Source organism: Stenotrophomonas sp. A3_2 (assembly GCF_036624925.1).
Classification (GTDB): Bacteria; Pseudomonadota; Gammaproteobacteria; order Xanthomonadales; family Xanthomonadaceae; genus Stenotrophomonas; species Stenotrophomonas hibiscicola.
Window position 1 is genome coordinate 1 of sequence record NZ_JAZKVY010000349.1, and the last position, 55,000, is coordinate 55,000.

Here is a 55,000-nt window from a genome sequence, read left to right on the forward strand (position 1 = left end):
CCGGCAACCTCCGGATGCCTGGAATGGTGCAGTTGCCGGCCAGCGGCCGGCACTACCGGTTGAGCTGGCGCTTCAGGGTGGCATCCAGCGTGATCGGCCGGTCCCAGTGCTGGTAGCTGGCCACGATGGCATGGCGCACAGCCCGGTAGTGCAGATTGTCCGGCTTGGTGGGCATGCGCTTGACCACCGCCTCCCAGCCGCCCTCCGGGTCCTGGCTGAAGGCACGCACGCTGTCGCGGCAGGTCTGGCCACTGGCCTTGGCCCAGAAGCAGGCGAAATAGATGTCTCCGGCCTGCCAGCCGTGGGTGGTGAACAGCGCGCTGATGTAGCCACGCGGCACGTCGGCATAGCGCGACACTTCGTCGAGGAAAGCGTCGGGGTAGCGTTCGGCGTAATGGTTGATGTCCCGCAGCTGGGCATCGACCCAGCTGTCGCCGGTGTCCACTTCGTAGGCGCTTGAGCGCTCGGCGGTCTGCTGGGCCAGCACGGTGGCCGGCGCCAGCAGCAGGGACAACATCAGCGCGCGCAGTCGGTGGTTCATGCTCCGATTCTGCCGCAGCCGACGGGCCCTGTCAGGCCGCAGCGGCCTTGGCCTCGATCGCCGCCAGTGCGGCCGGCCAGTCGTGGGCGGTATCGGCAGTGACCATGCGCGGTTCGTCGTCGGCCACGCCATGCTGGGTCTCGTGGGCCCAGGTCACTGCGTACGGGGTATGCACGCCCCAGCCACCCAGGGTGACCACCGGCTCGATGTCCGAGCGCAGCGAGTTGCCGACCATCACGAAGCGCTGCATCGGCAGGTCGAATTCGGCCAGCACGCGGGCGTAGGTCTCCGGGTCCTTCTCGGAAACGATCTCGATGCGCGGGAAGAGCTCGGCCAGGTTGGCGACCTTGATCTTCGCTTCCTGGTGGAACAGGTCGCCCTTGGTGATCAGCACCACCGGGTAGTGCTCGGCGATGGCCGCCACCGCTTCGCGCACACCGTCGATCAGCTCGACCGGGTGGCGCAGGGTGTCGTGGCCGATCTCCAGGATGCGCTGGATGTCCTTGGCCTCGATGCGCTGGCCGGTGATGTCGATGGCCGCTTCGATCATCGACAGGGTCATGCTCTTGACGCCGTAGCCGAAGGTGCCCAGGTGGCGCTGCTGCACTTCCAGCAGGTGGCGCGCGGTCTGGGTGTCATGCACGTCGACGTAGCGCGACAGCAGGTCAAGATAATCCTGCTCGGCCTTGCGGTAGTAGTCCTCGCTCTTCCACAGCGTATCGTCACCGTCAAAACCGACCAGGCCGATGGCGCGCGACGGCGCAGGCGTGGAGGTGTTCATCGCGCAAGGATACAGGGGCCGTGGTGACGAAAAAAACCCGGGCGGCCGAAGCCGCCCGGGTTCCCATACGCCCCGATACAAGTCTTACCTGCCCTGCGCACCCTGCGCTGCGCCGCCGGCGCCGGCCTGCTGGGCGGCCACATAGGCCTTGTACTCATCGGCGCTCAGCTCACCGTCCTTGTTGGTATCGGCCTGGTCGAACACCTGGGCCAGGCCGGCGTTCACCTGCGCCTCGGTCTTGCTGATGGTGCCGTTGCCATCGGTATCGATGCTGGCCCAGGTCTGGCCACCGCCGTTGGCCTGGGCCGAGGCCGCTGCGGCCGCATTGGTTGCCTGGTCAGCCGCCTGGCCCGCCTGTGCCGCTGCCTGCTGCGCCTGGGCGGCCTCGTTCTGTGCCTGCGCGGCCTGCTGCTTGGCCGACTGGGCCATCGCCGGGATGGCCAGCACGCTGCCGGCGGCGACGATCAGGGCGATCAGGGGCTTGCGGTTGCGAATAGTCATCAGGGGTGTCTCCTACCGATTGGGTGGTGTTGCGCGGCGTGTTGATTCCGCACGGCACCTACCCTGCCACCGCGTTTCTGAATCGATTTTGCGCCGCGACCGGCGCCCACACGCGCGATTAACCACTGGCCTCCACGCATGCTTTAGCGCGGTGGTTAGGGTGAAGTGAGTGGCTCATAAGATGCGCATTCAGCGCCTCTGCATTTAACCGGCAGGCAACGAAAAACCTGCGTCAGTCGACGGTTTTTTCCGATGACCGCGAACTGAACAACACCCATGCAAGAGCAACACCGGCGAGCGCACCGGCGATTTCCAGCACCACACGGCTGCCGAGCTCGTTGGGATCGTGGATGGTGGCCAGGAAGATCCGTGCGTACAGCGGCGATTCCAGCCGCACGATGCCCATGTAGAACAGCTTCCATGCATCGATGCCGGCGGAGATGATCACGGCGATGACGCAGGACCAGCCGATCGCATGCCCCGCTGTCCAGTGCAGGAGCCGGCACAGCTGCGACCACAGGAAGTACACCAGCAGCCCGACCAGCATGGCGATGGCGCCGGCTTCCAGGGTACCGAGCAGGCCGAAGTGCAGAGGAAGGTTCATCGGGTGGGCAGGGATGAAGAGGCGGCCAGTGTAAGGGATCTGCGCCGGACCCGATCCGGCAGCCATAGTAGATCCACGCCATGCGTGGATGAATCTCCATCCAAATCGAATATCTCGACGATTGAACAAGGAGCAGCCGAGCATGGGCTCGGCTCTACAACGGACCGCGCGGGAAACTGTCAGAGGCGGGGCGGTGCCCTGCCGATACCGCCTAAAGCACTGGCACGTCGTACGCGGTGCCGGAATCCGGTTCGGGCTGCAGGGTGTAATGCCACCACTCCTGCGGATAGTTGACGAAGCCACGGCGCGCCATCGCCTGCACCAGCTGCTGGCGGTTCGCCTGCTGCACAGTGCTCAGCCCGCTCGTCTGCGTATGCGCACGTGGCCCGAAGAAGTCGAAGTCAGTGCCCATGTCCAACGGCGCACATGCACCGCTGCGGCAATCCAGCAGGCCCAGATCCACCGTGGCACCGCGGCTGTGGCCGGAGCGCTCGGCGATGTAGCCGTCAGCCAGCAGGCGTGGCTTGTCCAGATCCGGGTACTGCTGCGCCTTGCGCGAGAGCTCGCGCGGATCGTTCACCCAGGCCATGAACGCCTGCACCGAACGCACCGGCCGGTAGCAGTCGTAGAGGCGCAGGCTGAAGCCATCGGCGCGCAGGTCCTGTTCCACCTCGGCCAGCGCCTTCGCCACCGGCGCCAGCAGGTAGCACGAAGGCGCCTCGTAGCCTGGCACACGCGCGCCGGTGAAGTTGTTGGCACCCGCATAGCGGATATCCAGGTCGATTCGCGGCGACAGCGTGCGGATCTCCACCAGTCCGGCGCTGGCCGCGTCGGTGGCCGGTGAAACGCGCGGTGGCTCAGCGGCGCCGGTGGTCGCCGCCAGGGCAATCGCCAGTACGAGTGAAATGCAGGTCCTGGAAGTCATAGCTGAAGTCGATGTCCGGATCGATGGCGCGCAGGTCCAGTGTCGGTGCCGGGCCCTCGCCCGGCCGCAGCCACGCCTGTGCATCGTCACCCAGCGTATCCCAGCGCAGCAGCCAGCGCCCCTGCAGCTGCAGCACGGCTCCCTGCAGGCGGGGCGACTTGTCCACGCTGAAGCGCAGGCCGTCCTTGCCTGGGCACAGCGATGCGGGCCCCAGCCAGGGATCGCTGTAGCGTCCCTGCCAACGCGGCAGATCGGAAGCCGACGCCTGCCGCGCATCCGACATCGGCGGCCGCTGGTGCCCGGTTGCCGCACGAGCGGCCTGGTCCGCCTTCAGTTCGGCCAGGTATTCCATCGCCGGGCGCGCATCATTGGGGGCGGTGAAGCGTTTCAGTGCGGCCTGCATCAATGCGGTGCGCGCATCCTCGCCTTCACCGTTGATCAGCATCACCACGCCCACCTCGCGGTCAGGCAACAGTGCCAGCGACGAGTACATGCCCGACAGGGTGCCGGTGTGCGCCACCTTCCACTGCCCATCCATGTCCGACACCCGCCAGCCATAGCCGTAGCCATAGAAATGCGCGTTGTCCCAACGCCGCTGGCGTTCACCCAGCGCCATCGGCATGTGCAGGGTCCACAGCGTACGGCGCTGCTCAGCGTCCAACCAGCCAGGTGCCAGGGCGGGATCGAGCAGCACCTGCATCCAGCGCGTCATGTCGCGCAGCGAACAACGGATGCCGCCGGCCGCCATCGACGGCAGGTCCGGGCTGATCGCTCCATCCGCGTTCACTACCGCGTTGCGATCACCGCGCCAGGCATGCGGCTGCGCCACGTTGCCCACGCGCTTCACCGACCACGCCCCCACCTGGCAGCGCGTCATGCCCAGTGGTTCGAACACCTGCTCGCGCATCAGCTGGTCGTACGGCTTGCCACCCGCTGCCGCCGCCACTTCCCCGGCCACCACGTACATCAGGTTGTCGTAGGCGTAGCGGCTGCGGAAGCTGCTGACCGGTTTCAGGTGCGCCAGCCCCGCGATGATGTCCGCACGGGTGAACGCGTTCGGTTCCGGCCACAGCATCAGGTCACCGGCGCCCAGGCCCAGGCCGCTGTTGTGGATCAGCAGGTCGCGCACCTGCATCTGCTCGCCCACCCACGCATCGTGCATGCGGAAGCCCGGCAGATATTGCTGCACCGGATCCTGCCAGCGCAGCTTGCCCTGCTGCACCAGTCGCGCCAGCAGCGCGGCGGTCATCGCCTTGCTGTTGGAGGCGATCTTGAACAGCGTGTCCTGGTCGATGCGGCCGCCGTCGCCACGCGCGCCTTCGGCGTGGCGATAGACCACCTGCCCGTTGTCGACCACCGCCATGGCCAGCCCGGGCAGGTGCTCGTGCTGGACCACAGCGGCGACGTCGGCATCGAGGGAGGCGATATCGGTCGGCGAAGCGGACGGTGCGGCCAGTGCCGCCGCGACGATCAGCAGGTGGTACATGCGCGCAGCCCCTCCATTGCCCGCGCCGTCACGGTGGGCGGCGCGGATCGTGGCCTCAGAAGTTCCAGGTCACCACCAGCTGTGTATAGCGAGGGGCCTGCCAGCGCGTCCCGGTGGCGAACGTCGCTTCGCGGTACTGGCCGGGCTGCGCTTCATAGCGCTGGTGCACGTTGATGGTCTTCTGGTTGTTGAACAGGTTGTACACCGACAGCCGTGCACTGAGATCGATGCCCTCCACCGGCAAACGCCAGGTCACGTTGGCGCCCATGGTCCAGGTCCACGGCAGGCGACCGAACGCACCGCGTGGGCTGTACTCGAACTGCCGCTGGTTGTACGGGCCGGAACAGTTGGCCACGCACAGCCAGCCGGTACCACCGCCGCTACCCTCGCTGGAAGTACTGCCACCGGCGATGGAATCGTTTGGCCACATCACGCCGTAGGCAGTGATCGGGCCACCGGACTGCACCTGCAGTGTGGTACCGAACGACCATTGCTTGTTCAGCGCGTAAGCGGCACGCAGCTTGAACTGGTGGCGGAAGTCGTTGAACAGCACGCCATAGCGCTCGTTGGTGGCCGGATGGTCCCAGAACTGGACCATGCCGGTGTCGCCGTAGTTGGTATCGGAATTCACCGGGCCTTCGAAATTGCCCTCGCTCTTCGACCACAGGTAGGACGCGTTGAACATCCACTTCTCGTCCCAGGCACGGTCGATCTGGAACTCCAGTGCCTTGTAGGTGCGCTTGGGCTTGGAGTAACCGATCACCTCGCCGCTGCCGCCCTTCCGATAGCCACTGTTGGCGGTGTCAATGGTGATCCAGCCTTCGGTGGCGCAGCCGATGCTCTTGTCGCCCCAGATCGTCAGACTCTCGCCCGGGTTGGCGATCGGCCACAGCGTGCTGGGGGTCGGGCCGCATGGGGTGTAATTGATGCGGATGTCGTCCAGCGCACGGGGCATGCGTCGATAGGTGGCGTTGACGCCCCACGACCATGCCTGGTTGATCATGTTCTGGAAGCCCAGGATGTACTCGTCCTGGTAGACCGCCTTGAGGTCGCGATCCACACTCTGGCGCAGGTCGGCACCGCCGGTGTTCATGCGGGTGTCGGTCGGCCCGATCTGCTGGCCGACGACCGGTGCCATGTACGGTGAGCCGGTCGGCGAGGTTTTCCGCTCCCAGCCATTGAGCACGTAGTAGCTGTACTCGTCGGTCAGGCCACCTGCGAAATTCACGTTGATGTTGTTGGTGACAGGCAGGTAGTAGCGGCCGGCGTTGCCGAACAGCTTGGTGCTGCCATCACCGCGCATGTCCCACGAGAAGCCGACGCGAGGTGCGATCAGGTCATCCATCTTGATGAACGCCTTGCCGGCGGCGGTACGGTTCTCGAAACGGTCCCAGCGCACGCCCAGGTTCAGCATCAGGTTCGGGGTGATGTTCCAGATGTCTTCCACGTACAGCGCATTGGCTTCGGTCTCGAACGTGCCGCCCGACTTGCGGTTGCGCGCACGCAGCATTTCGGTAACGCCAGCCGGTACGTAGGCATTGGCACCGTCCCAGACTTCATCGCCGGGGCGCGCCACGTAGGCGGTGTAGCTCAGTTCGGTCGGGCCGGGGTAGCGGGTGGACTGCTTTGTGGTCATCAGCTCACGGTCGACACCGAAGCGCAGCAGGTGGTCACCCAGCTGCCATTCGAAGTCCAGTCGCGCCACGTCACGGGTATCGTCACGCTCGGCCACTGCCGTGCCCGTGGGGTGGCAGCCTGCGCGCAGGCCCTGCAGCTTGCCCAGGCGCGGGCCGTAGGTACTGTCGGTGAACACGGGGCTGCAGGCCTGATCCAGCGATGAATTGGTGAACGCACGCTGGTTGTTCTGGCCGACCATGGCGCGCGCGGTGAAGTTCTGTCCGAAGTGGCCGGTGTAGGTGGCCGACCAGTTGCGGCCGCCGGTCTCGGTGACCGAATCGCCGCCCCAGGCGCCGAGCTGGTCGGCGTTCCAGTTGTAACCGTACGACGCATTGGTGACATCGCCCTCATCCGAGAACGCCAGCAGCGCCAGGCTGTGGTTGTCGTTGATGTTCCAGTCCAGCTTGGTGCCCCAGAAGCCGTTGCCGGAATCGTTCTTGAACCAGGTACTGCCATCGGACGAGGTGTTGTGTCCCTTGTCGCTGCGGTCTTCGTACATCGCGAACAGGAACAGCTTGTCCTTGACGATCGGGCCGGAGCCCCACACGTTGGTCTTCAGGAAGGAGTTGTTGTCGCGGCTGCCGTAGGAATGCGGGGTGCCGTCGCGGTGGAAATGATCGCCGCCACTGGCGCGCCACGCACTGGGCTCGGCGGTGACTTCAACACCGCCCTCGAATTCGTTGCTGCCCGAACGGGTCACCGCATTGATCACGCCACCGGTGGAGCGGCCGAACTCGACCGAGTAGCCACCGGTCTTGACCTGGAACTCCTTGAAGAAGGCGAACGGCGCGGTGCTGAAGCCGCGACGGGTATACATGTCGGTGACATTCAGGCCATTGATGAAGACCGCATTCTCGGCCACCGATGAACCAGCGAATGACAGGCCGCCGAATGACGAGTTGCCGCCGACCACGCCCGGCGCCATCAGCGCGACCGCAGACAGGTCCTGCGCCACCGGCAGCCGCGAGATCTCCTGGCGGTTGATGTTGAAGGATGTCTCGGTGGAGTAGACATCCACGCGGTTGACCACGCGGGTGCCGACCACCTGCAGCGCATCGAGATTGGTGACGCCGCCGCCACTGGCCAGGTTGACCGTGGTGGTACCGCCTACTGCCACACCGACAGCAATCTGATCGCCCAGCTTCTGGCCATCGCGGCTGAGCTGCAGCTGGTAGTCACCTACCGGCAGCTGGCCGAGGCGGTAGCTGCCGTCGGCGCCGACGGTGACGGTACGGGTCAGACCCGTACTGTTGCTGACCACGGTCACCTGGTCGCCCGCGGTTGCACGGCCGGCAACTGCGCCGCTCACGTTCTGTGCCATCGCGATGCCGGGCAGCACTACACCCAGACACGCCCCAAGGGCGACGCACAACGCCGCCCGCTTGATGCTGTAAGCCTTCATCCCCTGCTCTCTCCTGCAAGAATTGAATGGTGTGGAATGCGGTGTGTCGCGCTAGCGTTGCCTGGCTGGCAGTACCCGCCACTGGAAGTCGTAGCTCCATTGGTCGAAGTACAGGTTGCCGCCTGCCCACTCGGCCTCGCCGCGCTGCGAGTCGACCGTTTCCGAGCGGAAGTGCTGCTTGGCCGGCACGAAGGGCTGGCCGAAATCGTCGTTGAAGGCGATGCGGTAGCCGTCGAGGCCACCCAGGTAGAAATCGCGCAGTGCAGGCACATCGCTGGCAAGCGCGCCGGTGGTCACGTCCATCGGCAGCCAGCCGTAGGGCGCCAGGTAGACCTGCCCCCAGTCATGCAGGTTGTTGTAGCCGCTGCCATCGCCGGAGAACACCATGCCCGACTGCCAGCGCGCGGGAATGCCGTTCATGCGCAGCAGCGCGATCAGCAGCAGGGTCTGTTGGCCGCAGTCGGCATGGCCGGCATGCAGCGCGTAATCGCTGATGTTGCTGAGCGTGGAGTATTCGCGCGCGCCCGCCCATGGAATGCGATCCACGGCAGCAAACAGCTTGCGCAGCACTTCATACGGACGTGTCTCGCCCTGCAGTACCTGGTCGGAGAACAGCTTCAGCGCGGGGGTGAAGCGCACATGCGGCAGCTGCTCGGCCAGATAGGGCTTCAAGGCCGGATCAGCCGGGGTTGGCTGTACCTTGGCCGGGTCGATCGCGGTATGTCGGGCGAGGATCGTGACCGCGTAGCGGATCTCGAAGCGCGTCGGCTGCCCAGCCACTGCCTTGGCTTCCAGGTACGCGGTGCGCTGCAGGGTACTGGCCGGTGCCACCCGCGCCTTGCCCGGGGTGCTGCCCAGCCACTGCACCTGTTCCTGCTGCCCGGGGATCTCGCGCGGGTACGGAATCCACGCGCGGATCGTTTCACCGGCGGGCACCACATCGGATTTCACCGTGAGCGACTGGGTGAATTCGTAGCGCTGCGGCAGTACCGACGCCTGGCCACTCTGTTCGGCCGCGGCAACCACGCCTGCGTGGTGGGCGTTGAGCACTTCGTTGGGGCCCGGAGGCGGCATCGGTGCATCCGTGCGGCGGCGCGCGCGTGCTTCGTCGCTGAGCAGGAACAGGTTCGACGGTGCGCGCTTGAAGTACCAACGCTCGCCATCGGTATCGAGATGCTCGATCAGGCCGAGTTGGTCCCAGCGCGCAAATTCCTCGTCGGTCAGATCGGGAATCCAGCGGCGCACGGCCGCCTTGGCCGCGGCCTCGTCGAGGGAAAAATCCAGGCGGATGCGGCGCATGCGCTCGCGCTGGAAGGTCCCCTCGGTGGTATCGCCTGCCGTTGCCAGCAGCGCTTCGGCATCGCTGAAGCGACCGCTGTCGATCAGGTCGATCACCTGCGTCTGGCGCGCCCGCTGCTGGCTGCTATGCCCATCCGTCGCCTGCGTGGCCGACACCCACAGCAGCAACACGGCACCCAGGCCGGCGGCGGCAGTCAGACGCGGTTTGCGAACGGCAGGATCCACAGCGACACTTCCCCAGCGCGGGTGGTAACGGCTGTGTAACACGGGCCGGGATGTTGGTCAATAATTTATTCTTGCTTTCGGGGCCAAAAGGAATAAATATTCCAACAGGCATTCGAGGAGGGTGTGCACCGCATGAGCCTGGCTTTCCGCGAACGGCACCGGCATTGGCCGCGCCGCTTGACCCTGGCCCTGTGCCTGCTGGCCGCTCCGGCCTTTGCACAGGCGGCCCCACCGCCCGACCCGGGTGCGCCGCTGCCCTATGTGATCGGCCTGCACGAGGCCTATCTGACCCCGCAGTACTGGGCCGCGCGCTTGGACAACGCCGATGCGCCGATTCTGGATCGCGCGCAGATCGAAGCACAGAACGCGCGGATGCGGGCGCAGGACAGCCACATCCAGGACATCGCCGCACTGCCCGCCCAGCTTGATGCGGCGACGGTTCGCGCCAGCATCACCGCGCTGTCGAGCTGGCCCACCCGCGCCCTCTACAACGACAAGGGCCAAGCGATCGCACCCGCGCTGCGCAGCGCGATCGAAGCCAACCTCGGCCTCGATGCGATCCCTGCCAAGGTGGCACCGGCCTACGGGCTGGTGGTGAAGCGCGCGGCACTGCGTACCTTCCCCACCCGCGAGCGGGTCTTCAGCACTGCCGGTGACACCGACATCGACCGCTTCCAGGAATCGGCACTGTTCCCCGGCGACAAGGTCGCCGTGGTCCACCGCAGCGCCGACGGCCGTTGGCTGTTCGTGCACAGCGAGCGCTACAGCGCGTGGATCGAAGCCGACGCCATCGCCGGCGGCGACAAGGCCACGGTGCTCGGCTACGGCGCAAAGGGCCCGTACCGGATCGTCACCGGCGCCACCGCGCAAACCGCCTACACCCCGGAGGAACCGCGCGTATCGCGCCTGCAGCTGGACATGGGCGTGCGCCTGCCGGTGCTGGCCGACTGGCCCGCTTCAGAACCGGTGAACGGCCAGCAGGCGCACGCCTCGTGGGTGGTGCAGTTGCCGGTGCGCGAAGCCGATGGCCGCCTGAAGCTGGTGCCAGCGCTGCTGCCGCGCTCGCAGGACACCGCCGCCGACTACCTGCCACTGACCCCGCGCCTGCTGCTGCAGCAGGCCTTCAAGTTCCTCGGCGAGCGCTACGGTTGGGGCCACGACTACGACACGCGCGACTGCAGCGGTTTCGTTTCCGAGATCTACCGCAGCTTCGGCGTGCTGCTGCCGCGCAATACCAGTGCACAGGCGGTCAGCCCGGCACTGGATCGCCTGCCGTTCACCGGCAAGGACGGCAAGGCCGCGCGCGACCGTGCGGTCACCGACCTACAGGTCGGCGACCTGGTCTACATCCCCGGCCACGTGATGATGGTCATCGGCCACGTCGACGGCCGCACCTGGGTGATCCACGATACGGCGGGCGGCAGCTGGTTCGGTGCCGACGGCACGCGCGTGCAGGCCCATCTCAATGGTGTTTCGGTCACGCCGCTGGAGCCGATGATGGCCAGCGACACCGTCCGCTACATCGACCGCATCACCAACATCCAGCGCCTGCGGGCCAAGACTCCCGAATGAAGATCACCGCCATCGAACTGGGCATGCTGCGCGTGCCGTTGAAGACACCGTTCAAGACCGCGCTGCGCACGGTGGAAACCGTGGAAGACGTGGTGGTGCTGATCCGCACCGACAGCGGCAACACCGGCTATGGTGAAGCCCCGGCCACCGCCGTGATCACCGGCGATACGCACGGCTCGATCATCGAGGCGATCCGCCACTTCATCGCCCCGCGCCTGATCGGCCAGGACGTGGTCAACCTCAACCACCTGTGCACGCTGGTGCAAACCGCGATGGAGCGCAACACCAGCGCCAAGGCCGCGGTGGAGATCGCCCTGTACGACCTGTGGGCGCAGCTGCACGGTGCGCCGCTGTACCAGATGCTCGGCGGCGGCGACCCGGTGATCACCACTGACATCACCATCAGCGTGGACTACATCGACAAGATGGTGGCCGATTCGTTGTCGGCGATCGAACGCGGCTTCGAGTCGCTGAAGATCAAGGTCGGCAAGGACATCGGCCTGGACATCGAACGGGTCAAGGCGATCCATGCCGCCGTGGAAGGCCGCGCCCTGCTGCGCCTGGATGCCAACCAGGGCTGGACCGCCAAGCAGGCGGTGCATGCGATGCGCACGCTGGAGGAAGCCGGCGTGGTGCTGGAGCTGCTGGAGCAGCCGGTGAAGGCCGCGGACATCAGTGGCCTGAAGTACGTCACCGACCGCGTCAACACGCCGGTGATGGCCGACGAAAGCGTGTTCAGCCCCAGCCAGGTGATGGACCTGATCCAGCAGCGCGCAGCCGACATCATCAACATCAAGCTGATGAAGACCGGCGGCCTGTCCAACGCGATCCGCATCGCCGACATCGCCGGCATCTACGGCGTGCCGTGCATGATCGGCTGCATGATCGAGTCGAGCATCAGCGTGGCCGCAGCCGTGCACCTGGCCGTGGCCAAGAGTGATGTGATCACCAAGGTTGACCTCGACGGTCCCTCGCTGGGCCAGTTCGACCCGGTCAGCGGCGGCGTGCATTTCAACGAATCGGAGATCAGCATCAGCGACGTGCCGGGGCTGGGCATTACTGAGGTGCGTGGGCTGGAGATGCTGGGGTGATTTCTGCCTTGCGGCTGACGTTGCGTGCCACTGGCGCTGGGTCGCGCGTTACTTTTCTTTTCGCGAAAAGAAAAGTAACCAGAAGAAACGCTCCGCCGGCCGCTAGCCGGTGCTACGCACCGGTTCCCTGCGCTCCTCGGCCCGTCGAGGGACGGCGCGGGAACTCGCTGCGCTCAAACACCCGCGCCTCTTCGCCCTCGCCGGACCTGCGGTGCCCGGCTCGCTTGAAGGCGGACTCAACGTCAAAAGCAACAACCGCGCTCCGTAACCTCTTCGAGGCTGGAACCCGCTCGACCCATTCCATGACACGCTCTACGCTGCCAGCCGCAACGCGCCCACACATGCCCGGACACCCCGCATGCCGCCCCTGCTGAAGATCCGCACCGAGCGCGGGCAGATGTCGGCCATCGAGCGCCGCATCGCCGACTTCATCCTCGACAACGCCCACCTGCTGCGCGACTACTCGTCACAGCAGCTGGCCAGTGCGCTCGGCATCAGCCAGTCCAGCGTGGTGAAGTTCAGCCAGAAGCTCGGCTTCAAGGGCTACCCGGACCTGAAGTACTCCATCGGCCAGGACGTCGCCCGCGCCGGTGCCGATCCGCAGCAGGCGCCCGACGAACCCGACAGCGGCGATGACTACCTGCGCCTGGGCGAGGCGCTGCGCCGCAGCAAGGCGCAGGCCGAGGAGGAAACACGCCAGGCCAATCCACGCGCGGAGATCGAGCGCATCGTGCAGCTGCTCGACGGTGCGCCCAAGCTGTTCGTGTACGGCCTGGGAGACGACGGCCTGTTCGCCCGCGAGTTTGCCATGCGGCTGTCGCTGCTCGGGCTGCTGGTGGTACCCCACACCGACCCGATCCTGATGCTGGCCAACCTCTCGGCCGCGCGCCCGGGCGATGCGCTGCTGGTGTTCTCCGAATTCGGCAACCTGCCGCAGCTATCGCAGCTGTCGCGCCAGTTCCAGGACATGGGTGGCAAGATGATTTCCATCACCCGCCATACCGCCAACCCGCTGCGCGCGCATGCTGACGCAGCGCTGGTGGTGTGCGCGCACGATCGCACGCCGCAGGTCGCGCAGCTGCTGTACCGTAGCGCCATGCACGCCCTGCTCGATTTCCTGTTCGTGCTGCTCTGCCACACCAATCCGGACCGCCAGCAGCAGCTTGCGGTGAACCTGGAGCGGATCGACCACCTGCTGGATTCCTGACCGGAGCACCTGTTGATGAAATCACTGGTCCGTCTCGCTACCGCTGCACTGCTGCTTGCTACGGCGGTGTCCGTTCACGCGGCGCCGCTGGATGGCGCGCGCCAGCTGATCGTGGTCACCAGCGAAGGCTGGGACAGCACCCAGGGGCAACTGCAGGCCTATGTGCGCGACGGCAAGGGCTGGCACGCGCATGGACAGGCGTTCCCGGTGGCGCTCGGCCGCACCGGCAGTGCCTGGGGCCTGGGCCTGCACCCGGCGCAGGCCGACGGCCCGCAGAAGCAGGAAGGCGATGGCCGCAGCCCGGCCGGCATATTCGCGCTCGGCAGTGCGTTCGGCTATGCCGTCACCCGCCGCGGCACCGCCATGCCCTACCAGCCGATGCTGGACAGCAGCTACTGCATGGACGTGCCCGGTTCGCCGTTCTACAACCGCATCGTTGATGAAAAGAAGGTCGGCAATGCAGCGGTCAAGGGCTCCACCGAGCCGATGCGGCTGGATCTGCACAACAAGGGCGACGTGCGCTATCGGGAGGGCTTCGTGATCGCCCACAACCCGGACAACCAGCCCGGCAAGGGCAGCTGCATCTTCGCCCATCTGTGGCGCCAGCCCGGCGAGGCCACCGCCGGCTGCACGGCCATGCCGCAGGAACGCATGCAGGCACTGCTGGACTGGCTGCGGCCGCAGGACGCGCCGCGTTTCGTGCTGCTGCCGCGCGCCGAGTACAGGCGACTGCAGGCGCAATGGGAGCTGCCTTCATTGAATGGAGACGGCCATTGAGCGCACAGGACGAACCGCAGCTGCAACGCGCGGTCAGCCGCTGGCAGATCGTCGGCCTGTCGATCAACGATGTGATCGGCAGCGGCATCTACCTGCTGCCGGCCGCCACCGTCGCCCTGCTCGGCCCCTTCAGCCTGTGGGGCGTGGTCGCCGCCGGCATCGTCGTGGCCTTGCTGGTGCTGTGCTACGCGCAGGCCGCCAGCTACTTCGATGAACCCGGCGGCAGCTACCTGTATGCACGCGAGGCGTTCGGGCGCTTCGCCGGTTTCGAGATCGGCTGGATGATCTGGCTGACCCGCATCAGCTCGGCGGCCGCACTCAGCAACGCGCTGGCCGATGCCGTCGCGCGTTTCTGGCCGTGGGCCGGTGCCGGCATGGGGCGCATCGCGGTGATCGTGGTGTCACTGGGCTTCCTGACCGGCGTCAACATCATCGGCGTGCGCTCGGCCGCGCGTACCGGCGTGGTGCTGGTGATCGGCAAGATGCTGCCGCTGCTGCTGTTCGTGGCCATCGGTGCGTTCTACATCGACCCACAGCTGGCCTTCTCCGGCCACCGTCCGGACCCGCATGACCTGCAGCGCATGGGCGAGGCCGCCTTGCTGCTGCTGTACGCCTATGCCGGCTTCGAGAACATCCCGGCCGCCGCCGGCGAGTACCGCAATCCGCGTCGCGATATTCCGTTCGCGCTGATCACCATGATCATCACCGTCACCGTCATCTACGGCGCGGTGCAGGTGGTGGCACAGGGCACGCTGGCCGGCCTGGCCAGCTCGGCCACGCCGCTGGCCGATGCCGCTGCCGGCTTCGGCGGCGAAGCACTGGCGCTGATCCTGACGGTCGGCGCCACCATCTCCATCCTCGGCACCAACAGCAACACGATGATGATGGGCCCGCGCTTCCTGTTCGCACTGGCCCGCGATGGCTATGGGCCGAAGATCCTGGCGCAGGTGCATCCGCGCTTCCACACGCCGGCCGCGTCGATCCTGTGCCAAGGCCTGATCGCGCTGGGCCTGGCCCTGTCCGGTTCGTTCGTGCAGCTGGCCCTGCTGTCGATGACCACGCGCCTGTTCGCCTACATCGGAACGGCCGCTGCGGTACTGGTACTGGCCAAGCGCTACGCCGACCGCCCGGGCGTGTTGAAGCTGCCCGGTGGGCCGTTGATTCCGGTGCTGGCGCTGCTGCTGTGCCTGGCCCTGTTCGCCAGTGCCAGCTGGCAGAACATCGCAGCTGCACTGATCGCGTTCGCCATCGGCGCGGTGATCTACAAGCTGCCGCGCAAGGATGCCGACGCCGGATGACCGATAGCGCCGGGCCATGCCCGGCGGATTGATCTGGTGATCACGCTGCCGGACCGGGCCGTTAACCGCCACGCAGGCACGATCAGGCTTCGTCCACAACGGAGCCTTCCATGACCGAGTACCAGATTCCCGGCCGCGTACCGGACGACAGCACGCCGCGCGATGCGGTCAGCAACTACTGGCGCGAGCGCTACACGGCCGAGCCGTACTACGACGACCAGCTGTTCTTCGAGGACTACGAGCCGGCCTACCGCATCGGCCACGCCGCGCGTGCGCAGGACATGATCCGCGCCTACGAGCAGGTCGAAGCCGAGCTGGAATCGCGCTGGGCCAATGAACGTGGCCGCAGCCGGCTGGAATGGGCGCAGGCACGCAATGCCGTGCGCCGTGGCTGGGACGAAGCGCACCTGGCGGACCCGCTGTTGAAGCGATAGCGCCATGCTTCTGTAGAGCCGGGCCTACGCTCGGCTCTCGCACCACGTCTGTAACGTCGAGCCATGCTCGACTGAGCCGAGCATGGCTCGGCTCTACACCGGATCGATCACTCCTGTTCCGGCAGCGGCGGCACGATCGCGCCGTGCTTGCTCCCGCCACCACCGGCGGCGATCAGGTCGCGGGTGTTCTTCTGCACGGCCACCGCGCCGAACAGCGACAGTGCATACGCCATGCCGTAGAAGCCCTTCTCGCTCGGTGCCAGCGTGGCATTCCACAGGCCAACCAGCAGCAGCATCAGCGCCGACAGCAACGCGAACCAGCACAGCGCGTAGTACAGGCCACTCACCGCAATGCCTTCGACGCGGTCGCGCACGCTCTTCTGCAGCGACACCGCCGCGAACAGGCCGAACAGCAGCAGGGTCAGGTAGTAGCCCTTCTCGTTGAGCGCCATCGTGGCATTGAACAGGCCGATCAGGTAGGCCGCCGCACCCAGCAGCAGGGCCACCCATGAGGCGGCGATGAAGGCGGTGGAGGGCTTGTGGGGCATGGCAGTGTTCATTGCAGGTCCTTGGCAGGCAGACGGGCACGCTTTGCCCGGGCGTGCCCACCCTAGACGATCCCGCCGCGCTCGCACAGGGGTCGCAGGACCTTCGGGCCACGACGCTCACGGCGCCGGTGGTATACAAGGGACAGCCCGGCCATCCGCATCCCCGCACTGGAGATACCCATGACCCGCACGCCCCTGCTGCTCGCCCTCGGCCTGGTGCCGATCCTTGCCACCTCCGCCTGCAATGCCGCCGACCCGGCCGCCAACGGCGCCCAGACCGCAGCGCCTGCAGCCTCCACCACTGCCGACCAGCGCCCGTTCACTGCCACCGAAATCAGCCGGTTCGACCAGCCGTGGGCGATGACCTTCCTGCCCGACGGCAGCCTGCTGGTCACCGAAAAGCGCGGCAAGCTCCAGCACCTGGACCTGGCCAGCGGCCAGAAGCATGAGATCACCGGCGTTCCGAAGGTCGCTTACGGCGGCCAGGGTGGCTTCGGTGACGTGATCCTGCACCCGCAATTCGCGAGCAACCACGTGATCTACCTCAGTTATGCCGAGGAAGGCACGCTGGACACCCGCGGCGCTGCCGTGGCCCGTGCCACGCTGGCGCTGGACGCCAACGGTGCCGGCCAGCTGAAGGACCTGAAGGTGATCTGGCGACAGAGCCCGAAGGTGAGCGGTGAAGGTCACTACGGCCATCGCCTTGCTTTCGGCCCGGACGGTAAGCTGTGGATCAGCTCCAGCGAGCGCCAGAAGTTCGATCCGGCGCAGGACATGGGCGGCAACCTCGGCAAGATCATCCGTCTCAACGACGATGGCAGCCTGCCCGCCGACAACCCGTTCGCCTCACAGGGCGGCGTTGCCGCGCAGGTGTGGTCGCTGGGCCACCGCAACATTCTGGGCATGGCCTTCGACGCGAACGGCAAGCTGTGGGCACACGAGATGGGCCCGGCCGGCGGCGACGAACTGAACCTGATCGTGCGCGGCGCCAACTACGGCTACCCGATCGTTTCCAATGGTGACCATTACGACGGCCGGCCGATTCCCGACCACGACACGCGACCGGAATTCGCCGCGCCGAAGGTGACCTGGACGCCGGTGATCTCGCCGGCCGGCTTCGTGATCTACAGCGGCAACCTGTTCCCGCAGTGGAAGGGCAGCGGCTTCATCGGTGGCCTGTCGTCGACCTCGCTGGTGCGTGTGGCCTTTGATGGCGACGGCGCGCGCGAAGCTGAGCGCTTCAGCATGGGAGAGCGCATCCGCGAAGTGGAACAGGGTCCGGATGGCGCCCTGTGGCTGCTGGAAGACGGCAGCAAGGCGCGCCTGCTGAAGCTCACCCCGAAGACCTGATGCCCGCCGGTGCCGGCCGCTGGCCCGCACCTGGATCCTTCCGACATCCTGCGGTTGCCGGCCAGCGGCCGGCACCACCTTGCCAAACGGCCCCGCACGCGGGGCCGTCTGCGTTTACTGGATGGTGATGACCTTCACCTCGGTCTTCGTGCAGGCCTGGTCCAGGCACTGGCCGCTCAACCACACCTGGCCGCTGCCGATCATCACGCCCTGCTGGTTGACGAACACCTTGCCGAAGTCCTGCTCGGACACTGCCTTGACCACCTCCGGCGTGATGATCTTCTCGTAGTTGCGCTGGAACTCTCCGGGGCCGGAGATCTTCTTTCCGCCGCTGATGTTCAACGGGAATCGCACTTCCTCGACCACCGCAGCGCGATCCCCGCCAACCACGGCGGTCTTGAACGCATTGAAGACCTTCTCGAACTGCGCGGCATCGCCAAGCAGCGACTCGATGCGCGCACGCGCATCCTCGGCGGGCGCCTCGGCTGCCGGTGCGGGCGGTGCTAAGTCGGCGGGTCCAGCAGCCGGCGCTGTCGGTTCAGCGGCAGGCGTCGCTGCTGCGTTCGCTTCCATCGGCGGCGGCGCATCCGCCGCAGGCTGCGCCGGCGGCTCAGGCTGCGAACAGGCCGCCAGCAGCAGAGCGGGAATCAGGTAGGCCATCCGGCGCATACGCGCACTCCATCGAAACAGGAAGCCCGATGGTAGCGCCGCCACAGTGACGGCAACAAAAAGGGGACGGAGGGGATTAAGTCGTTAGTGGCACAAACGACTTAATCCCCTCCGTCCCCTTTTTTTTGATCAGGCCTTCAGCAGTTCGAACTGCACCGCTTCGCCAGCCGCCGAGGACGCGCACACCCACAGGTCGAACAGGCCCGGCTCGGCACGCAGCACGCCGTCGCGGCCGGTAAACGCCAGCTGCTCGCGGGTCAGGGTGAACACCACGTCGGTCGACTCGCCCGGCTGCAGTGCCACCTTACGGAAGTCCTTCAGTTCGCGCACCGGACGCACGCGGCTGGCCACACGGTCGTGGATGTACAGCTGCACGACTTCCTCGCCAGCAACGCTGCCGGTGTTGGTCAGCGTGGTGGTGATGGTCAGGGTGTCGTCCCAGCCGAGCTGTGCAGTGCTCAGCTGCGGCACGCCGTAGGCGAAGGTGGTGTAGCCGATGCCATGGCCGAACGGGTACAGCGGTTCGTTCGGAATCTCGCGCCAGCGGGCCTTGAACTCCGACATCGTCGGCAGTTCCGGGCGACCGGTGCGCGGGTGGTTGTAGAAGTACGGCTGCTGGCCGGACACCTGCGGGAAGCTGACCGGCAGGCGGCCGGACGGGCTGTAGTCGCCGAACAGCACATCGGCCACGGCATGGCCGGTCTGCGTGCCCAGGTACCAGGTCACCGCCACAGCCTGTGCATTGCGCACCGCGCCCTGCAGCGCCAGCGCGCGGCCATTGCGCAGCAGCACCACCAGCGGCTTGCCGGTCATCGCCACGGCCTCGGCCAGCGCCTGCTGTGCCGGCGGCAGGGTGATCTCCACGCGCGACTGTGCTTCGCCGCTGTAGCGCTGCGGTTCGCCCAGCGCCAGCACCACCACATCGGCGCGCAGCGCGGCAGCCACCGCCGCTTCGGTACCGCCCGGAATGGCCGCTTCCAGTTCGCAGCCCGGCACGATTTCCAGCATCGCTTCGTCGCCGATGGCGGCACGCACGCCGGTCTCCAGGTCCACGTAACGCTGCTTGTCGCCGAACAGCGTCCAGCAGCCTTCGATGTTCTCGCGGTCCTGCACGAACGGGCCGATCAGCGCGATCTTCTGCCCGGTCTTCTGCAACGGCAGCACGTTGTCGCGGTTGTTCAGCAGCACGATCGAACGCCGCGCGGCGTCGCGCGACAGTTGGTCATGCGCGTCGAGGTACGAGGTATCGGCTTCGCGTGCCGGGTCAAGCGAACGGTACGGGTCGTCGAACAGGCCGATGGTTTCCTTCAGCCACAGGATGCGCCGCACGCCCTCATCCAGCACCGCCATCGGCACCTCGCCGCTCTCGACCAGGCCCGGCAGGTGCTCAGCATAGAAGCCGCTCTGCATGCTCAGGTCCAGGCCGGCGGTGAACGCCTTGGCGGTGGCATCGCGGTCGTCGGCGGCATAGCCGTGGGCGACCAGCTCCATGTCAGCGGTGTAGTCGGAGATCACCACGCCCGGGAACTTCCATTCGCCGCGCAGGATGTCGGTCAGCAGTTCAGCGTTGGCACTGGCCGGCACACCGTTGATGTCATTGAACGAGGACATCACGGTGATCGCGCCGGCGTCGAAGGCGGCCTTGAACGGTGGCAGGTGCACGTCGCGCAGGGTCTGCGGCGAGATGTCCACCATGTTGTATTCCATGCCGGCCATCACCGCGCCGTAGGCGGCGAAGTGCTTCGGCGTGGCCAGCAGCGAATCGGCGGCGCGCAGGTCGCTGCCCTGGAAGCCGCGCACGCGGGCGGCGGCGAACGCACAGCCCAGCACCACGTCCTCACCGGCCCCTTCGGCGCCACGGCCCCAGCGCTGGTCGCGGGCGATATCCACGGCCGGGGCGTAGGTCCAGTGCAGGCCAGCGGCCGTGGCCTCGATGGCGGTGGCGCGCGCGGTGCGCTCGGCCAGGTCCGGCTCGAAGCTGGCGGCCTCGCCCAGCGGAATCGGGAACACGGTGCGCATGCCGTGGATGACGTCGGCGGCCAGGATCACCGGGATGCCCAGGCGGCTCTCCTCGGTGGCGACCTGCTGGATGCGACGGCCCAGCTCGGCGCCCACGCCATTGAACAGCGAGCCGACCTTGCCCTCGCGCACCTGCTGCAGCACCTGGTCGGCATTGCGCACGTTGGCTTCCGGGTTCACGTCCGGGGCGAACGGGCGGACCATGTCCGCGAAGACACCCAGCTGGCCGACCTTTTCCTCGACGGTCATCTGGGCAATGAGGGATTCGATGCGTTCGGAGGCCACCGGCAGTCCTTGATGAAAACGTTTACAAGCCCGGCATTCTAGCGATCCCGAGCCATTTGGCGAGAGGTTTCTTCATTCAGTTTCAGCCACCAGCGGGGTCCGTATGGCTCCGCCGGGGCCACCGCAGCTTACTCCGAGCCGGCCAACTGGCGCTGCCCGGCCATCAACATGGCGTCGCTGGACGCCTGGAACACGCGCAGCCCGAAGGCTGGCAGGATCGCCAGCAGGTGGTCGAAGATGTCCGACTGCACGGCCTCGTACTCGCCCCAGGCGGTGCTGCGGGTGAAGCAGTACAGCTCCAGCGGCAGGCCCTCGGTGGTCGGCTGCAGCTGCCGCACCAGCAGGGTCATGTCGGTATGGATGCCCGGATGGCTGCGCAGGTAGCGCTCCACATACGCGCGGAACGTGCCCAGGTTGGTCACCCGGCGGCTGTTGACCTCGGCCATGCCCTGCTCGCGCAGGCGCCCGTTCCACTGCCCCAGTTCCTGTTCCTTGTCGCGCAGGTAGTCGCGCAGCAGCGCGAACTGGCCGAGGAAGGCCAGGTCGCCCTCGTCCAGGAAGCCGACGCTGTGCTGGTCCAGGTACAGCGCGCGCTTGATCCGGCGGCCACCAGCTTCCTGCATGCCGCGCCAGTTCTTGAACGACTCGGTCACCAGCTTCTTGGTCGGGATGGTGGTGATGGTCTTGTCGAAGTTCTGCACGGTGATGGTGTGCAGCGCGATGTCGATGACGTCGCCGTCGGCGTTCTGGCTGGGCATCTCGATCCAGTCGCCGATGCGCACCCGGCCATCGCCGCTGATCTGCACGCTGGCCACCAGCGACAGGATGGTGTCCTGGAAGATCAGCATCAGCACCGCCGTGGCCGCGCCCAGGCCGGTGACCAGATAGCGCAGGTCGACGCCTGCCAGGGTGGCAATGATCGACAGGCCGGCGATCACGAAGAGGACGATCTTGGCGACCTGCAGGTAGCCCTTGATCGGCTTGTTGCGTGCCTCGGGGCGGCGCTCGTACAAATCGTTGGCCGCATCCAGCGCATGCGAGATGGCCAGCACCACGGTCAGGATCGCCCACGCCTGGCAGGCGCCGATGATGAAGCTGACCAGGCCCGGCGGCAGGTCCGGCACGATGCGGATGCCCGAGGCGATCACCTGGCTGGGCACCACGTTGGACAGGCGCGAGATCACCCGCATCAGATGGCTGCCGCGGCCGGTGTCAGCGCCGGGGAGGCGGCTGAGCAGGCGCCGCAGGCCACGCAGCAGGATGCGCTTGGTCACCCAGTTGGCCAGGCCGGCCGCGATCAGCAGCGCCGAGATCATCAACGCCAGGTAGGCGCCGGGATAGGGTTCCAGTGTGTTCTGCAGCCGTTCCAGCCACTGTACCGCCACCACCGCATCCACCATCGGTTGTCTCCTGTCTGTTTCGTTGTTGCCAAGGTTGCTGGCCAGCGGCCGGCACTACCGGGGTTTCCCGCCGTCAGCCGGATTTACCGGGTCAGTCCCGCGAGCGTTCGATGATCACGCCCACCGCGCGCGCGCCGCGCACCGCGCCCGGTTTGCTCAGCTTCAGGCGCAGCCACTTCACGTCGAATTCGTCCAGCACGATCTGCGCGCAGCGCTCTGCCAGCGTCTCGACCAGGCCGAACTCCGACTCGCGCACGAACTGCTCCAGGCGCTTGCTCACCGCCTTGTAGTTCAGGGTGTGGGCGATGTCATCGGTGGCTGCGGGGCGACGGTTGTCGAAACCCATTTCCAGGTCGAACACCAGGTCCTGGCGGATCCGTCGTTCCCAATCGTAGATACCGATCAGGGCGTCGATCGTCAGCCCTTCGATGAAAACCTTGTCCATTGCGCTTACCGGCACGAATACAGGCGGCCATGGTAACGGCACGGCGGTGAGCCTGCCCGGAACGGGCGGTGGGCCACCGGCGTGGGGCGGCCCGGAAAAAACAAAGGGCCCTGCTAGCGGGGCCCTTTGGTACTACCGTTTGTCCCCAGGGGGAGCTGGAATCCAGCCGCGAGTCCCGGTGGCGCAGGCACGCAGATTAGGCAAGGACCAGATCGCCGGTCAAGGCCAAATCCGACAGGACAGGTCAGGTATTCGTCCGAGGCAAAACGCAGAAAATCAGCCGCGCGGACAAGGACGTTCCCTGATGGTCGCCGCCGCCCACTCTCGCGAACATCGATCCCTGCTTCACCACCGCACATGACGATGGCTCCATACGATGTACTGCGGCGCGCGTTGTCAGCGGAGCGTCTGTCTACTTACGAGAGAATCGCATCGACCTGCGGCCCCGACGTCACAGCCGAATCCCTCTACCTCTGGAACATGCGGCTGTGCAGTGCACTGATGATGCCGGTCCATCTGTGCGAGGTAGTCACCCGCAACGCCGCGGCAATGGTTCTTGTTCGGCAGCACGGTCCACGTTGGCCCTGGAATGATGCCTTCAGACGCAGGCTGCCAACTTCGTCCAGTACTTCTCCACGCACGGCACTGGAACAACTTGCCAGTCGCGCAAGCGATACACCTGAAATCGTCGCCAACCTGCCTATGGTGTTCTGGCAGCAGCTATTCACATGTCGCTTCGATTCCACGCTGTGGATACCGGCACTCAGCGGAGTCCTGCGCCATGCGCCTTGCGCCCACCCCAGTGTCATCCGGAAAGCCATCCACGCGGATATTGGCCGCATCCGCCACCTGCGCAACCGCATCGCCCATCACGAGCCCATCCTCGAGCGCGACATCGGCGCCGACCTGGCTGCGATCGGGCGGCTGATCCATGCCCGCTGCCCACACACCCTGGGCTGGCTGCAGCGCCATGAGCGGGCGACAACCGTGCTGGCGGCGTCGCCGTTGGCAGTGCATCGGTAATGCGTCCGCCGGGCATGGCCCGATGCTATCGGTTCACACCGCCGGCAGGGTCGCCATGTCCCAGCGCGGGGTCACATCCACCTTCGGCGGGCTGTGCTGGCCAGCCTGCAGCCGCAGCGCGCCAGCGAAGGCGATCATCGCGCCGTTGTCGGTGCACAGTGCAGGCCGCGGGAAGCAGGCGCGGCCGCCGAGGCGCTCGGCCATCTGCTGCAGGCGGGCGCGCAGGCGCTTGTTGGCACCTACACCGCCGGCAACCACGATCACGTTCGTCCCGGCCGCTTCCAGCGCGCGCTCGCACTTGATCGACAGGGTCTCGACCACCGCGTCCTCAAAGCCCCGGGCAATATCGGCGCGGGTCTGCTCGCTCTGGTCGCTGTCGCGCCAGGCCATCAGGACCTGGGTCTTCAGGCCGGAGAAGCTGAAATCCAGCCCCGGGCGGTCGGTCATCGGCCGCGCGAAGCGGTACGCGCCCGGCGTGCCCTGCTCGGCCAGCCTGGCCAGCTGCGGGCCGCCCGGGTACGGCAGGCCCATCAGCTTGGCGGTCTTGTCGAAGGCCTCGCCAGCCGCATCGTCCAGGGTTTCGCCCAGCAGCCGGTACTGGCCGATCGCATCCACCGCCACCAGCTGGGTATGGCCACCGGACACCAGCAGCGCAACGAACGGGGCCTGCGGCGGGTCGTCTTCCATCAGCGGTGCCAGCAGGTGCCCTTCCATATGGTGTACGCCGACGGCCGGGACCTCCAGCGCCCAGGCCAGCGATCGGGCCACGCCGGCGCCGACCAGCAACGCGCCGACCAGACCGGGACCGGCCGTATAGGCGACGCCATCGATATCGCCTACACCCAGACCGGCGTCGGCCAGGGTCTGGCGTACCAGTGGCAGCAGCTTGCGGACGTGGTCGCGGCTGGCCAGTTCGGGCACCACGCCACCGTATTCGGCGTGCAGGGCGATCTGGCTGTAGACCGCATGGGCGCGCAGGGCCGCGCTGCCGGCCAGGTCGGTGTCATACACCGCCACGCCGGTCTCATCACAGGAAGATTCGATGCCAAGGACTCGCATGCCTGCTATTATGACGCCCCTGCCGCCCCCTCGGGGACGTGCAGATCTCACTGCTTTCGAACCGCCGGCCCGTATTCAGGGTTGGCCGCTTGCAGTTTGTCGATTCGCCGCTATAATGTGCGGCTCGCCGGGCGTGACCCGGTTCTACTGTGTCCCGGAGATTCCATGCCCAGCGTCAAAGTCCGCGAGAACGAGCCCTTCGAGTTTGCTCTTCGCCGCTTCAAGCGCACTTGCGAAAAGGCCGGTGTGCTGGCCGAAACCCGCAAGCGCGAGTTCTACGAAAAGCCGACCCAGGAGCGCAAGCGCAAGGCCGCCGCTGCTGTGAAGCGTCAGCTGCGCCGCTCGTCGCGCGACGTCACCAAGCGTCAGCGCCTGTACTGATCGGACGCATCTTCATTGCGGCGGGCCTGCCCGTTGCGATGGAGCCGAAGCCGGCACGCGCGAGCGTCGCCGGCTTTTTGCGTTTCCGGGTTCGGGCATCCGCCCCGCCCCACCTACCACCACGAGGTTCCTCATGAGCATGAAGCAGCAGCTCACCGAAGACATGAAGGCCGCCATGAAGGCGGGCGAGAAGCACAAGCTGGGCGTGATCCGCCTGATCAATGCCGCCATCAAGCAGCGCGAAGTGGACGAGCGCATCGAGCTGGACGACACCGCCGTGATCGCCGTGCTCGACAAGATGGTCAAGCAGCGCAAGGACTCGGTCAGCCAGTACGAAGCGGCCAACCGCGAAGACCTGGCCGACATCGAGCGCGCCGAGATCGTGGTCATCGAAGCCTATCTGCCGGCCAAGATGGGCGAAGCCGAGATCGTGGCCGCCATCCAGGCCGCCATCGCCGAGACCGGCGCCTCCGGCCCGGCCGACATGGGCAAGCTGATGGGCGCACTGAAGCCCAAGCTCGCTGGCCAGGCCGACATGGGCCTGGTGTCCAAGCTGGTCAAGCAGCAGCTGGCGTAATCCGGTACACGGAGTCGGATCCCTTTCGCAACGCGAAAGGGCTCTGACCCCATTGATGCACCCGCTTCACCGCACCTTCGTCGGTCGCCTGCTACAACCGCACCCATGGTTGAACCCGAGCCCAACGTTCCCGTGTCCCTGCACAAGTACCTCAAGCGCCTGCAGGACAGCTTTCCGATGGCGGTGGCCAAGCGCTTCATCGACGTCGACGTGCTGACCCAGGCAGCCTCCGTCTCGTTCTACGCCCTGCTGTCGATGGCACCGCTGCTGGTGCTGCTGCTGTGGTTGACCGCTTCGCTGTACCCGCCGGCACAGCAGGCGCTGGTCGACCAGATCAGCTCGGTGGCCGGCAGCAGTGCTGCGATCGTGGCCGAGACCGTCCTGAAGAACGCCGACAACCAGCCCGACGTCGGCTCGTTGGCAGGGCTGTGGAGCACGCTGCTGCTGTTCGTAGGCGCCACCGCCGTGTTCGCGCAGCTGCAGAACGCACTGAACCTCATCTTCCGCACCAGCGGCGAGCGCCTGGAGGGCCTCAAGGCCTGGCTGCGCAAGCGCGTGTTCTCGTTCGGCGTGGTGCTGGCCCTGGGCTTCCTGCTGATCCTGTCGATGACTGCCACCACGGTACTGCAGGTGGCCTTCGCGCAACTGCCCTCGATCCTCCCCGCGCTGGGTTACGTCACCAGCCTGCTGCTGTACGCGGTGGGGTTCGCTTTCATGTACCACTACCTGCCCGACCGCCGCGTGGCTTGGCGCCAGGCCTTCATCGGCGGTGCCATCACCTCGGCGTTGTTCGCACTGGGCCGCTACGGCATCGGCGTCTACATCGCCACCGTGGCCCCCGGCAGTGCCTACGGCTCGATGGGTGCGCTGGTGATCTCGCTGGTCTGGATCTACTACGCCACCGTCGTGTTCTTCGTTGGCGCCCTGATGACGGCGGTGATCGATGAGCGCCTGCGCGCGCGCCATCACCTGGCCGCAGCCGGCATCGATCCGGCAACCGCCAGCCAGGTGCCCGACAGGGGGTAAACTAGGCCGACCGCCCCCGGTTCCGTCGCGTGGTCCTGCACCGCGCCCTGCCCTGTTGCCCATGGCCCGTATCCCCGACGCTTTCATCGACGACCTGCTCGCCCGCACCGACATCGTCGAGGTGGTGGGCAGCCGCGTGCCGTTGAAGCGCCAGGGCAAGGAATACGCCGCACGCTGCCCGTTCCATGACGAGCGCTCGGCGTCGTTCACGGTCTCGCCCACCAAGCAGTTCTATCACTGCTTCGGCTGCGGCGCGCACGGCACCGCGATCAGCTTCCTGATGAACTACGACCGCCTCGAGTTCCTCGACGCGGTGGATGAGCTGGCCAAGCGTGCCGGCATGGAAGTACCGCGCAACGAAAACCCGCGCAGCCCCCAGCAGCAGGACGACAGCCGCGAGCTGTACTCGGCGCTGGACGCCGCCACCAGGTTCTTCCAGAAGAATCTGGAAGGCAGCGAGAAGGCACGCGCGTATCTGGAAAGCCGTGGCGTGGACGAAGCGAACCGCGCGCGCTTCCAGATCGGCTACGCACCGGATGGCTACAGCGGCCTGCGCGATGCGCTGGGCAAGGACGAGCGCCGCATGAAGCTGCTCGACCGCGCCGGCCTGTTCTCCAAGAACGATCGCGGCCACGTCTACGACAAGTTCCGCGACCGGGTGATGTTCCCGATCTTCGACCGTCGTGGCCGGGTGATCGCCTTCGGCGGGCGCGTGTTCGAGAAGGACGACGGCCCCAAGTACCTCAACTCGCCCGAAACCGCGCTCTTCCACAAGGGCCGCGAACTGTACGGCCTGTGGCAGGTGCGCCAGGCCAACCAGAAGATCGAGCGGTTGATCGTGGTGGAGGGCTACATGGACGTGGTCTCGCTGTTCCAGTTCGGGGTCACCCAGGCGGTGGCCACGCTGGGTACGGCGACCACGCCGGACCACGCCGAGCTGCTGTTCCGCAACGCACCGGACGTGTTCTTCTGCTTCGACGGCGACGCCGCCGGCCGCCGCGCCGGCTGGAAGGCCCTGGAGTCGGTGCTGCCGCGCATGAAGGATGGCCGCCAGGCCTTCTTCCTGTTCCTGCCCGATGGCGAGGATCCGGACACCATCGTGCGCAAGGAAGGCGCCGAGGCCTTCAACGAGCGCCTGAAGCAGGCCACGCCGCTGTCGCAGTTCTTCTTCGATGAACTGACCCGCGAGATCAACCTGGGCACGCTGGACGGCAGGGCGCGCCTGGCCGAACGCGCAAAGCCGATGCTGGCGCAGATTCCCGACGGTGCCTTCGGCGACCTGATGAAGCAGCAGCTGGCGCAGCTGACCGGCCTGGGCGGCACTGCCCAGGCCACGCGCGCGCCGATGCCGCAACGCCAGCCACAGCGGACGATCCAGCCGGTGGCCAGGCGCAGCCTGGTGCGCGGCGCGATCGCCGTGCTGCTGCAGCAGCCGTCGCTGGCGCTGACCCTGGGCGGAAAGCATCACTTCCAGGGCCTGCGACTGCCGGGCGTGGAGCTGCTGCTGGAACTGCTGGGGCTGGTCGAACAGCGCCCGGACATCAGCACCGGCGCCCTGCTGGAACACTTCGACGGCCGCGAGGAACAGGCGTCGCTGCACACCCTGGCGGCACAGACCCTGCCTGGCACCGAGGCCAGCTGGACCCAGGAACTGCACGACGCGGTGGCACAGCTGGAGAAACAGCTGCTGGTGCAACGTCTGGAGGAGTTGTTGGCAAAGCAGCGCCAGCAGGGCCTGGATGATACTGACAAATACGAACTGCGCGAGCTGCTGAAGGCCCGCGCCGGGCTGCGCCTGTAGCGGCAGAATGTTTTCACGGAGAGGACCATGCTGCTGCGCCTGACCTGCCTGCTGTTGTTGTCGCTCTGCCTGCCACTGGCGGCCCTGGCCGCAGATGGCCCGCTCAGGGAAGTCCGGCCGGGCCTGTATGCCGGCGGCCAGCCCTCCGCCGCACAACTGCGCGAACTTGCCGCGCAGGGCGTGCGCACCGTGATCGACCTGCGCCAGCCCGGCGAGGACCGGGGGTTCGACGAAACGCGCGTTGCCGAATCATTGGGCCTGCGCTACGTGCGCATTCCGGTGGCCGGTGCCGAGGGGCTCGATGCCGCCAACGTGCGCGCCGTGCACCAGGCCCTGCGGCAGAGCCAGGGGCCTGTGCTGCTGCACTGTACGTCCGGCAACCGCGCCGGCGCCGTGCTCGGCCTGGTCAACGCACGCTACGAACATGCCAGCCCCGAACAGGCCCTTCAGCTGGGCCAGCGTGCTGGCCTGACCTCGCTGGAAGCCGCCACCCGCCAACGCCTGGCCACGCCATCCATTTCGCCCTGACTCCACCGCACCAAGGACTCTGCCCACCATGACCCGCTGGTGGTCGCGCCTGCGACCGGACAACTTCACCCTCGCCCTGCTGTGCACCGTCGGTCTGGCCTCCCTGCTGCCGATGAAGGGCGCCGCCGCCATCGTCCTCGACGATGTCACCACGGTCGCCATCGCGGCATTGTTCTTCCTGCATGGCGCACGCCTGCCGCGCGAGTCGATCATCGGCGGCATGCTGCACTGGCGGCTGCACCTGACCATCCTGGCCTGCACCTTCCTCCTGTTCCCGCTGCTGGGGCTGATGTTCAAGCCGCTATCGGGCTGGCTGCTGACCCCGGAGCTGTACCTGGGCGTGCTGTTCCTGTGCACCCTGCCCTCCACCGTGCAGTCGTCCATCGCGTTCACCTCGATGGCGCATGGCAACGTGCCCGCAGCGGTGTGCAGTGCCTCGTTGTCGAGCATTCTCGGCGTATTCCTGACCCCGCTGCTGCTGACCGCGCTGGCCGGCACCTCCGGCGGCGTGCACGACCCGCTGCATGCGATCGGCGGCATCATGCTGCAGCTGCTGGTGCCGTTCGTGGCCGGCCACCTGCTGCGGCCGTGGATTGCCGGCTGGGTGGAGAAGCAGCGCGCGCTGCTGCGCTACACCGATCAGGGCACGATCCTGCTGGTGGTGTATTCGGCGTTCGGCGAAGCGGTGACCGAAGGGTTGTGGAGCAAGACGCCGCTGCTTTCGTTGCTGGCCGTGGCCGTGGTGGCTGCCGTGCTGCTCGGCATCGCCATGCCGCTGATCACCTTCATCGCCCGCCGCCTGCGCTTCAACCGCGAGGACGAGATCGCCATCGTGTTCTGCGGCTCGAAGAAAAGCCTGGCCACCGGCGTGCCGATTGCCAAGGTGCTGTTCGCCGGCGGCAGCCTCGGCGCCATCGTGCTGCCGGTGATGATCTACCACCAGATCCAGCTGATCGTCTGCGGCGTGATCGCGCAGCGGTACGCGCGACGCAAGCCCTGACCCGATGGGGAGAACATCCACGCATGGCGTGGATCTACTGCAGAGCCGAGCCCACGCTCGGCTGACACCTGTGATCCGGAGTAGATCCACGCCATGCGTGGATGGCTTGCCTGACGCTACGGATCCACCAGCGTCCCGACGCTCAGTTCCGGCATCCATACCCACAGGTCGTGCTGCCGGCCTGCATGGGCATCGACCCGAGGCCCACGGGCCACCCGTTCGGGCAATGACCGCGCCATGCAATGGTCCGCGCACGCCCACGCCTGGCCACGCAGTGCACCCAACCGCACGCTGTAGATATCCAGGTCCCGCAGCTGGGAGGCCATCGGCCGCCTCTGCATTTCCGGCGGCATACCTTCCGGCCGCCGCAGCATGGCGTGGACATTGCCAGTCAGCACCAGCATGCGTGCATTGTCTGGCAACCCTCGATAGAGCCGTCGCAACTCGGCTGCCATGAAGTCATCGCGCGCCTGGTTGCCGCCACTGCTGGCATTGACGTCATAGCCAACCACTTCGATCACGCGCCCCTGCGCCTTCAGCACACGCAGGCCTTCGATCATCGCCAGCATGTCACGGCTGCGGCGACCATCATGCTGGTCATCGCGCACGGTCCAGAACGCGCGGCCGCGCAGGTGCCGGCGCGCCGTGGCCCCGCCATCGGATTCCAGATAGCCGCGCAGCACAGGGTTCTCGGCGCGTGGCAGTTCCAGCGCCAGCAGGACCGGGCCGTTGCGGCTGTAGTCGTCCACCAGCTGGCGTACCAGCAATGGGGTCTCGCGGGTGCCGTGGAATTCGCCCAGTACCAGCAGGCGGTGCTCACCGGCATGCTGGCGGATCTGCGCGGCGGTGTCATCGGCATGCGCGGTGAGGGCCACACCCAGCGCCAGCAGCAGCGCAGCGGTCCAACGGAAGATCGAATGCATCCCTGCGCCTTCCTTTCCTTTGCGGTCAGGAACAGCAATGGCGACGCCGCTGGAAGAGATCAAGTGTAGAGCCGAGCCCACGCTCGGCTGCTCTTCCAACCACCCCTCAGCCGAGCATGAGCTCGGCTCTACAGGTGGCGCTTTACAACCAGGGCAGGATCCAGTGGTCCACCAGCAGGAAGGCGAACAGCGCCATCAGGTAGACGATGGAGTAATAGAACATCTTCATCGAGAACAATTCGTCCGGCGGGTTGAGCATGCGCCAGGCGTACCAGAGGAACACGGCGTTGAGCACGATCGCGCCGCCCAGGTAGAACGCACCGCTCATGCCCACCAGGTACGGCAGCAGGCAGACCAGCGCCAGCACCACCGAATACACCATGATCTGCTTGCGGGTGTGCGCCACGCCGTGGGTCACTGGCAGCATCGGGATCTCCGCCTTCGCGTAGTCCTCGCGGCGGAAGATCGCCAGCGCCCAGAAGTGCGGCGGGGTCCAGATGAAGATGATCAGCACCAGCAGCGACGAGTACGCCCAGTCCGACGAGCCCTGCATGCCGGTCACCGCCGCCCAGCCCAGCATCGGCGGCATCGCGCCGGCCAGGCCACCGATGACGATGTTCTGCGAGGTCGCACGCTTGAGGTACACGGTGTAGATCACCGCGTAGCCGATCAGCGAGGCGAAGGTCAGCACGGCGGTGATCAGGTTCACCCACAGCACCAGGATGGTCATCGACAGCACGATCAGCACGCCGGCAAACACCAGCACCTGCCATGGCTTGACCTTGCCCACCACCAGCGGACGCCACGAGGTGCGCGCCATCTGCGCATCGATGTGCGCGTCCAGCAGCTGGTTGATGGCGGCTGCGGCCGAGGCCGCCAGCCAGATGCCGACGAAACCGAGCACGCCGGCGCGCACCTGCTCCCAGCTGGGCACGCCCGGGATTGCCAGGACCATGCCGACCAGGGCGGTGAAGACGATCAGGGCAACGACCTTGGGCTTGGTCAGGTCCCAGTACTGGCGGTAATTGGAAAACATGGAGTCAGTCCGGGGCGCGCAGGCGGGCCAGCAGGCTGACCAGCACGAACAACAGGGCAACGGCCACGCCGTTGTGGGCCACGGCCACTTCCAGTGGCAGCGCCAGCTTCACATTGAGGATGCCGAGCGTGACCTGCAGCACCAGCAGCGCGATCAGCGCGCTGGCCCAGCCGCGCATGCTCGGCAAACGGAACAGGCGCACGCCCAGCCACAGCAGGTAGACGGCCACCACCACGGCGAACAGGCGATGGGCCATCTGGATGGCGATACGCGAGGCTCCATCGAGCACGCCGCCTTCGTAATCCACGCCGATGCCACGCCACAGCGTGAAGCCTTCGACGAAGTTGTGCTGCGGCCACCACTGGTTGGCACAGCGCGGGAAGTTGTCCAGCGATGCACTGCCGCCGCCGCAGGCCAGCGCCGCGTAGTTGGCACTGACCCAGCCGCCGAGTGCGATCTGGGTGACCAGCACCGCCAGGCCGATGCGCAGCAGCCACTTCAGCTTCGGTGCCTCGGCCAGAGTGATCGGCATGTGCGTCGCACGCCAGGCCATCCAGGCCAGCAGCGCGAACATCAGCATGCCGCCCAGCAGATGGCCCATCACCACGATGGGCTTGAGCAGCAGGGTCACCGTCCACATGCCCAGCAGGGCCTGGAAGATCACCACCGCCAGGGTCAGCAGTGCAGCGCGTGCCAGGTCGATGTTGCTCCAGCGCAGCGCGGCGATCAGCAGGATCGCCTCGCCGACCAGAGCCAAGGTACTGGCGGTGCCATGCCAGCCCATCATGTACAGCGGTATGCCGGCGGCCACCAGCACGCAGGCGGTCACCACCGCCGTGCTTCCGAATCGCCGCTTGCGCGTGGCCAGCAGCGCCAGGGTCAGGATCTCGATGCCCAGTGCGCCGGCCAGGAACCGGTGCACCTGTTCACGCCAGGCCTTGTGGGTCTCCAGCGGGCGGATCTCCGCCGCCGGGTGGCCGATGGTCTCTTCCACGTGCTGCGGCCAGGTGGCCTGGCCATAGCAGGTCGGCCAGTCCGGGCAGCTCAGGCCGGCATCGGACAGGCGCACGAAGGCGCCGAACATGATCGTGCTCGCCGTCATGATCATGGCGAACCACGCCAGGCGGTGGAAATTGCGGTGCAGCGCCGGACGCGCGGAAAGGCTCATCAAACGGGACTCACTTCAGTTTCAGCAACGTGGCCATGTCCTTGCGCAGGCCGCCCAGATCACTACCGGGGGCATGGCGCATGATCACGAAGCCGTTCGGATCGATCACGTAGACCGGCGGTCCAGCCGGATCATCGACGCCGGGCAGCGCCGCGCGCAGGGCTGGCGACGGAGCCAGCGGCCGCAGCGCGGGCAGCGAGGCGATCGACGCCGGTGGCGTTCCCAGCCACAGGATCTCGACATTATCGGCGTTATGGCCGAACAGCTGCCACACCTTGCCCAGTCCCTGCGACAAAGTGACGCACGGCGCGTCGCAGGCGCCGGACGGTGCCACCAGCAGGCGCCAGGTACGGGCTTCGGGGTTCCACGGGTAGGGCTGGCCGTTGGCCAGGGTTGGTGCCTGCTGGCGCAGGTCCACGGGCGGCTTCAGCAGTTGGCCGGCATTGCGGTGCCCGGTGGGCTGCCAGCCAGAGAAGCGCAGCACGGCGGCCAGCGCCATCGCCCCGAAGAACACGGCAAACAGCAGCACCAGGGTCCGGCGGCCGGAGCCGCGCGCCTGCGGGGACGTAGCAGTGTTCATGCGGGGCATTTTCTCATGGTTGGGTGAGGGATGCGGGCGGCACTACCGGGCAGCACGGCGCCTGCGCCACTCCAGTACCAGCGCGACCACCAGCACGGTCAGGGCCAGGCCGAACCACTGCACGGCGTAGCCCAGGTGGCGTTGCGGCGGCAGCGTGTTCGGCAGCAGGTCCAGGTCGCGTTCTTCGCCGAAGGGCAGCGCCGGGTCCAGCCGCAGGACGCGATCGGGCAATGCCGGCAGGCCAAGCGCCGCCGCCAGGCCCTCGGCGGGCAAGCGGCTGGCCAGCCAACGCCCGGCCTCATCGGTAGCGGAGAACGCCGGGCCCAAGGCCAGTCCCGCCGACGGTGGCGGCGCGAGCAGCCCGCGCACGGCCACCGGCGAAGGCGGCGACGGCACCTCCGGAAGCGTGCGATCCGGCGGCAGCGCGCGCCAGCCCAGATCGACCAGCAGCACGCTGCCCTCGTCACTGCGGAAGGGGCGATAGATCTTCACGCCGGCGCGGCCATGCCGGATCTGGTTGTCCAGCAGCACCACGCCGGGCAGGAAGCGGCCATGGTCGGCCACGCCATGCAACGCGCCCGGTGCGGCCAGCGCCTGGGCCAGCGACAGCGTCTGAGCCACGGCTGGACCCTGTGCATCCAACATTGCCTGTTTGGCATGCATGCGCTGCAGCTGCCACAGCCCCAATGCGGTGAAACCGGCCATGGCCAGCACGGCCAGCAGCCATCCGAGCACGCGCGTGTGCTGGCGCATCATGACAAGTCCGCGCAAACGCGGTCAGATAGGCACATCCACCCTGCCCTCGAGCCGCGCATGAGTGATTCGCTGAAGACCCTGCTGGTAATCGCGTTTCTGATCGTCATCGTCTGGAATCTGGGCGCCGGCCTGTACTACCTGCTGGTCGACCGCGGGCAGACCAAGCGCACCGTCAACGCACTGACACGTCGCATCGCGGTGTCGGTGGCGTTGATCGTACTGGTGATCGTGAGCATCTACATGCGCTGGATCAAGCCGCACGGCGTCGGCGGCTGAGGCCACCGATGCGTGCGCGGTCAAAGCACGTAGACGAACAGGAACAGCATCAGCCACACCACGTCGACGAAGTGCCAGTACCACGCGGCGGCTTCGAAACCGAAATGGTTGTCGCGGGTGAAGTGTCCCTTGGCCGAACGCAGCCACATCACGATCAGCATGATCGTGCCCAGCAGCACGTGCGCGCCGTGGAAGCCGGTCAGCATGAAAAAGGTTGAACCGTAGATGCCCGAGCCGAGCGTCAGGTTCAGTTCCTTGTAGGCGTGGATGTACTCCTCCGCCTGCAGGGTCAGGAAGCCCAGGCCAAGCACCACGGTCAGGCCCAGCCAGATCAGCAGCTGGCGGCGGTTGCCGGCCTTCAGCGCGTGGTGGGCGATGGTCAAGGTCACGCCGGAGGTCAGCAGGATCAGCGTATTGATCAGCGGCAGGCCCCACGCCGGGATGGTCTGGAAGGCACCACCGATCGCCGCCGGGCCGTTGGTCGGCCATCCGGCGGAGTAGCCCTGCCAGAGCAGCTCGTTGGTCATCACCCCGCGGCCTTCGCCACTGAGCCACGACAGGCCCAGGTTGCGGGTGTAGAACAGCGCGCCGAAGAAGGCGCCGAAGAACATCACTTCGGAGAAGATGAACCAGATCATCCCCATCCGGAACGAGCCATCGACCTGCTGGTTGTAGTTGCCGGCCTGCGATTCGCGCACCACGTCGCTGAACCACCAGAACAACGTCAGCACCAGCATCGCGATACCGATGTAGAACGTCCAGCGCCCCCAGCTGGCATCGTTGAGCCAGCTGGCTACGCCCACCATGGTCACCATCATCGCGATGGACCCCACGAAGGGCCATTTGCTCTGGGCCGGGACGAAGTACACGTTGGCGTCGGTCGGTGTCTGGGCCATGTCGGTATCCGGGTCAGGGTGCGGCGTGCGCGCCGTCCGAGGTGGCGGCCGGGGCCAGCCGATCGGACAACGCGTCGTTGCGGTAGAAGGTGTAGGACAAGGTGATCGTCTTGATTTCCGGCGGCAGGTCCGGATCGACGATGAAGCGCACCGGCATGTCGCGCTTCTCGCCGGCCTGCAGCGTCTGCGCGGTGAAACAGAAGCACTCGGTCTTGCTGAAGAAGCCCGACGCGCGTGCCGGTGCCACCGAAGGCACCGCGCTGCCAACGACTGCCTGCTGGCTGTCGTTGCGGGCGAAGTACAGCGCCTCGTTGAGTTCGCCGGGCACCACATCCATGGTCAGCTGTTCGGGATGGAACGACCACGGCAGGCGCGAATTGACGCCGCCATCGAATTCCACGCGCACGGTGCGCTTGCCGGCCGCCGCGCCTGCACTGGCTTCGCCACCGGGGCCGCGTTCCAGGCGCACACCGAACACCTTCTCGCAGGCAATGCGGTACAGCGGCACCAGCGAGAAGGTCAGCAGGAACACCGCCACCGCCACGCCGATCAGGCGCGGCAGCCCGGCACTGCGAGACGGTGTGCTGGCTGGCGCCTCGCTCATCGGCCGATCACCCCGCTGAGGATGAAGCCGACGTAGACCAGCACCGCGATGGCGCCGACCCACATCGCCGTGCGCCTGGCGCGCTGGCGCTGCTGTTCGATGCCGTTTTCCGGGGCGTCGCCCGGGCTGTTGTAGAGCCGAGCCATGCTCGGCTGCTCCACGCCAGCCGAGCATGACTCGGCTCTACAGGTCTGCAGTGGGCTCTCGTTATGCATGCCCCACCTCAATGCGTGATGTCGTCATGCGCCAGATCCCCCGGGCGGATGGTCGGCGGCGTGGTGAAGGTGTGCGCCGGTGCCGGCGACGGCAGCGTCCACTCCAGCCCGCGTGCACCTTCCCAGCTGCGTGCTTCGGCCTTCTCACCGTTGCGCAGCGACGACAGCAGGATCGCGGCCATCATGAACGGGGTGACGAACATGCCGAACGCACCGATCGAGCTGATCAGGTTCCAGTCGGCAAACGCCACGCTGTAGTCGGGAATGCGGCGCGGCATGCCGGCCAGGCCGAGGAAATGCTGCGGGAAGAACAACAGGTTGACGAATACGATCGACCACCAGAAGTGCACCTTGGCCCACTTCTCGCTGTACATCCGCCCGGTCCACTTCGGCCACCAGTAGTACACCGCGGCGATCAGCGCGAACACCGCACCGGTCACCAGCACGTAGTGGAAGTGGGCGACCACGAAGTAGGTGTCGTGGTACTGGAAGTCGGCGGCGACGATCGCCAGCATCAGGCCGGAGAAGCCACCGATGGTGAACAGGATGACGAAGGCCACCGACCACAGCATCGGTGCCTCGAACGTCAGCGAGCCACGCCACATGGTGCTGACCCAGTTGAACACCTTCACGCCGGTCGGGATCGAGATCAGCATGGTGGCGAACATGAAGTAGATCTCGCCGCCCAGCGGCATGCCCACGGTGAACATGTGGTGGGCCCAGACGATGAACGACAGGAACGCGATCGCGGCGGTGGCGTACACCATCGCCTGGTAGCCGAAGAGCGGCTTGCGGCTGAAGGTCGGGATGATCTCGCTGACCACGCCGAAGGCGGGCAGGATCATGATGTAGACCTCGGGATGGCCGAAGAACCAGAAGATGTGCTGGTACATCACCGGGTCACCGCCACCGGCGGCATTGAAGAAGCTGGTGCCGAAGAACTTGTCGGTCAGCAGCATGGTCACCGCACCGGCCAGCACCGGCATCACCGCGATCAGCAGGAAGGCGGTGATCAGCCAGGCCCAGCAGAAGATCGGCATCTTCAGCAGGTCGATGCCCGGCGCGCGCATGTTCAGCACAGTGGCGATGATGTTGATCGCACCCATGATCGAACTGATGCCGGCCACGTGGATGGCGAACACGCTGAAGGCCACGTTGTAGCCGCCCTGCAGCGACAGCGGCGGATACAGCGTCCAGCCACCCGCCGGCGCACCACCGGGTAGGAACAGGGTCAGCAGCAGCAGGCTGAAAGCCACCGGCAGCAACCAGAACGACCAGTTGTTCATGCGCGGCAGCGCCATGTCCGGCGCGCCGATCTGCAGCGGGATCATCCAGTTGGCCAGGCCGACGAAGGCCGGCATCACGCCACCGAAGATCATCACCAGCGCATGCACGGTGGTCATCTGGTTGAAGAACTCGGGCTTGACGAACTGCAGGCCCGGCTGCGCCAGCTCGGCGCGGATCACCACGCTCATCGCCGCGCCGATGATGAACATGATGAAGCTGAAACCGAGGTACAGCGTGCCGATGTCCTTGTGGTTGGTCGAGAAGAACCAACGCTCGAAGAAGCTCTGGTGGTGATGGTGATCGTCGTGCCCAACTGCCGAGTGCGCCATTGCAAAACACCTCTCAGAATCGGTTGTCACCACGGCCGCGAGCGGCCGCGGGCTTTACATCACGCTCCGCTGGCCTCGCTGGCAGGCGCGCTGCCCGCTTCGGCAGCAGCAGGCGCAGCCGGTGCCTCGCCCGCCGGTGCAGCCGGTTCGGCAGGTGCCGCAGGCGTGGCGGGCTCGGCGGGCGGCGCCGGCTTGCGCTGCGCCAGCCACTTCCTGAAGTCCTCCTTGGGCACCGCCTCGACCACGATCGGCATGAAGCCATGGTCTTTGCCGCACAGCTCGGCGCACTGGCCGCGGTAGACACCGGGCTGCTCGATGCGGGTCCAGGCTTCGTTGATGAAGCCGGGGATGGCGTCCTGCTTCCAGCCCAGCGCCGGCACCCACCAGGCGTGGATCACATCATCGGAAGTGATGACGAACCGCACCTTGGTATCGACCGGCAGCACCAGGCGGTTGTCGACATCCAGCAGGTAGTGCGGATGGCTTTCGCGGGTCGGCACGATGCCACTCTGCCGCACGCGGTCGGACTCGCGGTCCAGGCGGCTGGTGAAGGTGACGTTCTCGCCAAGGTATTCGTATTTCCACATCCACTGGTAGCCGGTGACCTTCACCGTCATCTCGGCATCGCGGGTATCGTACATCTTGATCAGGTTGGCGGTGGCCGGCCAGGCCATCACGATCAGGATGATCACCGGGATCACCGTCCAGATTACTTCGGCCTTGGTGTTATGGCTGAAGGTGGCGGCGACCGCGCCCTTGGATTTGCGGAACTTGAAGATGGCGTAGGCCATCGCGCCGAACACGATGACGCCGATCACCGTGCAGATGATCAACGAAAGGTTGTTCGATTCCCAGGCCAGGCGCGAGGTCTGGGTCACCCCCTTGCCCATGTTCAGCTGCCACGGCTTGGGATCGGCCGCCTGGGCCCAGGCCAACGCCGGCATCAGTCCCCCGGTCGCCAGCACTGCGGCAACCGCGTTCACGCACTTCGTGCCCCACCTGCTGCTTTGCTTCATTGCCTAGACCCTTAGCGTCGTCGGTTGCCGCCATCGCTGGCGGCGAGCAAGCTTTCAAGTGTCTCTGCAAGCGTCTGACGTTCGGCCGGCGCGAGGAAACTCCCCACCTCCACCTGCCGGCCGCTGGATGCCAGCCGGACCCTCTCATCGTCGGTGAGCAGGCGCACCCAATGCGGGTGGGCCCGGAACACCGGCGATCCACCGGGTACGGGAATGACCTCCACGTACGCCGGCACTACCCGGATCTCCTCCTGCCGTTCACCGCTGCGCCACAAGGCACGCAGCGCCGCCGCCAGCACCAGGCTGTACAGCAGCGCGAACAGGGGGGCGAATGCATTGCCGGCCCACCACCCGAGGGCGGACACCAGCCACATCGCACCCGACAACACGGTGAACAACAGGACGAACTGCCGGGCATCGAGCGCCCGTGGGGGACGCAGCCGCAGCTGCGTACCTGACCCATCCGGAGCTGGAAGCACCTCGATCATGTCGCAACCGCGTTCCTGCCGCGGGAAACGTCTCGATGGTAGCCCCGCCCTCTCGCCGGTAGCAAGGGTGCATTCACACATTTTCCGATGCTGCAACACAGCATGCGGTCGGCGGCGCGAATGACGAATTCAGCACAAATATTGCCGAGCTTGCTGAACACGCTGAATGCACCGCAGCTAGGGACTATCAGCGCGTCGTGAAGGTGTCTCCGCGGCACTTCCGATGGGCTCAAAAATGATTAAAATCGCCAAGTTTTCCACTGGCCGGACCGGCATGAACGCACCTTCCTCCTCCCCTGCCGCCCACGACGCTCCGCGTCCCGGCGCGCTGCTGTCGCCGGAACTGCCGGCGCCCCCCAACCCGTTCCGCCAGGCCATCACCGATGCCTGGTTGAAGGACGAGGCGAGCCACGTGCGTGAACTGCTGGCGCAGGCCCGCCTGCCCGCCGACGAGCAGGCCCGGGTGCAGGCACTGGCCGCCGACCTGGTCGGCCGCGTGCGCGTGCGCGCCAAGGACCAGGGCGCCATCGAAGCCTTCATGCGCCAGTACGACCTGGGCAGCGAGGAAGGCGTGCTGCTGATGTGCGTGGCCGAGGCACTGCTGCGTATTCCGGACCAGGACACCGCCGACAAGCTGATCCGCGACAAGCTGGCCGATGCCGACTGGGAAAAGCACCTGGGCGGCAGCGACTCGGTGCTGGTCAACGCCTCCACCTGGGGCCTGATGCTGACCGGCAAGCTGGTGCAGATGAACGACGCCACCCGCGCCGATGCCCCCAGCGCGTTCAAGCGCCTGGTCGGCCGCGTCGGTGAGCCGGTGGTGCGCCTGGCCGTGCGCCAGGCCATGAAGATCATGGGCCACCAGTTCGTCATGGGCCGCACCATCAGCGAAGCGCTGGCGCGCTCGCACAAGGGCGACAACGCCAGCTACCGCTACTCGTTCGACATGCTCGGCGAAGGCGCGCTGACCATGAAGGACGCGCTGCGCTACCTGGAAGACTACCGTCGTGCGATCCACGCCATCGGCGGCGATCACAAGGCCCGCGGTGGCCGTCCGGACGGCGACGTCAACAACGCGCCGGGCATCTCGATCAAGCTGTCGGCGCTGTACCCGCGCTACGAGCACGCCAAGCGCGAGCGCGTGCTGAAGGACCTGGTGCCGGGCGTGCTGGAACTGGCACAGCTGGCCAAGAGCTACGGCATCGGCTGCACCGTCGACGCCGAAGAGTCCGACCGCCTGGAACTGTCGCTGGACATCATCGAGCAGGTGTTCTCCGACGCCTCGCTGGCTGGCTGGGATGGCTTCGGCGTGGTCGTGCAGGCCTACCAGAAGCGCACGCCGTACACGATCGACCACCTGGCCGACATGGCACGCCGTGCCGGTCGCCGCCTGCAGGTGCGCCTGGTCAAGGGCGCCTACTGGGATGCCGAGATCAAGCGCGCGCAGATCGAAGGCTACCCGGGCTACCCGGTGTTCACCCGCAAGCAGAACACCGATGTGTCCTACCTGGCCTGCGCCAAGCGGCTGTTCACCCATGCGGACGCGATCTACCCGATGTTCGCCACGCACAACGCGCACACCATCGCGGCCGTGCGCAGCATCGCCAACGGCGGCGTGTACGAGCACCAGAAGCTGCACGGCATGGGCGACGACCTGTACGCCGAAGTGGTGCCGGCCGACCGCTTGAACCTGCCCTGCCGCGTGTACGCCCCGGTCGGTTCGCACGAAGACCTGCTGCCGTACCTGGTGCGCCGCCTGCTGGAAAACGGTGCCAACTCCAGCTTCGTCAACCGCATCACCGACGAGCGCGTGCCGATCGCCGACCTGATCCGCGATCCGGTCGAGATGGTCGCCTCGTTCGAATCGATTCCGCATCCCAAGATCCCGCTGCCGGTTGACCTGCTGCGCAGCCAGAACCACGACAGGAAGAACTCCATGGGCGCCAACCTCGCCAACGACAACGAACTGCGCGCCCTGGCCGAGCAGCTCAACGCCGCCGTGAAGCCGTGGCAGGCCTCGCCGCTGGTACCGGGTGCCAACCCGGCCGGCGCCGCGCTGCCGGTGACCAACCCGGCCGACACCCGCGAAGTGGTCGGCCAGTGGCTGGCCGCCGATGCCGCCACCGTGCAGAAGGCCCTGGCCAACGCCGTGGCCGCACAACCGGCCTGGAACCGCACCCCGGCCGCCAGCCGCGCCGCCATCCTCGAACACGCCGCTGACCAGCTGGAAGCGCGCATGCCGGAGTTCATGGCGCTGTGCGTGAAGGAAGCCGGCAAGAGCCTGCCCGACAGCATCGCCGAAGTGCGCGAAGCCGTGGATTTCCTGCGCTACTACGCCAAGCAGGCGCGCGAGCAGTTCAGCCACGCCGAGAAGCTGCCCAGCCCGACCGGTGAATCCAACGAGCTGCAGCTGCACGGCCGCGGCGTGTTCGTCTGCATCAGCCCGTGGAACTTCCCGCTGGCGATCTTCCTGGGCCAGGTCGCCGCCGCACTGGCCGCCGGCAACAGCGTCATCGCCAAGCCGGCCGAGCAGACCAACCTGATCGGCTACTACGCGGTGAAGCTGCTGCACGATGCCGGCGTGCCGGCCGAGGTGGTGCAGTTCCTGCCGGGCGACGGCGCCACCGTGGGTGCAGCGCTGACCGCCGACCCGCGCGTGGCCGGCGTGGCCTTCACCGGCTCCACCGAGACCGCCCGTGCGATCAACCGTGCGATGGCCGCGCGTGACGCCGCCATCGGTGTGCTGATCGCCGAGACCGGCGGCCAGAACGCCTTCATCGCCGATTCGTCGGCGCTGCCGGAACAGCTGGTCAAGGACGCGATCGGTTCGGCCTTCACCTCCGCCGGCCAGCGCTGCTCGGCCGCGCGCGTGCTGTTCGTGCAGGACGACATCGCTGACAAGGTGATGACCATGCTGGCCGGTGCGATGAAGGAGCTGAAGGTCGGCAACCCCGGCCTGCTGTCCACCGACGTCGGCCCGGTGATCGACGCCGATGCGCTGAAGATCCTGCAGGATCACGCTGAGCGCATGGACCGCGAAGCGCGCCTGATCGCCGCCGCCGAGCTGTCCGCCGAAACGGCGCACGGCACCTTCTTCGCGCCGCGCGCATACGAACTGAAGGACCTGGGCCAGCTGCAGAAGGAAGTCTTCGGTCCGGTCCTGCACGTGATCCGCTGGAAGGGCGACCAGCTCGACGCGGTGATCGACCAGATCAACGCTACCGGCTACGGCCTGACCCTGGGCGTGCATTCGCGCATCGACGAAACCGTTGACCGCATCAGCAATGGCGTCCACGTCGGCAACGTGTACGTCAACCGCAACCAGATCGGTGCAGTGGTCGGCGTGCAGCCGTTCGGCGGCCAGGGCCTGTCCGGCACCGGCCCGAAGGCCGGCGGCCCGCACTACCTGCTGCGCTTTGCCACCGAAAAGACGGTGACGGTGAACACCACCGCCGCCGGCGGCAACGCCTCGCTGCTGACCCTGGGCGACTGATCGCCTGCTTGGTGCGGTAAACAAGAAACCCCGCGAATGCGGGGTTTCTTGTGTTTTGCTTCCTGTAGCGCCGGGCCCATGCTCGGCTTTTCCGGCGCAGCCGAGCGTGGGCTCGGCTCTACAGGAATTCAGGTGCCGTCGTGGCCTCGGCCCGCATCAGATTGCGCCAGTGCCCGAGAGCAACAAGTGCATTGACCCAGAAACCGATGTACAGGATCGAGGTCAGGTGCAGGCCACGGCTGTAGTACAGCGGCACTGCAACGGTGTTTACCAGCAGCCAGACCCACCACGACTCCAGCTTGCGCCGCATCATCAGGATCTGCGCGATCACGCTCAGCACCAGTACCGCCGAATCGATGTACGGCGCATAGGCATTGGTCAGTCGGGTCAGCATCCAGCCGTAGCCGAAGGTGGCCACTACCGCCAGCGGCGCCAGCCAGGCCCAGGCACGCGGCCGCAATGAAGTAATCGGCAACGGCGCACCATGATCGCCGCGCAGCCACTGCCACCAGCCCAGCACGCTGATCGCGATGAAGAAGAACTGCAGCACCATGTCCGCGTACAGGTGCGAGCGTTCGAACACGGCAGCAAACAATGCACAGCCGACGATGCCCAGCCACCAGGTGTGCACGTTGTTGCGGCCGGCCAGCAGGATCGAGCCGGCGACGGCGATGTTGGCGGCCAGCTCCAGCTGGAAGCTCGGGTCGGACAGGTTCATCGCACCATTGTCGCGTAGATCCGCGCCCTGCGTCGTCGGACCAGCAGATCCATGCCATGCGTGGATACCCTCCGCAAAAAGAAAGCCCCGCTTGCGCGGGGCTCTCCTCGTACTGCTTCAGGCAATCGCCCGAATCAGAACTTGTACTGCATCGACGCCGCCAGCACGTCGCCGCTCACCTTGTACTTGCCGGTCACGGTGTTGGCAGTGGCCGAGGTCGAGGTGATGTTCGGATCCTTGGTGAACAGGTGGGTGTAACCCACGCTGTATTCCATCTTGTCCGAAGCGGCGTAGGTCAGGCCCAGCGACAGCCACTTGCGGGTGGTGTCCGGCACGCGCACGTCACGGTGGGCGTCGGTGGTCGGGGTCTGGTCGTAGGCCAGGCCGCCACGCAGGGTCAGCTTGTCGTTCACGCGGAAATCGGTACCGATCGACGCGAAGGTGGTGTCGCGGTAGTGGAACGGCAGCACGCTGTCCGGCTGGTTGGAGTCATAGTCGACGGTGACCTGGTCGAACTTGCTCCACGCCGTGCGCGTGACCTCGGCCATGATCTGCCACTGGTCGTTCACGCGGTGGGTGAAGCCCACGGTGGCGCTGGCCGGCAGGGTGATGGTGGCGCGGCCGTTGCTGTCGATGAAGGTACCCGGGGCGGCAGTGGCCAGGAAGGCGGCAGCGTTCTGCGGGATGGTGAAGTCGGCCTTGCCGTCGGTGATCTTGTGCTCGACCTTCGAGCGGTAGCTGAAGGCGATGTTGGTGCCTTCCACCGGGGTGACCGTCATGCCCAGGGTGTAGCCGACCGACACTTCGTCGCCCTTGATGCGCAGGTAGCCATCGGCGGTGCCCGGCGAGAAGCCGAGCTGGGCGGCCTGGCGTGCAGCCGCCTGCGACGCCGCCGCAGCCTGGGCCGGGGTGCCGCCTGCAGCCAGCACACGCGCCGCCGCGGTGCGCTGGGCGGTGGCGTTGATCGCGGTGCCGGTGTCGACAGCGCTGGTCAGGTCGACGTTCAGGCGCTCGGCGAACACCGAAGCACCGAACGACAGGTACGGGTTGACGTCATAGGAGAACGCCACGCCCAGGTCGATCGCCTGCAGCTCGGTCTTGACGCCATTGTAGCGGCCGACCCAGTCGCGGTCGTATTCGGTCTTGAAGCCGAACGGCACGGTCAGCGAAGCACCGAAGTGCATGTTGTCGTTCTCGCCGAACGGCACGTGGAAGTACGCGGCCGGAACCGGGGCGATCATGCCGGCGTCGCCGCCGTTGCCACCGGAAATCGGCGCGCCGTTGCCGTACTGGCCCTGGCCGCGGAACTTGGCGCCGAAGCTGATGGCGCTGACGTCGCCCTGGACCAGGGTGCCGTCGAGCAGGCGCATGGAGGCCGGGTTGGTGGCGATGACCGAGGCGTCACCTTCGGTCGAGGTGGAGCCGGCGAACGCGCGGCCCAGGCCCTTGGCGCTGTTTTCCTTCAGCTGGAAGGCGGCAGCATTGGCATCGGCGGCGGCCAGCGCACCGGCAACGCCGACGGCCAGCAGGGTCAGTCGGGCAATGGTGGAAGCGGTTTGCATCGTAGTTCTCTCTCTCCGGTAAGCGGTGATGGTGCTCTGAGTGCGCCTGCGCCCGCCAGGTCCTGGGACCCATCGGAGCGCGCCGGATTCCCCTCCCGACATACGACGCCGTATGCGAGTATTACCCAGAGCCGTTAATGAAACAATAACGGTGCGGTCGGTTTTCTCGTCTCGAAAGCTGAACAGGACAATCCCCGCCGCAAGCGCCCGCACGCTAGGCTAGTGCCATGTTCGTCTCCCTCCCGTCCCGCAAGAAGGCGGCCCTGCGCTGGGCCACGCCCGTGCTGTTTGCGGCACTGTGGTTGGCGTTCCTGTGGTCGATCTCGCGGCCGGACGATGCCCGCGGCAGCCTCTGGCTGGACTGGGGCGCCCTGTCCACCGGCCTGACCCACCCGCTGGACTGGTGGGCGACCCTGCAGGACGGCAGCGTGCTGCGCCTGTTCACCGCCCTGTTCCTGCACGCGGACTGGTCGCACCTGCTGGGCAATCTGGTGTTCCTGCTGATCTTCGGCCTGCCCGCCGAACGGGTGCTGGGCCCGTGGCGCCTGCTGCTGCTGTTCCTGGTCGGCGGCGCAGTGTCGAACCTGGTGGCGATCTACACCATGGGCAGCCCGGACCAGATCATCATCGGCGCCAGTGGCGCGGTGTCGGCCCTGATCGGTGCGTATCTGGCCCTGTTCCCTGGCGCACGGCTGGGCGTGGTGATCCCGCTCGGCCTGTTCCTGGAGTTCGTGCGCGCGCCGGCCTATCTGTTGATCGGCGTCTGGGCGGCACTGCAGGTGGTGTTCGCCCACATCGGCCCAAGCTTCGGCATGGTGGCCTGGTGGGCGCACATCGGTGGCTTCGTGTTCGGCGTCGTGTACGGGGTCTACGTGCGGGCTGCGATCGCGCGCCGACTGCGCAAGCGCCACGGCTTCTGACGCCGGGTAGTGCCGGCCGCTGGCCGGCATTTGTTTTCTTCTTCCGCCCTTGAGCCGACGCCGGGCATGGCCCGGCGCTACCTCACGGCTTCGCTGGGGCCGGTGCGGGCTTTGCTTCCGGCTTTGCTTCCGGCTTAGGTTCGACCTTCGCTTCCGGCTTCGCCGCAGCGGCCTTCGCGGTCTTGGCGGCATCCGCCTTCTCGGCCTCGGCCTTCAACCGTGCAGCCACCGAACCGGGGTTCTTCAGCTCGGCCAGCGCGTCGTTGATCGGGCCGTCGCCCGGCAGCACCGCACCGGCGTGGTAGCCCTCGGTGCCTTCGTCGTCGCCGCGCAGATGGCCCGGCAGGGTGGCTTCGCTGTAATCGCTCAGGCTGGCCGGCAGGGCATCCTCCGCCGACGTAGCGGCGGGCTTCAACTCAACATCCGGCACGATGCCGGTGGCCTGGATCGACTTGCCGCTGGGCGTGTAATAGCGCGCGGTGGTCAGCTTCACCGAATCACCGTTGTCCAGCGGCAACACGGTCTGCACCGAGCCCTTGCCAAAGGTGCGGCTGCCAACCACTCGGGCGCGCTTGTTGTCGCGCAGCGCGCCGGCGAGCACTTCCGAGGCACTGGCCGAACCGGCATCGGCCAGTACCACCACCGGTGCACCCTTCAGCAGGTCGCCCGGGGTCGCGTCGAATCGGGCATCGCTGATGCTGATGCGGCCACGGGTGCTGACGATGTTGCCCTTGTCGAGCAGATCGTCGGCTACCTGCACGGCGGCCGTCAGCAGGCCACCCGGATTGCTGCGCAGATCCAGCACCAGGCCCTTGAGCTGGCCACCGGACTGCTTCTGCAGCTGCTGCACGTGCTTCTGGAAGTCCGAGCCGGTATCGGCCTGGAAGGTGCTCAGGCGGATGTAGCCATAGCCGGGTTCCAGCAGGCGGCTGCGCACGCTGGTCACGCGGATGGTCTGGCGGGTGAGGCTGACATCGAACGGCTTCGGCTTGCCTTCGCGCACGATGGTCAGCACCACCTTGCTGCCGGCCGGGCCGCGCAGCGGTTCACTCGCATCGATGGCGCTGATCGGCTTGCCGTCGATGGCGATGATCAAATCGCCGGCAAGGATGCCGGCCTTGGCTGCCGGCGTGTCGTCGATCGGCGCGATCACCTTCATGCTGGCGTTGTCCGGCTGCTGCTGCAGCTCCACGCCGATGCCCTCGTAGGCACCGTTGGCCTGCTCGTCGAAAGCCTGCGCGTCTTCCTTGTTGAAGTAGGTGCTGTGCGGATCAAGGTCGAGCAGCAGGCCACGCACGGCTGACTGCATCAGCTTCTTGTCATCGACCGGGTCGACATAGGCGGCGCGCACCGCGTTGTACACGGCCACGAACCGGCGGATTTCCTCCAGCGGCACCTTCGAGGTCACCGCCTCCTCGCTGTTCGCTGCCTGCCCGCTGGTTTCCTGGCTTGGGGCAGGCGCGGTCTGCTGCGCCCAGGACAGCGCTGGCAACAGGGCCAGCAAGAGGGTGGCGGTACGGGCTGCGCGCATGGATCACTCCTGTCGACGGTGGCATGGTGCCCAAGGCACATGCACCGATTATGCGCGAAGCACAGCTAAATTCCCGTTGAATCCGGCCCGTGCGTAACGAGCCGGGTTCAGCGCCGCTGCAGCCAGCTGTCCGGGTTGACCGGCTGCCCGCCACGACGCAGCTCGAAGTACAGCGCGGTGACACCTTGGCCACCCGAATTGCCGACCTTGGCCACTGCATCACCGCGGCTGACCCGCGCACCGGCATCCTTCAGCAGGGTGTCGTTGTGCGCGTACAGGCTCATGTAGCCGTTGCCGTGGTCGACGATCAGGATCATGCCGTAGCCGGTCATCCAGTCGGAGAACACCACGGTGCCATCGGCCACGGCGGTGACCGTGCTGCCAGCCGGTGCGCCGATCAGCACGCCACTGCTGGTGCGGCCATCGGGCAGCTTGCCGCCATAGCGGGCCAGCAGGTTGCCGGACAACGGCCAACCCAGGCCGCCCACCTTCGGCGCCGGTGCCGATGCGACCGCAGGCGGCACCTTGGTCGGTGGCGGTGGCGGCCGGCCCTGTGCGGCGGCTTGGCGTGCAGCACGTTCGGCGGCGGCCTTCTCCGCTGCCGCACGGCGTGCAGCCGCGCGGCGCTCGGCCTCGGCACGGGCAGCGGCCGCTCGCAGGTTGGCCAGCAATGTTTCCAGCGCCTTGGCGTCCTGGCCCAGCGCCTGTTCCTTCTCGCGCTGGTCCTTGAAGCGCTCTTCCAGCGAGGCAACGGTCTTTGCGCGATCGCGGCGGTCCGCTTCCAGGGCGGCTGCCTGCTGTTTCTGGTCCTGCTGCGTCCCCTGCAGCTTCTGCTTGCGCTCGGCGATCTGCGCCTGCAGTGCTTCCAGTTCCTTCAGGTCGGCGGTCAGCGTGGTGATCCGCTGCGCACGCTCGCGCTGCAGGTAGCGATGGTAGGCCAGGGCGCGGTTGGCATCGGCCACCGTGTCTTGCGACAGCAGCAGCTTCAGCGGTGCGTGGTCGCCCAGCTGATACGCCGCGCGCAACAGCCCGGCCAGTTCGCGGTGCTGCTGGGCCAGGTTGCCCTGCAGCGTGCTGCGGCGCTGCTCGGCTTCGGCCAGGGCGCGGCCCTGCTCGCGCAGCGCGGCTTCCGTCTGCGCAAGGGCACGGCCGGTGCGGGCTACCTTCTCATCGGCCTCGCGCAGCTGCCGCGATGCCTGCCCGCGCTGGCCCTCGATCTGCCGTCGCTCCTGCGCCACGCCCTTCAGTTCGGTACGCAGTTTCTGCAGCTTGCGCTCGGTCTCGCGGGTGGTCTGCGCACCGCTGGGCAGCGGCAGGGCCAGCGCAAACGCCAGCCCCAGCAGCAGGCAGCGACCGCCGCGGGCAGCGGCGATGTGATGTCGGCGTGATGGGAAGACGTTGTCGCGCAAGGGCTTTCCAGTGACTTCAGGCAGTTGCAGGGGCTACCGGGGAATGGTGACATCTCCGCACGCGGCCTGCCAGCCGCACTTCCATCGAGGTCGCCATGAAAATTCTTTCCATTCCGCTGCTGTTGGGCGTACTGCTGGCCACCGGGCCGGTCTGTGCGCAGGAGAACATCAGCAAGGTCAACGGCAGCATCAGCGCCGAACCCGGCCAGCGCTACGGCAAGCTGGACACCGTCAACGGTGGCATCCGCGTCGGCGAAGGCGTCGAGACCGGCAGCATCGACACCGTCAACGGCGGGGTCAAGGTCGCCGACGGCGCGCGCACCGGCAAGATCGAAACGGTCAACGGCGGCGTACGCCTGGGCCGCGAAGTGATCGCCAGCGGCGGCGTCAGCACCGTCAACGGCAGCATCTTCACCGATCGCGGCAGCCAGGTCGAAGGCGGTGTCGAGACCGTCAATGGTGGCATCGGCCTGGTCGAAAGCCGCGTCGGCAAGGATGTGGAGACCGTCAACGGTGACATCACCGTCGGTATCGGTTCGCAGGTCAACGGCGGCGTGCATGTGCGCAAGCCGAACTTCAGTGTCTCGCTGACCGCCAGCCGCAAGCCGCGTGTGATCATCGGCCCGAATGCCGTGGTCAAGGGTCCACTGCAGTTCGAACGCGAGGTGGTGCTGTACGTGCATCGCACTGCGCGCATCGGCCCGGTCACCGGCGCCGAGCCGATCCCGTTCGACACCGAAACCGCTCCCGCGGACTGAGCGCACCGCGCCTTCGGGTTCGGTGATACTCGCTGACACCGGTCGTGCACGACGCGCGGCCGCCCTTTGTTTGTTACCCAGGAATCGACGATGCCCCGCAAACTCCTCCTGTGCCTGGCCGCTGCGGCCGCGCTCAGTGCCTGCAAAGGCGAAGACACTCCGGCGCCCGCGCCGGCCACCGACACCGCAGCTGCCAAGCCGGCCGCGCATGCGTTCTCCCCGGAGATCAATGCCGGCGACTTCGCCGAGATGGTCAAGACCCTGGCTTCGGATGAGTTCGAAGGCCGCGCGCCGGGCAGCAAGGGCGAAGAACTGACGGTCAACTACATCCGCGACCAGATGCAGCGCATCGGCCTGCAGCCCGGCAACGGCGACAGCTGGTTCCAGGATGTACCGATGACCGAGACCACGGCCGACGAATCGACCGTGCTGAAGATCACCCAGGGCGGCAAGACCACCGAGCTGAAGTTCGGCACCGACATGGTGGTGGGGACTCGTACCGGCCAGGCCGAGGTGAAGGTCGATGCCAGCGACCTGGTGTTCGTCGGCTATGGCGTCGATGCGCCGGAGCAGAAGTGGAACGACTACGCCGGCCAGGACTGGAAGGGCAAGACCGTCGTGATGTTCGTCAACGATCCGGGCTTCCATGTCGACGACGAGAAGCTGTTCGACGGCAAGCGCATGACCTACTACGGCCGCTGGACCTACAAGTTCGAGGAGGCTGCCCGCAAGGGGGCCGCTGCCGCGCTGATCGTGCACGACACCGCCGGCGCGTCCTACGGCTGGGACGTGGTGAAGAATTCCTGGGCGGGCCCGCAGTACGACCTGCCGGCCAAGGATGACCCGGAAGCCCGTATTCCGGTGCAGGGCTGGCTGAGTGCCGACGCGGCCAAGGCGCTGTTTGCCGGAGCCGGCCTGGACCTGGCGCAGGCCTACAAGGATGCCAGCAAGCGCGGTTTCAAGCCGGTGCCGCTGAAGGCCACCGCTGCGGTCGACCTGAAGAGCCAGATCGCACAGAAGCAGTCGCGCAACGTGGTGGGTGTGTTGCCGGGTAGCAAGCGCGCTGACGAGGCGGTGCTGTACATGGCGCACTGGGATCACCTGGGCAAGCATGAGGGCGAGACCGGCGACAACATCTACAACGGCGCCGTCGATAATGCGACCGGCGTCGCCGGTATTCTGGAAGTGGCCGAAGCCATGGCGCACCAGGATCCGAAGCCGGAGCGCTCGGTGGTGTTCCTGGCGGTGACCCTGGAAGAATCCGGCCTGCTGGGTTCGAAGTACTACGTTGCCCATCCGACTTTCCCGCTGGACAAGATTGCTGGCGTGATCAACATCGACGCGATGTCAGTGGCCGGCCGTGCCAAGGACGTGACCGTCACCGGCTTCGGCAGTTCGGAGCTGGAGGACATCCTCAAGCCGCTGGCCGCTGCCCAGGACCGCACGCTGCATGGTGAGACGTCGGTGCAGAGCGGCTTCTACTTCCGCTCGGACCACTTCAACTTCGCCAAAGCCGGCGTGCCGGCCCTGTACGCCGATGGCGGCGAGGACCTGCGCGAGGGCGGCGTTGACGCTGGCCGCAAGGCCGCAGCCGACTACGGCGCCAACCGTTACCACGGCCCGAAGGACGAGTTCGACGCGGCCACCTGGAAGCTGGACGGTACCGTCGAAGACCTTCAGTTGATGTACGGCGTGGGCAAGGAACTGGCCGGTGGCGATCGTTGGCCGAACTGGTACGAAGGCAACCCGTTCAAGGCTGCCCGCGACGCGATGATGAAGGACAAGGCTGCGGCCGCTGCAAAGTAGGGTCGAGCCATGCTCGACTGAACATCGTTGAGGTCAAAGCGGCGCCCCGTGGGGCGCCGCTTTTTTTGTACGCTCTGCCATTGGTGGGTGCCAACCTCGGTTGGCACCGCCTTCCGTGGGGACCATCTTACCCACGCATGGCATGAATCTACCGGGCGATGTAACGCCATCGGGTTGCCGGCCAGCGGCCGGCACTACCGGCGTTTGCTACGCACAAAGAAAAACCCCGCTGCGTAAGCAGCGGGGTTTGGGGTGTAAACCCTGGCGATGACCTACTCTCGCATGGCTTGAGCCACACTACCATCGGCGCAGCTGCGTTTCACTTCCGAGTTCGGGATGGGATCGGGTGGTTCCACAGCGCTAATTTCACCAGGGAGGCGGTTGGAGCGTCGCCATCCGGTACAGCTGGATAAGGCGCCTGCCTCTCATAGATCTTGTGACGTAGCGTGCACTTGGATGCTCTTACGACGTTGTCGTAAAGCCAAGGCAACTTGAGGTTATATGGTCAAGCCGCACGGATCATTAGTATCAGTTAGCTCAATACATTGCTGTACTTACACACCTGACCTATCAACCACGTAGTCTACATGGTTCCTTCAGGGGGCTTGTGCCCCGGGAGATCTCATCTTGAGGCGCGCTTCCCGCTTAGATGCTTTCAGCGGTTATCGCTTCCGAACATAGCTACCCGGCAATGCCACTGGCGTGACAACCGGAACACCAGAGGTTCGTCCACTCCGGTCCTCTCGTACTAGGAGCAGCCCCTCTCAAATCTCCAACGCCCATGGCAGATAGGGACCGAACTGTCTCACGACGTTCTGAACCCAGCTCGCGTACCACTTTAAATGGCGAACAGCCATACCCTTGGGACCGACTACAGCCCCAGGATGTGATGAGCCGACATCGAGGTGCCAAACACCGCCGTCGATATGAACTCTTGGGCGGTATCAGCCTGTTATCCCCGGAGTACCTTTTATCCGTTGAGCGATGGCCCTTCCATACAGAACCACCGGATCACTAAGTCCTAGTTTCCTACCTGCTTGATCCGTCGATCTTGCAGTCAAGCACGCTTATGCCTTTGCACACAGTGCGCGATGTCCGACCGCGCTGAGCGTACCTTCGAGCTCCTCCGTTACTCTTTAGGAGGAGACCGCCCCAGTCAAACTACCCACCATACACGGTCCCCGACCCAGATAATGGGCCCAGGTTAGAACGTCAAGCACGACAGGGTGGTATTTCAAGGATGGCTCCACCACAGCTGGCGCCATGGTTTCATAGCCTCCCACCTATCCTACACAGACGAACTCAACGTTCAGTGTAAAGCTATAGTAAAGGTTCACGGGGTCTTTCCGTCTTGCCACGGGAACGCTGCATCTTCACAGCGATTTCAATTTCACTGAGTCTCGGGTGGAGACAGCGCCGCTGTCGTTACGCCATTCGTGCAGGTCGGAACTTACCCGACAAGGAATTTCGCTACCTTAGGACCGTTATAGTTACGGCCGCCGTTTACTGGGGCTTCGATCAAGAGCTTCGCCTTGCGGCTGACCCCATCAATTAACCTTCCAGCACCGGGCAGGCGTCACACCCTATACGTCCACTTTCGTGTTTGCAGAGTGCTGTGTTTTTGATAAACAGTCGCAGCGGCCTGGTTACTGCGACCCTCTTCAGCTATAGCTCGCACGAGCCACCAAAAAGGGTGCACCTTCTCCCGAAGTTACGGTGCCATGTTGCCTAGTTCCTTCACCCGAGTTCTCTCAAGCGCCTGAGAATTCTCATCCTACCCACCTGTGTCGGTTTACGGTACGGTCTGCGTAAGCTGAAGCTTAGGAGCTTTTCCTGGAAGCGTGGTATCAGTGACTTCGCCATAAAGGCTCGTCTCGGTGCTCGGTCTTAGAGGATCCCGGATTTGCCAAAGATCCAAACCTACCGCCTTTCCCCAGGACAACCAACGCCTGGTACACCTAACCTTCTCCGTCCCTCCATCGCACTTACGCGAGGTGCAGGAATATTAACCTGCTTCCCATCGACTACGACTTTCGTCCTCGCCTTAGGGGCCGACTCACCCTGCGCCGATTAACGTTGCGCAAGGAAACCTTGGGCTTTCGGCGTGCGGGTTTTTCACCCGCATTATCGTTACTCATGTCAGCATTCGCACTTCCGATACCTCCAGCAGACTTCTCAATCCACCTTCAACGGCTTACGGAACGCTCCTCTACCGCGCATAACAAAGTTATGCACCCCAAGCTTCGGTTCTGTGCTTAGCCCCGTTAAATCTTCCCCGCAGACCGACTCGACCAGTGAGCTATTACGCTTTCTTTAAAGGGTGGCTGCTTCTAAGCCAACCTCCTGGCTGTCTGTGCCTTTCCACATGGTTTTCCACTTAGCACAAAATTTGGGACCTTAGCTGTGGGTCTGGGTTGTTTCCCTTTTCACGACGGACGTTAGCACCCGCCGTGTGTCTCCCATACAGTCCGTCTCGGTATTCGGAGTTTGCAATGGTTTGGTAAGTCGCGATGACCCCCTAGCCATAACAGTGCTCTACCCCCGAGAGGATACATATGAGGCGCTACCTAAATAGCTTTCGAGGAGAACCAGCTATCTCCGGGTTCGATTAGCTTTTCACTCCTAATCACACCTCATCCCCTACCTTTGCAACGGGAGTGGGTTCGGGCCTCCAGTGCGTGTTACCGCACCTTCACCCTGGGCATGACTAGATCACCCGGTTTCGGGTCTACTGCCCGCGACTATGCGCCCTTATCAGACTCGGTTTCCCTTCGCCTCCCCTATACGGTTAAGCTTGCCACGAACAGTAAGTCGCTGACCCATTATACAAAAGGTACGCAGTCACTCCTTGCGGAGCTCCTACTGCTTGTACGCACACGGTTTCAGGTTCTATTTCACTCCCCTCTCCGGGGTTCTTTTCGCCTTTCCCTCACGGTACTGGTTCACTATCGGTCGGTCAGTAGTATTTAGCCTTGGAGGATGGTCCCCCCATGTTCAGACAGGGTTTCACGTGCCCCGCCCTACTCGTCTTCACTGGAATGGCCCTTTCAGATACAGGGCTATCACCTTCTATGGCCGCTCTTTCCAGAGCGTTTTCCTAGAACCAATCCAGCTTAAGGGCTAGTCCGCGTTCGCTCGTCGCTACTTACGGAATCTCGGTTGATTTCTTTTCCTCTGGTTACTTAGATATTTCAGTTCACCAGGTTCGCTTCCAGCAGCTATGTATTCACTGCAGGATACCCGCAAGCGGGTGGGTTTCCCCATTCGGACATTACCGGATCAAAGCTTGTTGCCAGCT

Annotated in this window: 48 protein-coding genes and 2 rRNA genes (1 of these 50 cut by a window edge); 19 read left to right on the plus strand and 31 right to left on the minus strand. The window is 66.0% G+C overall.

Annotation, left to right across the window (positions count from 1 at the left end; all coding sequences use genetic code 11):
* Positions 1-52: 52 nt before the first annotated feature.
* From R5H29_RS18530 to R5H29_RS18565, 8 genes are all read right to left on the minus strand, one after another.
* On the minus strand, positions 53-541 hold the full coding sequence (locus R5H29_RS18530) for a hypothetical protein (protein WP_171953326.1): 489 nt from the start codon (positions 539-541) through the stop codon (positions 53-55).
* 31 nt (positions 542-572) lie between these two features.
* Positions 573-1,322, minus strand: a complete 750-nt coding sequence (locus tag R5H29_RS18535; protein ID WP_021202954.1) for an HAD family hydrolase — start codon at positions 1,320-1,322, stop codon at positions 573-575.
* 84 nt (positions 1,323-1,406) lie between these two features.
* Positions 1,407-1,823, minus strand: a complete 417-nt coding sequence (locus R5H29_RS18540; protein WP_019662197.1) for an EF-hand domain-containing protein — start codon at positions 1,821-1,823, stop codon at positions 1,407-1,409.
* Positions 1,824-2,055: 232 nt separating this feature from the next.
* Positions 2,056-2,427 carry a hypothetical protein gene (locus R5H29_RS18545; RefSeq protein ID WP_019662198.1) on the minus strand — a complete coding sequence of 124 codons (372 nt, stop codon included), beginning with the start codon at positions 2,425-2,427 and terminating at the stop codon, positions 2,056-2,058.
* 211 nt (positions 2,428-2,638) lie between these two features.
* A complete protein-coding gene (locus R5H29_RS18550; protein WP_332329594.1) occupies positions 2,639-3,352 on the minus strand; it encodes a M15 family metallopeptidase in 714 nt (237 codons plus the stop codon).
* Complete coding sequence (locus R5H29_RS18555; protein ID WP_332329595.1) at positions 3,285-4,838, minus strand: serine hydrolase domain-containing protein; 1,554 nt, start codon at positions 4,836-4,838, stop codon at positions 3,285-3,287. Before R5H29_RS18555 ends, R5H29_RS18550 begins: the two co-directional genes overlap by 68 nt.
* A gap of 55 nt (positions 4,839-4,893) precedes the next feature.
* On the minus strand, positions 4,894-7,917 hold the full coding sequence (locus R5H29_RS18560) for a TonB-dependent receptor (protein WP_332329596.1): 3,024 nt from the start codon (positions 7,915-7,917) through the stop codon (positions 4,894-4,896).
* 51 nt (positions 7,918-7,968) lie between these two features.
* A complete protein-coding gene (locus R5H29_RS18565) occupies positions 7,969-9,441 on the minus strand; it encodes a transglutaminase-like domain-containing protein (protein WP_197597674.1) in 1,473 nt (490 codons plus the stop codon).
* A 132-nt stretch (positions 9,442-9,573) separates the two neighbouring features.
* Between R5H29_RS18565 and R5H29_RS18570 the strand changes: the two genes are divergently transcribed.
* From R5H29_RS18570 to R5H29_RS18595, 6 genes are all read left to right on the plus strand, one after another.
* Positions 9,574-11,013 carry an SH3 domain-containing protein gene (locus tag R5H29_RS18570; RefSeq protein WP_332329597.1) on the plus strand — a complete coding sequence of 480 codons (1,440 nt, stop codon included), beginning with the start codon at positions 9,574-9,576 and terminating at the stop codon, positions 11,011-11,013.
* Positions 11,010-12,104: a dipeptide epimerase gene (locus R5H29_RS18575; RefSeq protein ID WP_005415027.1), complete on the plus strand. Its 1,095-nt coding sequence runs from the start codon at positions 11,010-11,012 to the stop codon at positions 12,102-12,104. The genes R5H29_RS18570 and R5H29_RS18575 overlap by 4 nt, the downstream gene beginning before the upstream one ends.
* Before the next feature lie 358 nt (positions 12,105-12,462).
* On the plus strand, positions 12,463-13,311 hold the full coding sequence (locus R5H29_RS18580) for a MurR/RpiR family transcriptional regulator (RefSeq protein ID WP_019662204.1): 849 nt from the start codon (positions 12,463-12,465) through the stop codon (positions 13,309-13,311).
* 15 nt (positions 13,312-13,326) lie between these two features.
* Complete coding sequence (locus tag R5H29_RS18585; protein ID WP_134731188.1) at positions 13,327-14,088, plus strand: L,D-transpeptidase; 762 nt, start codon at positions 13,327-13,329, stop codon at positions 14,086-14,088.
* Positions 14,085-15,386 (plus strand): amino acid permease, encoded by a 1,302-nt coding sequence (locus tag R5H29_RS18590; protein WP_332329598.1) that lies wholly within the window; start codon positions 14,085-14,087, stop codon positions 15,384-15,386. The genes R5H29_RS18585 and R5H29_RS18590 overlap by 4 nt, the downstream gene beginning before the upstream one ends.
* A 110-nt stretch (positions 15,387-15,496) precedes the next feature.
* Positions 15,497-15,820: a hypothetical protein gene (locus R5H29_RS18595; protein WP_069139911.1), complete on the plus strand. Its 324-nt coding sequence runs from the start codon at positions 15,497-15,499 to the stop codon at positions 15,818-15,820.
* Positions 15,821-15,927: 107 nt separating this feature from the next.
* Here the strand turns inward: R5H29_RS18595 and yiaA are convergent, their stop codons facing one another.
* Positions 15,928-16,380 carry an inner membrane protein YiaA gene (gene yiaA, locus R5H29_RS18600; protein WP_134731190.1) on the minus strand — a complete coding sequence of 151 codons (453 nt, stop codon included), beginning with the start codon at positions 16,378-16,380 and terminating at the stop codon, positions 15,928-15,930.
* A gap of 168 nt (positions 16,381-16,548) precedes the next feature.
* On the opposite strand from yiaA, the gene R5H29_RS18605 reads away from it, so the two are divergent.
* On the plus strand, positions 16,549-17,718 hold the full coding sequence (locus R5H29_RS18605; protein ID WP_180877740.1) for a PQQ-dependent sugar dehydrogenase: 1,170 nt from the start codon (positions 16,549-16,551) through the stop codon (positions 17,716-17,718).
* Positions 17,719-17,832: 114 nt separating this feature from the next.
* Here R5H29_RS18605 and R5H29_RS18610 read toward each other — a convergent pair whose 3' ends face one another.
* From R5H29_RS18610 to folB, 4 genes are all read right to left on the minus strand, one after another.
* Positions 17,833-18,387, minus strand: a complete 555-nt coding sequence (locus R5H29_RS18610; RefSeq protein WP_111098414.1) for a hypothetical protein — start codon at positions 18,385-18,387, stop codon at positions 17,833-17,835.
* A gap of 129 nt (positions 18,388-18,516) precedes the next feature.
* The gene (locus R5H29_RS18615) at positions 18,517-20,691 is read right to left on the minus strand and encodes a glycoside hydrolase family 3 N-terminal domain-containing protein (RefSeq protein WP_171953318.1); all 2,175 of its coding nucleotides are present in this window, start codon (positions 20,689-20,691) and stop codon (positions 18,517-18,519) included.
* 128 nt (positions 20,692-20,819) lie between these two features.
* Positions 20,820-22,091 carry a mechanosensitive ion channel domain-containing protein gene (locus tag R5H29_RS18620; RefSeq protein ID WP_332329599.1) on the minus strand — a complete coding sequence of 424 codons (1,272 nt, stop codon included), beginning with the start codon at positions 22,089-22,091 and terminating at the stop codon, positions 20,820-20,822.
* 91 nt (positions 22,092-22,182) lie between these two features.
* A complete protein-coding gene (gene folB, locus R5H29_RS18625) occupies positions 22,183-22,536 on the minus strand; it encodes a dihydroneopterin aldolase (RefSeq protein WP_005415016.1) in 354 nt (117 codons plus the stop codon).
* 357 nt (positions 22,537-22,893) lie between these two features.
* Between folB and R5H29_RS18630 the strand changes: the two genes are divergently transcribed.
* Positions 22,894-23,559, plus strand: coding sequence for a hypothetical protein (locus R5H29_RS18630; protein WP_021202940.1), 666 nt, complete (start codon positions 22,894-22,896; stop codon positions 23,557-23,559).
* 33 nt (positions 23,560-23,592) lie between these two features.
* Here the strand turns inward: R5H29_RS18630 and tsaD are convergent, their stop codons facing one another.
* Complete coding sequence (gene tsaD, locus R5H29_RS18635) at positions 23,593-24,618, minus strand: tRNA (adenosine(37)-N6)-threonylcarbamoyltransferase complex transferase subunit TsaD (RefSeq protein ID WP_058981476.1); 1,026 nt, start codon at positions 24,616-24,618, stop codon at positions 23,593-23,595.
* Between the two features lie 165 nt (positions 24,619-24,783).
* Here tsaD and rpsU point away from each other — a divergent pair, with 165 nt between their 5' ends.
* From rpsU to R5H29_RS18665, 6 genes are all read left to right on the plus strand, one after another.
* The gene (rpsU, locus tag R5H29_RS18640; RefSeq protein WP_002808376.1) at positions 24,784-24,999 is read left to right on the plus strand and encodes a 30S ribosomal protein S21; all 216 of its coding nucleotides are present in this window, start codon (positions 24,784-24,786) and stop codon (positions 24,997-24,999) included.
* A 133-nt stretch (positions 25,000-25,132) separates the two neighbouring features.
* Positions 25,133-25,576: a GatB/YqeY domain-containing protein gene (locus R5H29_RS18645; protein ID WP_332329600.1), complete on the plus strand. Its 444-nt coding sequence runs from the start codon at positions 25,133-25,135 to the stop codon at positions 25,574-25,576.
* 105 nt (positions 25,577-25,681) lie between these two features.
* The gene (locus R5H29_RS18650) at positions 25,682-26,602 is read left to right on the plus strand and encodes a YihY/virulence factor BrkB family protein (RefSeq protein ID WP_164144983.1); all 921 of its coding nucleotides are present in this window, start codon (positions 25,682-25,684) and stop codon (positions 26,600-26,602) included.
* A gap of 61 nt (positions 26,603-26,663) precedes the next feature.
* Entirely contained in the window at positions 26,664-28,403 is a 1,740-nt protein-coding gene (gene dnaG / locus R5H29_RS18655) for a DNA primase (protein ID WP_227844353.1), read from the plus strand.
* Between the two features lie 27 nt (positions 28,404-28,430).
* Entirely contained in the window at positions 28,431-28,931 is a 501-nt protein-coding gene (locus R5H29_RS18660) for a fused DSP-PTPase phosphatase/NAD kinase-like protein (protein ID WP_134735027.1), read from the plus strand.
* A gap of 28 nt (positions 28,932-28,959) precedes the next feature.
* On the plus strand, positions 28,960-29,931 hold the full coding sequence (locus R5H29_RS18665) for a bile acid:sodium symporter family protein (RefSeq protein WP_049453414.1): 972 nt from the start codon (positions 28,960-28,962) through the stop codon (positions 29,929-29,931).
* A 116-nt stretch (positions 29,932-30,047) separates the two neighbouring features.
* Here the strand turns inward: R5H29_RS18665 and R5H29_RS18670 are convergent, their stop codons facing one another.
* From R5H29_RS18670 to R5H29_RS18690, 5 genes are all read right to left on the minus strand, one after another.
* Entirely contained in the window at positions 30,048-30,854 is an 807-nt protein-coding gene (locus R5H29_RS18670) for a calcium-binding protein (RefSeq protein ID WP_164144981.1), read from the minus strand.
* Between the two features lie 142 nt (positions 30,855-30,996).
* On the minus strand, positions 30,997-31,890 hold the full coding sequence (gene cyoE / locus R5H29_RS18675; RefSeq protein WP_332329601.1) for a heme o synthase: 894 nt from the start codon (positions 31,888-31,890) through the stop codon (positions 30,997-30,999).
* Between the two features lie 4 nt (positions 31,891-31,894).
* Positions 31,895-33,058 carry a heme A synthase gene (locus tag R5H29_RS18680; RefSeq protein WP_164144979.1) on the minus strand — a complete coding sequence of 388 codons (1,164 nt, stop codon included), beginning with the start codon at positions 33,056-33,058 and terminating at the stop codon, positions 31,895-31,897.
* A 10-nt stretch (positions 33,059-33,068) separates the two neighbouring features.
* A complete protein-coding gene (locus R5H29_RS18685; protein ID WP_134735030.1) occupies positions 33,069-33,638 on the minus strand; it encodes a hypothetical protein in 570 nt (189 codons plus the stop codon).
* A gap of 42 nt (positions 33,639-33,680) precedes the next feature.
* Positions 33,681-34,394, minus strand: a complete 714-nt coding sequence (locus R5H29_RS18690) for an SURF1 family protein (protein WP_332329602.1) — start codon at positions 34,392-34,394, stop codon at positions 33,681-33,683.
* A gap of 57 nt (positions 34,395-34,451) precedes the next feature.
* Between R5H29_RS18690 and R5H29_RS18695 the strand changes: the two genes are divergently transcribed.
* A complete protein-coding gene (locus tag R5H29_RS18695) occupies positions 34,452-34,670 on the plus strand; it encodes a twin transmembrane helix small protein (protein ID WP_332329603.1) in 219 nt (72 codons plus the stop codon).
* A 20-nt stretch (positions 34,671-34,690) separates the two neighbouring features.
* On the opposite strand, the gene R5H29_RS18700 is transcribed toward R5H29_RS18695, so the two are convergent.
* Genes R5H29_RS18700 through R5H29_RS18725 form a run of 6 tightly spaced genes read right to left on the minus strand, consistent with a single transcriptional unit; the run spans position 34,691 to position 39,505 of the window.
* Entirely contained in the window at positions 34,691-35,566 is an 876-nt protein-coding gene (locus R5H29_RS18700; RefSeq protein ID WP_251103143.1) for a cytochrome c oxidase subunit 3, read from the minus strand.
* Positions 35,567-35,579: 13 nt separating this feature from the next.
* Complete coding sequence (locus tag R5H29_RS18705; RefSeq protein WP_164144976.1) at positions 35,580-36,170, minus strand: cytochrome c oxidase assembly protein; 591 nt, start codon at positions 36,168-36,170, stop codon at positions 35,580-35,582.
* Positions 36,167-36,385, minus strand: a complete 219-nt coding sequence (locus tag R5H29_RS18710; RefSeq protein ID WP_031269936.1) for a hypothetical protein — start codon at positions 36,383-36,385, stop codon at positions 36,167-36,169. Before R5H29_RS18710 ends, R5H29_RS18705 begins: the two co-directional genes overlap by 4 nt.
* 8 nt (positions 36,386-36,393) lie before the next feature.
* A complete protein-coding gene (gene ctaD / locus R5H29_RS18715; protein WP_005407790.1) occupies positions 36,394-38,001 on the minus strand; it encodes a cytochrome c oxidase subunit I in 1,608 nt (535 codons plus the stop codon).
* Positions 38,002-38,060: 59 nt separating this feature from the next.
* On the minus strand, positions 38,061-39,017 hold the full coding sequence (coxB, locus tag R5H29_RS18720) for a cytochrome c oxidase subunit II (protein WP_332329604.1): 957 nt from the start codon (positions 39,015-39,017) through the stop codon (positions 38,061-38,063).
* Between the two features lie 11 nt (positions 39,018-39,028).
* Entirely contained in the window at positions 39,029-39,505 is a 477-nt protein-coding gene (locus tag R5H29_RS18725; protein ID WP_021202927.1) for a DUF2244 domain-containing protein, read from the minus strand.
* Between the two features lie 274 nt (positions 39,506-39,779).
* Between R5H29_RS18725 and putA the strand changes: the two genes are divergently transcribed.
* The gene (gene putA, locus R5H29_RS18730) at positions 39,780-42,998 is read left to right on the plus strand and encodes a bifunctional proline dehydrogenase/L-glutamate gamma-semialdehyde dehydrogenase PutA (protein WP_332329605.1); all 3,219 of its coding nucleotides are present in this window, start codon (positions 39,780-39,782) and stop codon (positions 42,996-42,998) included.
* 118 nt (positions 42,999-43,116) lie between these two features.
* On the opposite strand, the gene pnuC is transcribed toward putA, so the two are convergent.
* Both pnuC and R5H29_RS18740 read right to left on the minus strand, forming a co-directional pair.
* Positions 43,117-43,716, minus strand: coding sequence for a nicotinamide riboside transporter PnuC (gene pnuC / locus R5H29_RS18735; RefSeq protein WP_019662228.1), 600 nt, complete (start codon positions 43,714-43,716; stop codon positions 43,117-43,119).
* Between the two features lie 134 nt (positions 43,717-43,850).
* A complete protein-coding gene (locus R5H29_RS18740) occupies positions 43,851-45,278 on the minus strand; it encodes an outer membrane protein transport protein (protein WP_134735033.1) in 1,428 nt (475 codons plus the stop codon).
* 227 nt (positions 45,279-45,505) lie between these two features.
* Between R5H29_RS18740 and R5H29_RS18745 the strand changes: the two genes are divergently transcribed.
* Positions 45,506-46,198, plus strand: coding sequence for a rhomboid family intramembrane serine protease (locus R5H29_RS18745; RefSeq protein WP_019662230.1), 693 nt, complete (start codon positions 45,506-45,508; stop codon positions 46,196-46,198).
* Between the two features lie 82 nt (positions 46,199-46,280).
* Here R5H29_RS18745 and R5H29_RS18750 read toward each other — a convergent pair whose 3' ends face one another.
* The gene (locus R5H29_RS18750) at positions 46,281-47,729 is read right to left on the minus strand and encodes a S41 family peptidase (protein ID WP_134735034.1); all 1,449 of its coding nucleotides are present in this window, start codon (positions 47,727-47,729) and stop codon (positions 46,281-46,283) included.
* Between the two features lie 107 nt (positions 47,730-47,836).
* Positions 47,837-49,138, minus strand: coding sequence for a murein hydrolase activator EnvC (locus tag R5H29_RS18755; RefSeq protein WP_021202922.1), 1,302 nt, complete (start codon positions 49,136-49,138; stop codon positions 47,837-47,839).
* Between the two features lie 95 nt (positions 49,139-49,233).
* Here R5H29_RS18755 and R5H29_RS18760 point away from each other — a divergent pair, with 95 nt between their 5' ends.
* Together R5H29_RS18760 and R5H29_RS18765 are read left to right on the plus strand one after the other, a co-directional pair.
* Positions 49,234-49,896, plus strand: coding sequence for a hypothetical protein (locus R5H29_RS18760; protein ID WP_019662232.1), 663 nt, complete (start codon positions 49,234-49,236; stop codon positions 49,894-49,896).
* A gap of 90 nt (positions 49,897-49,986) precedes the next feature.
* Positions 49,987-51,702 (plus strand): M28 family metallopeptidase, encoded by a 1,716-nt coding sequence (locus R5H29_RS18765; protein ID WP_155028839.1) that lies wholly within the window; start codon positions 49,987-49,989, stop codon positions 51,700-51,702.
* 259 nt (positions 51,703-51,961) lie between these two features.
* Here the strand turns inward: R5H29_RS18765 and rrf are convergent.
* Positions 51,962-52,076 (minus strand): 5S ribosomal RNA (gene rrf, locus R5H29_RS18770).
* 127 nt (positions 52,077-52,203) lie between these two features.
* Positions 52,204-55,000 (minus strand): 23S ribosomal RNA (locus R5H29_RS18775); it runs 83 nt beyond the window's last position.

Excerpts from the sequence above, each read along its gene's own strand:
- R5H29_RS18695 (WP_332329603.1), top strand. The coding sequence starts at position 34,452 with ATGAGTGATTCGCTGAAGACCCTGCTGGTAATCGCGTTTCTGATCGTC.
- R5H29_RS18540 (WP_019662197.1), bottom strand. The coding sequence starts at position 1,823 with ATGACTATTCGCAACCGCAAGCCCCTGATCGCCCTGATCGTCGCCGCC.
- R5H29_RS18660 (WP_134735027.1), top strand. The coding sequence starts at position 28,431 with ATGCTGCTGCGCCTGACCTGCCTGCTGTTGTTGTCGCTCTGCCTGCCA.
- R5H29_RS18665 (WP_049453414.1), top strand. The coding sequence starts at position 28,960 with ATGACCCGCTGGTGGTCGCGCCTGCGACCGGACAACTTCACCCTCGCC.
- folB (WP_005415016.1), bottom strand. The coding sequence starts at position 22,536 with ATGGACAAGGTTTTCATCGAAGGGCTGACGATCGACGCCCTGATCGGT.
- pnuC (WP_019662228.1), bottom strand. The coding sequence starts at position 43,716 with ATGAACCTGTCCGACCCGAGCTTCCAGCTGGAGCTGGCCGCCAACATC.
- R5H29_RS18740 (WP_134735033.1), bottom strand. The coding sequence starts at position 45,278 with ATGCAAACCGCTTCCACCATTGCCCGACTGACCCTGCTGGCCGTCGGC.
- R5H29_RS18690 (WP_332329602.1), bottom strand. The coding sequence starts at position 34,394 with ATGATGCGCCAGCACACGCGCGTGCTCGGATGGCTGCTGGCCGTGCTG.
- R5H29_RS18605 (WP_180877740.1), top strand. The coding sequence starts at position 16,549 with ATGACCCGCACGCCCCTGCTGCTCGCCCTCGGCCTGGTGCCGATCCTT.
- tsaD (WP_058981476.1), bottom strand. The coding sequence starts at position 24,618 with ATGCGAGTCCTTGGCATCGAATCTTCCTGTGATGAGACCGGCGTGGCG.
- rpsU (WP_002808376.1), top strand. The coding sequence starts at position 24,784 with ATGCCCAGCGTCAAAGTCCGCGAGAACGAGCCCTTCGAGTTTGCTCTT.
- R5H29_RS18670 (WP_164144981.1), bottom strand. The coding sequence starts at position 30,854 with ATGCATTCGATCTTCCGTTGGACCGCTGCGCTGCTGCTGGCGCTGGGT.
- R5H29_RS18545 (WP_019662198.1), bottom strand. The coding sequence starts at position 2,427 with ATGAACCTTCCTCTGCACTTCGGCCTGCTCGGTACCCTGGAAGCCGGC.
- dnaG (WP_227844353.1), top strand. The coding sequence starts at position 26,664 with ATGGCCCGTATCCCCGACGCTTTCATCGACGACCTGCTCGCCCGCACC.
- R5H29_RS18595 (WP_069139911.1), top strand. The coding sequence starts at position 15,497 with ATGACCGAGTACCAGATTCCCGGCCGCGTACCGGACGACAGCACGCCG.
- R5H29_RS18630 (WP_021202940.1), top strand. The coding sequence starts at position 22,894 with ATGACGATGGCTCCATACGATGTACTGCGGCGCGCGTTGTCAGCGGAG.
- R5H29_RS18645 (WP_332329600.1), top strand. The coding sequence starts at position 25,133 with ATGAGCATGAAGCAGCAGCTCACCGAAGACATGAAGGCCGCCATGAAG.
- R5H29_RS18680 (WP_164144979.1), bottom strand. The coding sequence starts at position 33,058 with ATGAGCCTTTCCGCGCGTCCGGCGCTGCACCGCAATTTCCACCGCCTG.
- R5H29_RS18610 (WP_111098414.1), bottom strand. The coding sequence starts at position 18,387 with ATGCGCCGGATGGCCTACCTGATTCCCGCTCTGCTGCTGGCGGCCTGT.
- R5H29_RS18685 (WP_134735030.1), bottom strand. The coding sequence starts at position 33,638 with ATGAACACTGCTACGTCCCCGCAGGCGCGCGGCTCCGGCCGCCGGACC.
- R5H29_RS18745 (WP_019662230.1), top strand. The coding sequence starts at position 45,506 with ATGTTCGTCTCCCTCCCGTCCCGCAAGAAGGCGGCCCTGCGCTGGGCC.
- R5H29_RS18570 (WP_332329597.1), top strand. The coding sequence starts at position 9,574 with ATGAGCCTGGCTTTCCGCGAACGGCACCGGCATTGGCCGCGCCGCTTG.
- R5H29_RS18550 (WP_332329594.1), bottom strand. The coding sequence starts at position 3,352 with ATGACTTCCAGGACCTGCATTTCACTCGTACTGGCGATTGCCCTGGCG.
- ctaD (WP_005407790.1), bottom strand. The coding sequence starts at position 38,001 with ATGGCGCACTCGGCAGTTGGGCACGACGATCACCATCACCACCAGAGC.
- R5H29_RS18705 (WP_164144976.1), bottom strand. The coding sequence starts at position 36,170 with ATGAGCGAGGCGCCAGCCAGCACACCGTCTCGCAGTGCCGGGCTGCCG.
- yiaA (WP_134731190.1), bottom strand. The coding sequence starts at position 16,380 with ATGAACACTGCCATGCCCCACAAGCCCTCCACCGCCTTCATCGCCGCC.
- R5H29_RS18555 (WP_332329595.1), bottom strand. The coding sequence starts at position 4,838 with ATGTACCACCTGCTGATCGTCGCGGCGGCACTGGCCGCACCGTCCGCT.
- R5H29_RS18710 (WP_031269936.1), bottom strand. The coding sequence starts at position 36,385 with ATGCATAACGAGAGCCCACTGCAGACCTGTAGAGCCGAGTCATGCTCG.
- coxB (WP_332329604.1), bottom strand. The coding sequence starts at position 39,017 with ATGAAGCAAAGCAGCAGGTGGGGCACGAAGTGCGTGAACGCGGTTGCC.
- putA (WP_332329605.1), top strand. The coding sequence starts at position 39,780 with ATGAACGCACCTTCCTCCTCCCCTGCCGCCCACGACGCTCCGCGTCCC.
- R5H29_RS18535 (WP_021202954.1), bottom strand. The coding sequence starts at position 1,322 with ATGAACACCTCCACGCCTGCGCCGTCGCGCGCCATCGGCCTGGTCGGT.
- R5H29_RS18760 (WP_019662232.1), top strand. The coding sequence starts at position 49,234 with ATGAAAATTCTTTCCATTCCGCTGCTGTTGGGCGTACTGCTGGCCACC.
- R5H29_RS18750 (WP_134735034.1), bottom strand. The coding sequence starts at position 47,729 with ATGCGCGCAGCCCGTACCGCCACCCTCTTGCTGGCCCTGTTGCCAGCG.
- R5H29_RS18575 (WP_005415027.1), top strand. The coding sequence starts at position 11,010 with ATGAAGATCACCGCCATCGAACTGGGCATGCTGCGCGTGCCGTTGAAG.
- R5H29_RS18530 (WP_171953326.1), bottom strand. The coding sequence starts at position 541 with ATGAACCACCGACTGCGCGCGCTGATGTTGTCCCTGCTGCTGGCGCCG.
- R5H29_RS18560 (WP_332329596.1), bottom strand. The coding sequence starts at position 7,917 with ATGAAGGCTTACAGCATCAAGCGGGCGGCGTTGTGCGTCGCCCTTGGG.
- R5H29_RS18650 (WP_164144983.1), top strand. The coding sequence starts at position 25,682 with ATGGTTGAACCCGAGCCCAACGTTCCCGTGTCCCTGCACAAGTACCTC.
- R5H29_RS18585 (WP_134731188.1), top strand. The coding sequence starts at position 13,327 with ATGAAATCACTGGTCCGTCTCGCTACCGCTGCACTGCTGCTTGCTACG.
- R5H29_RS18725 (WP_021202927.1), bottom strand. The coding sequence starts at position 39,505 with ATGATCGAGGTGCTTCCAGCTCCGGATGGGTCAGGTACGCAGCTGCGG.
- cyoE (WP_332329601.1), bottom strand. The coding sequence starts at position 31,890 with ATGTTTTCCAATTACCGCCAGTACTGGGACCTGACCAAGCCCAAGGTC.
- R5H29_RS18580 (WP_019662204.1), top strand. The coding sequence starts at position 12,463 with ATGCCGCCCCTGCTGAAGATCCGCACCGAGCGCGGGCAGATGTCGGCC.
- R5H29_RS18765 (WP_155028839.1), top strand. The coding sequence starts at position 49,987 with ATGCCCCGCAAACTCCTCCTGTGCCTGGCCGCTGCGGCCGCGCTCAGT.
- R5H29_RS18700 (WP_251103143.1), bottom strand. The coding sequence starts at position 35,566 with ATGGCCCAGACACCGACCGACGCCAACGTGTACTTCGTCCCGGCCCAG.
- R5H29_RS18620 (WP_332329599.1), bottom strand. The coding sequence starts at position 22,091 with ATGGTGGATGCGGTGGTGGCGGTACAGTGGCTGGAACGGCTGCAGAAC.